Genomic DNA, 44,581 nt, shown 5'->3' on the forward strand with positions numbered 1-44,581 from the left:
CTCGAAGTGGAACTATACGACGAAAAGAACGTTTGCATTAATAGATGAATTAGAAAAATTTGATGCTGAGACATATATTCTTTCTCATGGGGAAGCGATAAATCGAGAGGAGTTTTTACAAGAGATTCGCATGTTAAAAGCAGTAGGAACTTATACAGAAGCTCATAAGGGCGATGAAGAGAAGATAAAGGCAGCGTACAAACAAGAACTAGATAGAGAATTAAATGAAGATGAGTTAGAAACAATAACGTATTTTGTCAATGGTTATGAAATGAATAATCTGTAAGACACTACATTAATCAAATATAATTAAATTGCACAAAAAGAGTATTGAAATTTAATTCAATACTCTTTTAAATATTAAGTCCCAAGCAATTTCTAAATTTTTTGGCTGGCTCATCATCTGGATTTATACCACTTTCAAAACTGGTAGTGAAAGGTAACCACTGCCAATCTTCGCATCCTACAAAAGCTACTCTTGACCAATTCTCAATGAATTCAATGAAATTATTCGCAATCTTATACCCATGTCCTTCTCCATCGTCGTGGCTTAGGTAAATTATTGGAGCATCTATATCATCTTTCATATCAAATGCTAAATAATCTCCATTTCCCACTTCACAAAATGCTAATTTGTTGTGCCAAACTACATCATATTCATCATCTAAATTTGAAAAAAACTCGTCAACCAAGTCTTTACGTTCTTTTTCGAATTTAGAAAGACTTTCTAAACTCCAGTGGGGTGTTCCGCAAAAAATATCAGTAAATTCATTTGGTAGCTCTACATCGTCAGGTAAAAACCAGCGTAAGCTAAAATTTCCTGAGAACTCTAAAAGTACTTTTTTGAAGCTATTTGGTAGTTTAATATCCAGTTTTTCTTCTACTTGGATTATTTGTTCAAGGGAAGATGGTTCATCTATACAAACTTCTTGAACTTCACCACCTATGTATTTAATTCTAGAAGTTATAATTTCTATTCGTTCTTTTAGTAACTCATAATCCATCTTATCACCTCATGTTATATTAATTAAAGTATATCATTCTTAATAAATTTTTTTCGTGTTATTGAGGTTTCAAGTAGTAGCTTTTTTAGCTAATTTAGTAATATATTCAAAGAAAACATCGTGTTTTACATCGTAAACGACATTTACAGGTCGTCCATTAGTAGTTTCCTCTGTACGTCCTTGGCTTGGTCCGTATGTATGAACGATACTATTAATCGTTTCAGTTTTTGCAAGGTTAGTGTTTCCGACAAGCGCGGTAGTTAGTACATCCCATAAATAGTAGGTAGAGTTCGTTGAGAAGTGAACGAGAGGGGGAACCATTGCATAGCATTGACCAAGGAAATCCATACCAATATACTTTCGTTCTTTTGCCCACTGTTCACGTATGTTTATAGTTAACGGAACTTGGTTTGTACTTTCTAGTGTCACTAAGTCGATTTTAATTTGTGCATCCCATACACGAGCCACTGCTTCAGGGTCCCAAAACGAATTCCACTCAGCTGTTCCATCATGCTCTGGTTCATGTACATTGCCTGCTGTAAGAAATGTACCACCCATCCAAACGAGACGTTCAATTTTATCTTCGATGATGGGAGTTTCATATAATGCACGAGCAAGGTCAGTTAGGGGCCCGGTAAATAATAAAGTTGTTTTTCCTTCCGTTTGTAGAAGTGTTTCTATTAAATGGTGATGTGCAGGCTTTGCCACCACGGGTGTTACAACTTTTCCAGACTCATTTAAAATTGGTAAAGCATCTACATAAAATGCATGCATCCGCCAGTCTTTCGGAAACGGGTTTTGCCCGCGAGAGTTTGAAGCGGCTACGGCAATATTACCTTTGCCGAAACGATCGATAATTTTACGACTGGCAGACATTGCGGGTTCTAAATAGCAGTCTGCTGGGATAACAGATACACCGGCAAGTTCAACGTTTTCCATTTGAAGTAATAAAAATAATGAAATTAAATCATCTACGCCGCCATCATGATTGAAGTACACTTTTTTCTTCATTGTAATCTCCATCCTATATGATTTAGTTAGAAATTAAATATGAATTGAGGAGAAGTCATCAATAATTTCCACCACTTCAATTTCTCCATTAATCAGTAGCTCAGGAAGCTCATTTCTAATATTTCCTTTCCAATACTCTCTAGCTTGTTCGATTTTTTGAGAAAAAGGAATACCATCTTCTTTCGGTAAAAGATTCCCGTCACCTTCAAAAGAACTTCCGATTACTCGTAGTTTAACAATCTGCAAAACTTCTCGATTGTAAGAATCAAATAGCGCTCTCCATTTCAAAGCATCCTCATAGCTTTTAGCAGCGTATAAACAAGATAATCTGGAAGGGTATTCAGGGAATTCTTGTAGTCTAACCATTTCTACAATTGTTTCTCTAACTGCTCTAATTGTTTGATCCATATAACTCATAACTACTTTAGCATTTTCATTATTTATATGTAATTCGTCATTTTTATAGTGATTATTTAAAATTTGTATGCCATCTTCACCATTAGCATTTAATTGTTCTCTTTCAAAAAAGAAGTGATATAGAGTATTGTGTTGATTTTTGTTAAAAGGAATCATTTGTCCGATATGCATTTTTTTCCTTGTTACGATGTGATATGCGTAAAATTCAGCTTCAGTCATGGTTATCCTCCTAGTAATAATGTAATGCAATGTTAAATTTAGTAATTCAGCATTGAAATATATAAAACCTTTATAAGTAAAAGTGAGAATTTGAGTTGAAAGTAAAGAAAATACATGAAAACGTTTTAAATTTGTTCACAAAATGTTCACTTACGAAGGGGGGGGCAATGTCGATATAATGACAAAGACTCAAAGAGAGAGGATGATGAAATTTGCCAACAACAAGAAAGGAAAACCTCCAATTTGGCATGATGATGTGCCTTGGAATGGTTATCGTAATGACGTTTTACAATTTACTAATGAATGAAACAGGAGGATCAATTTATATTAAAGAGATTGCATTAGAACTATTAATTGGCTTTATTATTGCGCTATTAATTGAAATATTTATAGTTGGACCTTGTGCGAAAAAAATTGTATTCATGTTGCCATTTGATAAATCTAAGAAAATAAATATTATCGTTGCAATGGCGACAACTATGGTAATTGGAATGGTGTTCTTTATGTCATTTTTCGGTATGGCTATGATGCATTTACATGGTGGACTAAAAGGAGATTCATTTGTTTCAATTTATTTTTCGATTTTTATTAAAAATTTCATAATGGCATATCCATTACAATTAATTATTATGGGACCGCTTGTACGTTTCTTATTTGCAAAGTTTGTTATGAAAAAGAAATCTTTTAATGTAGCGTAATTTAAATTTATAAAACTTTATATATGAATAATTAACATAAACACATCTCGCATTTTTGAGGTGTGTTTTTTGTTCATTCCAAGTTATTTTCATAGTGATGTGACATTTGTCCTTTTGCGATTATAGGATGATGGTTTTTAATTAAGTCAGAAATAAAGGATGAGGAGATGATTTTTTGAAAGGTATTATATTTGCTGTTTTTGCGGGGATATTTATAACACTTCAAGGAACCTTTAATGCGAAACTTAGTTCACATATCGGTATATGGTCGACGAGTATTATAACCCATTTAATTGGATTCATTATTGCAACAACTGTATTTTTGTTAAAGAAAGAAGAGAAAGTAACAGATTTAAAGAGTGTGAAAAAAGTATATTTAGCAGCGGGTGCATTTGGTGGATTCATTATTTGTGCAGAAACGATGGCGATATATTCACTAGGAGTTACATTGACAGCTGGCACACTAATGGTTGCTCAATTGTTAACGGCAACAGTTATTGAAATGAAAGGACTGTTTCATATAAAAAAGATACAGATGGAGAGATATCATATTGTGGGAACAATAGTAATGATTATAGGTATTGTTGTATTTAATATGTAAATGAAAGGAGAAATGAATATGGAGGATAAATCAGCTTTAATTAAGCATTATTTGAGAACCAATAAAACGCTCGAGATTTTTTCAGAAATAGATACAGCTTATTTTCAATTAAATCACTTTGAAAAAGGCGAGCTTATTTGCAATATAGATGACGAAATGGATCGTTTATATTTTGTTGTTAAAGGTAAAGTAAAAGTTTACACGATTACACCTGAAGGGAAGAAACTAATCCTTCGCTTTATCAATCCATTGGCCATTGTTGGTGATATTGAATTAATTCAAAATAGCAAAGCACATAATGTCGTTGAGGCTTGTTCAGATGTTGTAGCAATCTCTATTTCTAATACGGTTATTAGAAACAAGTTATTACATGATCCTATATTTATGAAGTTCTTGCTTGAAAACATTGCCAACACGTTAAAAATATCGACTCGTTTTACTGCTCTTAATTTACTTTATCCTGTAGAAGTACGTGTAGCTAGTTATTTGCTTTCAATTTCAACAGATAGTAACGGGAATATGTATAAAGGGGATTTGGATGCAACTTCAGTAACGAGTATTGCAGATTTTATAGGGGTAAGTTATAGGCACGTAATTCGGGTATTACAAAGATTTTATAATGAAAAACTAATTGAAAAGAGTAATGGAGTTATTGTAATTAAAGATTTTTCTAGAATGAAGGAAGTCGCTAAAGATAATATATATGAGCAATGAAAGGGAGAGGAAGATTTTGATTGGATTTAGTTTAGCTATATTAGCAGGAATATTAATTAGCGTACAATCTGTTTTTAATGCAAAAGTAAATGAAAATGTAGGACAGTGGTTAACAACTACATGTGTCCTTGGAATAGGTCTCATTAGTTCTATTCTATTTTATATCATTACAGAAAACAGTATTAACATTAAAGTGTATACTACAAATTATTTGTTTTATGTAAGTGGACTGTTTGGTATCGGGTTAATTATTTGTATAATGGGTGCAATAAAGAGCTTAGGCCCAGCATATACGGTGCTAATTAGTCTTATTACTCAATTGGTCGTTGCGTTATGCATTGATACATTCGGATTATTTGGAATGGAGAGTGTTCCATTACAAGTAAATAAATTAGTTGGTATAGGTTTATTAATTGTGGGAGTAGGAATTTTTAAAAATCTATTTTTGAATAAGAAAGCTATTCATATAAATGAGGATAGTGTCTAAAGAATATAAAGGGGAAAAGTGTAAATGGTCAGAACTTATACATTTAGATAGTAATAAGTGAGCGATGAGGAGAGAGGATAAATGAATCAGTTAATGTTGCAAGATGGTATACACTATTTGAAAATCAATGGGATTATGCATTGGTGTAAAGTTGCAGGGACAGCTCATAATACAGTCCCTCTTATTATAGTACATGGTGGTCCAGGTGGTAATCGTTATGTATTCGAAAGAGCGCTTGGTTTGAAGTTAGAAGGAAATATGACTGTAGTTTATTACGAACAAAGAGGTTGCGGACGAAGTGAGGCACCACAAGATGACAGTGAGTACTCAATCAATACTCTAGTCGAAGATTTAGAGGAATTAAGAAAGCAATTACATGTAGAGAAGATAAATTTGTTAGGATATTCTTTTGGTGGACAACTTTGTTTAGAGTATGCTTTGAAATATTCGAAAAATGTTGAAAAAATGGTATTACAAGCACCATCGTTAGATGATTTAAATGATATGTATACTGTGCAGATAGAAGGTTTTCTACAAGTAACGAAAGGGGAAATGAAAGAACAAATATTGAAAATAAGTAAGTCGAAAATTGCGCTAAAAGAAAAATATAATCAAGTTTGGAGTATAGTTGATACAGAAAATGTAGATCGACTATTGTTTAAAAATGAAGAATTTGCAAAGCTAAATCGGAGTCTTTGGGAGGAAAGTCAGTTAAGTAATACAGGGAAGATGAGCAAAGTTATTTTTGGAACAAAAGCATCTTTACCGCTTATTGAGCGTATTAAAGGTTTAGAAATTGATACGTGTGTCATAGTTGGAGCGCATGACTATAACACGGGTGTAGGAATGAGTTATAGAATAACGAGACAATTGAAAAATGGTAAACTTGTTATATTTGAAAATAGTGGACATTTCCCAGATATCGAGGAGATGGATAAAGTATGTGAAACGATTATTGAGTTTTTGGAATAAAAGGGGGATATTAAGGTCGAACCGAATTAATAGAGTTGAATTGGCTGTTGGGATATTAAATCATGTAATATGCTAATTGTTTACTTGTAATTGAGGAAGAATCAATTAGTGTATTTGGAAAATAAGTAAAAAAGATCTCGTAAGGTGGAGGTCTTTTTTACTTATTATTTAATATTTTGAACTTATATGAACTGAAGTAGAAGAGTATGATAAGCACTTTCAGGGAACGAGAATATAACCGAAAATAAAATATTACTAAACATATATAACTAATGAATACAATGTCTTTTTCAGTTATTAAGTTGTAAATCATTTTATGATAAAATCTTTTACATAATTTAATAAAGGGGTAGTATTCAATGGGTTATTTCTCAAATGGTTTATTAGTTTTGTTTGTGCTAATCGTATGCAGTTGTATATTTTTTGGTTAATAATATAATGAGAGTCTTATATAAAAAGAAGTTATCTTAAGTGAGATAACTTCTTTTTATTTTATATTGAGAAGGAATTCTATCTTTCTTATTGAAGTTTGTTCTAGTTATTTTTACATCGATCAGATTTGTGTAAAAGGAATTTTATGAAATATAAACAAGCCAGAGAATAGGGAGTATTTACATGGAAAATAGTATACGCTACACAAGTGAACATCCTACAGATTTTAATGGATTATTATCCTTATACGAATCTTTAGGATGGAATTCTCTTAAATTAACGGTTAACGAGTTAGAACGAATGTGTAAGCAAAGTTGGTATGCAATTTATGTTTTTGATGATAAGAGGTTGGTAGGGATGGGGCGTGTCATATCAGATGGAGTCATAACAGGCATTATTTGTGGAGTTGGTGTATTGCCAAAATATCAGTCTAGTGGCATCGGAAAAGAAATAGTGAAACGATTAATCCAGCACTGTGAACAAAACAAGGTTATTCCACAACTTATGTGTGTAGAAAAGTTGCAATCTTACTATGAATCTATAGGGTTTGAAGCATTCTCTATTGGGATGACAAAACATATTATAAGATAGAGGTGCTTTATCCCGCTATTTGCCGGGTAGTAAAACCCCCACTGATTAAAGTTTCACTTTATATTTTCAGTTTACTCGTACATATTTTCAAACTTCAACATAAAGGAGAATGGCTGTATGGAGATTGCTAAAGGGATAGAAATGTTACAACTTGAATTTCAAGAATTTGTTATTCATCCAATTCTTTTATGGAATGATGAAATGGCAGTATTAATAGATACGGGTTTCCCAGGACAAATTGAAGATATACAAGTAGAGATGGAAAAGGTTGGGGTATCATTTGATAAGTTAAAAGTCGTGATTTTGACGCATCAGGATATTGATCATATAGGTAGTCTTCCGGAGTTGTTGCAGCGCTGTCGAAGTAATATTAAAGTTTATGCGCACGAACTAGATAAGCCATATATCGAGGGGGATTTACCTTTATTGAAGGACGGAAATATAGAGAACCGACCAAAAGGAAAAGTGAGTGACACTGTGATTGACGGGCAAGAACTTCCGTATTGCGGTGGAATACTAATTCTCCATACTCCAGGGCATACTCCGGGGCATATTAGTTTATATTTGAAACAAAGTAAAATTCTTGTCGCTGGAGACTCGATGTATAGTGTGAATGGAGTGTTAGGAGGAGTTCATGCCCCAACAACTTTAAATATTATGGAAGCACGGCAGTCTTTGAAGAAGTATTTAAATCTAGATATTGAATCTGTAGTTTGTTACCATGGGGGATTAAGTAAGGAGAATATAAATGTTCAACTTCAAAATTTGTAAAAGGTAAAGATAATAATTTTTTAATAATGGATGCTAAAGTGTAGTCTAATTGTTGGTATATAAATAAAACACTTAAATGATAAAAAAGCATGTTTGAAAAAATTCAAACATGCTCTTTTATTAAAGCAAATTAGTTTAATATGAATGACCTAATCCGTTCCAATAAAAAGAAACGATTTCTTGTGCTAATTCATCTATATTTGCAAGAATAGGATTGTGATTTTCATCTTTAAAATTCCCAATAGATAATAAAGATACGAAAGCATGAGCCGCAAATTTAGCGTTTCCTTTCGGAATTTCTCCGATGTGCATCGCATTATCGAGTGCTTTTTCTAGTACTTCATACATATTATCTTCAGCATTTTTTAATTGTTTCAATTGTTCTTCAGATAACGACAGTTTTGCATCTTTCATAAAATTTTTCATATCAATATCCATCGTTGCGTGTAAGTAAACTTTAGCGAAGTCTAATAATCTTTCTTCTAAAGTTTTGTTTGTAGAGAGTATTTGAGACATATTCTCACGTATACGTACCATCATTTCGATCATAGTAGCGGTAAATAAATCGGCTTTTGTTGAATAGTAATAGTAGACAGTTGCTTTCGTAACACCACAAACTTTTGCGACCTCATCCATAGAAACGACTTGATAATTTTGTGTAAGAAATAAGCGGGTTGCTACTTCTAAAATGGTTTCTTTTGTAGATTTTGTATTTTTATTTTGACGCGGCCTTCCGAGAGGACGTTGTTTTTGTTCCAAATACATTCGCTCCTGACATTTATGATTGAGATAATTATAACATAATTTTCAATCATTCTTGATTAATTAACCGACCAGTATATATAATTAATAATGGAGGAAAAAAGGAAGGTGGGTTTTTATGAAAAAGCACCCGTTACATATGTTAGGGAGGCTTGTAGCAGGGAGAAATACGCAGTGGATCACTTTATCGGTGTGGGTTCTTATTACATTATTACTTTCATTTACGTTACCACAAGTAAACAGTACGAAAGAACCGAATCCGAAAAATTTACCTGAAACAGCTATGTCACAGCAAGCGGAAGCGCTTATGAAAAAAGAGTTTCCGAATAATGCAGGGAATCCATTGTTAGTAGTATGGTATAGAGATGGTGGATTACAGTCACAGGATTATAAACTCATACAAGATGTTTATAAAGAGTTAAAATCTAGTCCTTTAAAAGAACAATCAACGTTACCACCATTTGATACAATCCCAGAGCAAGTATTATTAAAAAGTGCGTCAAAAGATGGTACATCATTTGTTACACCGGTATTTTTTAATAAATCTGCTGGTACGGATATATTAAAAGGAAATCTTGAAGAGTTTAGAAAAATAGTGAATAGTAAGGTGGATGAAGATCCATTTAAACAAAAAATAAGTGAATCTGGTTTACATGTTCGATTATCAGGACCTGTAGGTATTCAAACGGATGCAGTTAGTTTATTTAGTCAAGCAGATGTGAAATTGTTAGTGGCTACTGTACTACTAGTGTTAGTTTTGTTAATTTTACTGTATCGTTCACCAATTTTAGCGATTTTACCTATACTTGTTGTTGGCTTTGCATACGGTATTATTAGTCCTACACTCGGTTTTTTAGCTGATCACGGATGGATTAAAGTAGATGCCCAAGCGATATCAATTATGACAGTATTATTGTTTGGCGCTGGAACGGACTATTGTCTATTTTTAATTTCGAGATATAGAGAGTACTTGTTAGAAGAAGAAAGTAAGTATAAAGCATTGCAACTTGCGATTAAAGCTTCTGGCGGTGCAATTATAATGAGTGCGTTAACTGTCGTACTTGGATTAGGAACATTATTACTTGCTCATTATGGTGCCTTTCATCGATTTGCAGTACCATTTAGTGTTGCTGTATTTATAATGGGAATCGCGGCTTTAACAATTTTACCAGCACTATTATTAATTTTCGGTAGAATTGCATTTTTCCCGTTTATACCGAGAACAACTTCAATGAATGAGGAGTTTGCAAGAAAGAAAAAGAGGGCTGTAAAAGTTAAAAAATCAAAAGGCTCCTTTAGTAAAAAACTTGGAGATATTGTAGTACGAAGACCATGGACAATAATTATGCTAACTGTATTTGTATTAGGTGGATTGGCTTCATTCGTACCACGTATTCAATACACATATGACTTATTAGAGTCGTTTCCAAAGGATATGCCTTCTCGTGAAGGGTTTACGTTAATTAGTGATCATTTCTCAGCTGGTGAACTAGCACCAATAAAAGTTGTTGTTGATACGAAAGGCAAAGAGCTTCCTATTAAACAAGAACTAGAGAAATTTTCTTTCGTAAATACAGTGAAAGAGCCAAAAGAGGGAAAAGAAAATAAGCAAATACAAATGTATGAAGTTTCTTTAGCGGAAAATCCATACTCAATTGAAGCGTTAGATCAAATTCCTAAATTGAAAAACAGTGTAGAAAAAGTATTAAAAGATGCTGGGATTAGTAATGCTGAAGAGCAATTGTGGATTGGTGGAGAAACAGCTTCATTATATGATACAAAGCAAATTACGGAACGTGATGAATCAGTAATTATTCCAGTAATGATTAGCATTATCGCTTTACTATTACTTGTCTATTTACGATCGGTTGTTGCGACGATTTATTTAATTGTAACTGTTGTCCTATCATTCTTCTCAGCGTTAGGAGCAGGATGGATATTACTTCATTACGGTATGGGAGCGCCGGCCATTCAAGGTGCGATACCGTTGTACGCATTCGTATTTTTAGTTGCTTTAGGTGAAGATTATAATATCTTTATGGTTTCAGAAATATGGAAAAACAGAAAGACACAAAATCACTTGGATGCAGTAAAAAATGGTGTAATACAAACAGGTAGTGTTATTACATCGGCAGGTTTAATTTTAGCAGGAACTTTTGCTGTGTTAGGTACACTTCCAATTCAAGTATTAGTTCAATTTGGTATTGTAACTGCAATTGGCGTATTACTAGATACGTTTATCGTAAGACCGTTACTTGTACCCGCGATTACAGTAGTTTTAGGTCGATTTGCTTTTTGGCCAGGTAAACTTTCAAGAAAGAGTGAAGAAATACAAAAGGTGGATGCATAGTGAAAAAAGCCAAGGATATTTCCCTTGGCTTTTTTCAATGTAGTTAATTAATTTTTTGAAGTCAAATCATCAGCTGCAGCGTGATCAGCATCTTCAATTGTTGTTTCGGGCATTCCGTATAAGCCGTTCATTGCTTGTTCTTCAATAGTAAGGTTTGCAGTATTATTATTTTGAATAGATGTAGTATTTTCAGTAACATTTTCTTTTTTATTCATATTTTTGTCATTCATGTATGTATCCTCCAAATTTCATTTGATTTATCTATAGTATGTGGATGGATTTCCAGAAATATGTGAATTGATTCTTACATATGTTATATAATTAAATAAATAATTAGGGTCAAATGTATAAACTGTTAGGAGTGAACAATTATGGTGAAAGCAAGGGAATTAGCCTTCTAAAATAAAAAGAAAATTTTAGGAGGCTATTAGAATGAAGTTTCATGTAATTGATAGAGAAGATTCGAATAGAGAGCAGCATTTTGAGCATTATTTAAAGTTGAAATGTACATTTAGTATGACTGTGAATGTTGATATCACGATGTTATTAGGGGAAGTATATCAAAAGGGAATAAAATTTTATCCCGTTTTTATATATTTAATTTCTAGAGTAGTAAATAATCATAAAAAATTTCGAACATGTTTTAACGATGAAGGAGTTGTAGGCTATTGGGAGGAAATGATACCGAGTTATACAATCTTTCATAAAGATGATAAGTCTTTTTCAAGTATATGGACGGATTATTCAAGTGATTTCCGCACTTTTTATAATAATTATGAAGACGATATGAGATGCTATGCTAGTGTTCATGGTCTTTTCACGAAAGAAAATATTCCGCCTAATGTATTTCCGATTTCTAGCATACCTTGGACTAGTTTTACTGGATTTAATCTTAATATTAATAATGATGAAAATTTTCTATTGCCAATTATAACTTGTGGGAAATATTTTAACGATGGAAACAAGGTTATGCTACCAGTTTCATTACAAGTACATCATTCGGTTTGTGATGGATATGATGCGAGTCAATTTATAGAAGATTTACAGCAGTTAAGTAATACTTGCAACGAGTGGCTTAAGTAATATCTAATTTTTAATTATATAAAGTGAAACTTTAATCAGTGGGGTGTCAGCCCCCGCTGATTATTAGCCCGACCCCCACCTAACTTCTTTGCTTTCGCTGAATTTTGAGGTGGGGGTCCTACTGCCCGGCAAATAGCGGGATAAAATTGAAAATGAATAAAAGAAGAGAACATGTTTATATTACATGGTCTCTTTTTATTATTCATTAATATTAAGTAATCGTGGAAAATATAGGGTGATTTGTAGTTTAATAGTAAAGAGGGTGATTAGTGTTAATTTTCTTTGTTTTTAAAAAAATAAGGATATAAATGTTTTAATAGGGGGTAATAAAGTGAATTGATAATTATGCCATTCACAAAAATGGTTGGTTTGTAATAATGAAGGGGAAAACGAAAATGACGAAAATATCTATAGAAAAAGCTACAATTTTAGATGCTGAGAAATTAACAGAAATAATGAAAAGAACATTTGATGCAGAAGCAAAACAATGGCTATACGGCCAAGATGATGTCATTGATTATAACATTCAACCGCCAGGATATTCTTCAGTTGAAATGATGGAATATTCCATTGAAGAATTGGATTCTTTCAAAGTTGTAATGGATAAAGAAATAATCGGAGGGATAATAGTTACGATTTCTGGTAAGTCGTACGGTCGAATTGATCGTATTTTTGTAGATCCTGTTTATCAAGGAAAAGGAATTGGATCACATGTTATGAAATTAATAGAAAAGGAATATCCGAACATAAAGATTTGGGATCTCGAAACATCTAGTAGACAAATTAACAATCATCACTTTTATAAAAAGATGGGTTACCAAATGATTTTTGAATCGGAAGATGAGTATTGTTACGTGAAAAGAATAAAAACAAGCTCAAACAAAGCGAGTGTAGTTACAAATAAAGATATGAAAAATAGTCAATACGAAAACTGTAATTTAGCAAATACAGAGTATTATCAAGTGAATTTAAAAAACAGTTCATTTGTTGGTAGCAATATAATGAATATGAATATGAGTAATTGTAATGTAAGTCAATCCAAGTTTAGAAATATAAATTTTAGAAGGTCATCATATGCAGATTTAAATCTTTCTGGCAGTAAATTTAATTTGGTGACTTTAGGTGGAGTGCAATTTAAAAATACAAGTCTCGGAGATGAGAAGGAACCTATTGTATTCGATAAATGTGATTTGGAAGGTAGCACTATAAGTAATAGTAATCTGAAAAATATTGAAATAGAAAATTGTGATATAGTCGGCATGAAACTAAATGGTATTCTGATTGAAAATTTTCTTGATTTATATAACAAGGTGAAAAGTTAACTAAATCCATATAGTCGTTAATATTTTTGGAAATTAAGTATTATATCGAAATAATTATGTAAAAATGACATAAAGAAATACGGGCGAGAAGGTCATTCGTGAACGTTTCTAGAATACACACAAATATATTGTTATTTATATGGAGGAGAGAAAGATGGGAATCAACGTTAGAGCAGTAGAAATACAAGATGCTAGAGCAATTCATCGTATATGTATACAGGATGACGTTTTACCGTATATGGTTTTCTTACCTAGCATGCGTGTAGAAGCTATGGAAAATAGAATTCGAAATTTAGCACCAAATCAATTTGAATTTGTTGCAGAATATGATGGAGAAGTTGTTGGGTTTGTAGGTTTAACACAAAGTCCGGGCCGAAGATCTCATTCAGGCGATTTATTCATTGGAGTAGACAGTGAATATCATAATAAAGGAATTGGGAGAGCACTTCTTACGAAGATGCTTGATCTGGCTGATAATTGGTTAATGTTAGAGAGAGTAGAACTAGGTGTGTTAGAAACGAATCCAAAAGCAAAAGCTTTATATGAAAAATTTGGATTTGTAGAAGAGGGAGTAAAGATAGGGAATTTGAAAGCTCATGGAAAGTTTATTAATGAAATTATGATGAGTCGTTTTAGACCGAATGGTTTAATTGTACATAATGAATAGTTAAAAGCATGACAGTATACTGTCATGCTTTTTTATTAGAACTTGGCTGCAATAAAAATAATACTAAACCAATAAAAATAACGGTAATTCCTAGTCCTTGTTGTAAAGAAATGGTCTCATGTAATATAAAGTACGCTAGTATACAAGTGCCAATTGTTTCACCTAAAATACTCATTGAAATTACAGTAGCACTCATCCATTTTAATAACCAATTAAAAATGGTTTGTCCTAAAATTGTAGCAATGAAAGCTAATCCAATAAAGCACAACCAAGTTTGTGTAGAGTAATGGATGAAAGATTCTTGTTGCGTGAAAGCAAATATGCCAAGAAAGCCAGCGCTACTTCCATAACTAATTACTGAATAGGGTATAAGTGACAAATCTTTACGAACGTGTTGGCTAATGAAAAAATAAGCAGTAATGATACCGGCAGCAATAAATGCTAAAATATCTCCATATAAAGCTTCTCCACTAATTTGGAAATCTTGCCAGCCAATGATGATACTACCTGAAATAGCGATGAGGCAACCAATAACTGCTCCTTTCGTAAATCTCTCCTTAAATAAAAAATAACCACCAATCATTGAGAACAAAGGTTGTAACGTTACGATAACTGTAGAGCTTGCTACAGAAGTATATTGTAATGATTCAAACCATAGTACATAATGTGCAGCTAAAAATAGCCCAGATACGAATCCAAGTGCCCATTGTTTTTTCGTTAAAGTTTTTAGCTCATTTCGACTATTTTTATTAAATAGTAATAACGGTAACAGAATTAGTGTGGCAAAGAATAATCGGTAAAAAGCAATGATTGTCGCAGGAGCATCTGCCAATTTTACAAAAATTGCTGAAGTTGATAAGGCGAATACACCAAAAAATAAGATGCAATATGAAAGAATAGTTGATTTCAAAGTTTGTCCCTCCGATAGAATGTTTATTATAATAAACTTAATACGATATAATGTACAAAAGTAAGTATATAAGTCCCGGAGATAATAGGGAAGGGTTATTTGCCTTTGTTTAGTATGTCAGCACAAAGACAACGAAACATGCATTATGATGGACGAAAGGAAGTTTTACTATGATACATGATAGGCTTGGACAAACAGTATTAAGTTATCGTAAGAAAAATAATATGACAATTCGTGATTTCGCTGATTATGCGGGGATTAGTACATCACTAATTAGCCAAATTGAAAGAGGACATGCTAATCCTTCTTTAAATGTTTTGGAATTAATTGCAAAAGCATTAAATGTACCGCTGTTTACACTTTTTATTAACGATATTGATACAGATTCGCTCATTTCTAAGAAAAAAGATCGAAAAAAAGTATATCGGGAAAACAATGATCACATTGTATATGATGTATTAACACCTGATTTTATGAAAGCACGTATTGAAATGTTAATGATGGATTTAAATAAACAAGCAAATACAACAGAAAGCCATTATTCCCATGAAGATAAGGAAGAGATTGCTGTTATTATGAAAGGGGAAGTGTATGTGGAATTGGAGGGAAAAGAATATTTTTTAGAAGAAGGCGATGTTGTACGTATTCCACCGAATGTGAAGCATCGATTTTTGAATAAAAGTGATGAATCGAATCACATTTTATTTGTCCTGACACCATCTTTAGGATGAAAATATAGTGATTTTTATTAGGAGAGGAAAAAATGGAAAACAATGGAAAACAAAAGTATTTTAAAAGGCGGTCTTTCAATTATTTCTCAATGTAAAAAAGAAACAAATGATATTTGGCATGCACATTTTGGAGCAGCTGCAATTGCTAGTTATTTTTTTATGAAAGATAATAATATTGATGAAGAAACAGCTCGTAATATGTATTCGCAAACAAGGATGATGCTGAACAAGAAAAAAATTGGTGAGATGATTGATGATAAAAAAGAAATAGATTTTAAAATTGCGGAAAATATGATTATAAAATCTTTAGAACAAACGATTGATGAGCTTCATTGGGTGGGGCATAACGTCATTTATGCGTCATTAAGTTTATTAGCTATGAAAGAGCTACAAAAATGGGGTGATAATCAAGCAATTGAAGGGATTACTACTCTTATTTTATCATTTCGAAAAACAATTCCGGGTAGATCGTGGATTGGTTATACGACGAAAGAAGTAAAACAATTAAGTTTTGAAGAGGAGATACAAAGTGAATTGAGTAATCCAACACAAGTATCTCAGTTCATTTTAAATGAGTTATCGAAATTTAATAGTATTTATCGAGCGGAATCACATCATGATTTAATTGGGCATTTGCTTACATACTCCCACGCAATTAATATAATGTACGATTTAGGACATATAGATATATTTCAACGAGGGATACGTCCGCTGTTAAAACTAGTATACGTACTAAGAGCTAGCCAAAAGCTCAAGCTGAATACGGAAATAACTTTACACTCACCTATAGATCGATTACCTTTAATTCAATCTAAACGTGCAAATATTTTACCAACTGAAAATATATTTTGGATAAAAGACTATAGTGAATTCGATTGGGATTTTGGTCATGTATTTAAATTCTCATATAGTTATTTTAATCATATACAGAGAGCTCCAAATTATAAAGATATCACATTAGAAAAATTCCGTTATGTTATTAATTCTTAATGAATGTTAATGATCTGTAAAAGGATGTTTAATCTAGTTTCTTTTTTTGTTAGTAGTATATTATTTTTTCAAATATGTAAGATTTTACATGCGTATTTTACTTTTACTAATTATGTAAGTAGGCTATACTGAAATACATACATTTTATTTTTGGAGAGATGTAAAACGACATGGAACTAGCGAAATTGGAAAAAGTAATTGAAATAAAAAAAGAAGAACTTTTATATTTAGTATCGGATTATGGAATTCAACATGAAAAAGTATTGGCATTGAGTCAAGAACTAGATAAATTAATCAATTACTTTATGTTTTTAAAATAAAGAGAACTATGACGGGGTTTGTAAATGTTATAGTTCTTTTTTATTAGGTAATTAGACAATATATTCAAATATATTGTCTAATTTCTTACAGAATGCGCAACTTGCTAGTCGAATATAAGGACTTTTGGTTATAATAAAAAGGAATTATTAATTGTATCGGTTAGGAGCGCAGCACATATGAAAACAGTTGTTGTTATCGGTGGAGGTATAACGGGACTTTCTACTATGTTTTATTTAGAAAAATTAAAAAAGGATTATAATATCGCTTTAAATTTAATTCTTATTGAGAAAGAAGAGTATTTAGGTGGTAAAATCCATAGTGTGGAAGAAAAGGATTTCATTATGGAGTCAGGAGCGGATTCAATCGTTGCTCGTAATGAATATGTTATGCCACTTGTAAAAGATTTAAATTTAGAAGATGAAATGGTATATAATGAAACGGGTATTTCTTACATATATTCTGAAAACATGTTACATCCGATTCCTTCTGATACTATATTTGGGATACCGATGAGCGCCCGGTCGTTGTTTAGCAGTACGCTAGTCTCAACGAAGGGGAAAATCGTAGCTTTAAAAGATTTTATAACGAAAAATAAAGAGTTTACGAAAGATACATCACTTGCTCTATTTTTAGAAAGTTTCTTAGGGAAAGAGTTAGTGGAAAGACAAATTGCTCCCGTGCTTTCAGGTGTATATTCTGGTAAATTGAATGAGCTTACAATGGCATCTACATTACCATATTTACTGGATTATAAAAATAAGTATGGAAGTATTATTAAAGGTTTTGAAGAGAATAAAACACAATTTCAATCAGCAGGAAATAAAAAATTCGTATCATTTAAAGGTGGACTATCTACGATAATTAATCGCTTAGAAGAAGTGCTGACTGAAACTGTCGTAAAAAAAGGTGCTATAACGACGGCTGTAAGTAAACAAGAAGATCGATATGAGATTTCTTTTGCAAATCATGAAACAATACAAGCTGATTATGTTGTTTTAGCAGCTCCACATGATATAGCACAAACTTTATTACAGTCTAATGAGTTAAATGAGCAGTTTAATACATTTAAAAACTCATCTCTTATTAGTATTTATTTAGGATTTGACATACTAGATGAACAACTACCAGCTGACGGTACGGGGTTTATTGTAACGGAAAACAGTGATTTACATTGTGATGCTTGTACATGGACAAGTCGAAAGTGGAAACATACATCGGGTAAACAAAAATTATTAGTTAGAATGTTTTATAAGAGTACCAATCCTGTATATGAAACAATCAAGGATTACAATGAAGAAGAATTAGTACGAGTAGCTTTATATGATATTGAAAAGAGTCTCGGAATTAAAGGTGAACCAGAAGTAGTTGAAGTTACAAATTGGAAAGATTTAATGCCGAAATATCATTTAGAACATAATCAAGCGGTTCAAGCATTGCAAGAAAAAATGACAAATCTTTATCCAAATGTATATTTAGCTGGTGCCTCATATTACGGTGTTGGAATTGGTGCGTGTATTGGAAATGGAAAGAATATTGCCAATGAAATAATGGCTACATTAAATAAATAATACTGTAGAATAAATAAAAACTGTTCCTTCAGCAAAATGAAGGAACAGTTTTTATTTATTTTATTTGAATGGAAATTTTATTGTTTTTTACATTGTTTTCTTTTATTGTTAATGTTATTTCTCCAGATTCTTTAAATGAATACGGTGATAGTTGATAAATATCTTTTATATCATGTTTTTCTTGTAATTTACTTATCGGTATTAATACGATATTTGGCTTCCATGTTTCTTGTTTTCCTGAAGGATATTCTATAAGTATTACCGGATTTTTTAACTGCATTTTTTTCCAAGAGACGAAATATAGTTGAACTTCAGTATCTTTTTTTAATAATTCTTCGGAGAAATAACCGAATTCGCCTACATTACCGAAAACAGTGTAGTTTTGATTTTTTAATTTAACATCTAAATAACTAGGTTGATATGTTACTGCATGATAAGTTCCATATGAAAGTGAGAGTATGGCAGCGATTAAAATACCGATTGAAAATGTCTTAAAGCTATTGCCTTTAAAGTTAGTCATCATGAAAGAGTTTGGTGTGAATTTTTTTGCGAATAAAAAAATAAGTAATATGAGTAAGAGGGATAAGCCGATGAATATATACATAGGAAATTTACACCTCCACAATAAAATAATATATTAACTATATTTTACCATAAATGTATGGGGTAGGGTGGTTGTTTGGAAGGAGAAAATGAAGAAACAATTTTTTTTACAGTTCTTGATAATTTGAAATTCGATTTATGGAAATTATAGCGTCATGTTTGAGTAGTAATCAGAAGGTATCCAATTCGTGTATATAGAATAAAGAGGGAATGCGTCATTAGAAATGTTTGATTTATGGAACAATAAGGACTTTAGTAATTATAAATATTTTTTCTGATATAATGAATGAGTAGAGAGAAAGGAGTGATCCTATGGCATTTCCTATATTAGAAACAGAACGCTTACGTTTAGTTGAAATAGAACAATCTTATTGTCAAAAAATATATGAAATCTTTTCATTGGATGAAGTAACGTGTTATTACGGTATGAATTCTTTTACGGAGTTTGGACAAGCTTCACGTATGATCGAATCTTTTTCGAAAAATTACTTTGAGAAAAAGGCAATACGATGGGGAATTGTGTTAAAAGAAACGAACGTTTTAATAGGAACAATTGGACTAAACAATTTACAATTATGGAGTAAACGATCTGAGATTGGATATGACCTGCATCCTCGTTATTGGGGAAATGGTTATGCGTCAGAAGCGGCTCGAGAAATTATTGATTATGGGTTTAAAGATTTGGGTTTGTTTAGAATTGGAGCTATTACATATCCTGAAAATGTTACTTCTTGTAGAATGTTATCTAAAATCGGCTTTCAAAAGGAAGGTCTATTGCGCGGATATATTCATCAAGGAAATAAGCAACACGATGCATTATTGTATTCTATAGTGCGAACTGATATTGAAGACATAAATTTATAATAAAAAAAACCCTCTTAATTAAAAGAGGTTTTTTTTATTATAAATTAACCTAATTTAGGCAATAAACGTTCTCCGCTTTTCATGCTACTTTTACATAAAGGGCATTTAGGCTCTTCTTCAAATGAAAAGTTCTTTCTCATCCATCCTAAACAATCCTCTGATTCACATTCCCAAACAGGGGTTTGTTCTGGTGGTACTTCTGCTACATCGTTCTTTCGATTGCGATACATGTAACCACTCCTTTTATGTAAAAAATTTTAGTTATATATTAAAAAGGTTGTTAACCTTGCTGGTAACAACCTTTTTATTGTTTGAATTATAGCTTTACAACGTTTTTAGCTTGAGGTCCGCGGTTACCTTCTTCAACTTCGAAGCTAACTTCTTGACCTTCGTCAAGAGACTTGAAGCCGTCGCCAGTGATAGCTGAGAAGTGAACGAATACGTCGTTACCGTCTGCAACTTCGATGAAACCGAAACCTTTTTCGCTGTTAAACCATTTTACTTTACCTGTTAATGTCATGGTAATGCCTCCTAAAAGTAGAAAAATTACAATATGATCGGCCTTATTTGAATGAAAATAAAAGTTCACATATTATCAAAAACCCATAAGGAGTACAAAATGTCCCTGATTGATACTTGATAATATGCAAAGAAAATATAGTGTTAAATTGACCTTAATTACTATCTTACAACAAATGGTGGGAAATAGCAAGTGCTGGTAATACCACTGAGTAATCTGGGTGATAATAGTAAAGGCACAAAGGCACCTCTTTTATTTATATATTATTCCTAATTTGGATTTATTCCAAACAAAAATCATTTATATGAAAAAATAAGTTTAAATAAAAGGCTAAATATTATTTTAATATTGCTGATGAGTACCATAATTAGGAGGATAGAATATTGCAAAATAAACAATTTAAAATAATTGAAGCAGCAAAAGAAGGTAGAAGAAAAGTTCATCCTGTTTTTGCTGTCATACTCGCGATTATATTTTTAACTTTAGGTGAATTATTTATGTTGTTTATGCTGATTTTACCGAAAGCAGAAACAACTTTTATGAAGGCGATTTATAGCGACATTGAGATGATATTAACGTTTGGCGGCGCAATATTTTTTGTGTTTTTATGGATTAGATTTGTAGAGAAAAGATCATTTTCATCCGTTGGTTTTTGGGGGAATCAATGGATAAGAAAATATTTGAGAGGTGCATTAATAGGATTTGTTTTCATTTCAATACCAGTAATTTTACTCCTATTAGCAGGAGTTGTAACATTACAAATACAAAAAATTACAGTAACCGCTATATTGGGTATTGTAGGTTCTTTAGTCGCATTTTTAATACAAGGGGCAACAGAAGAAATTATTGTACGAGGTTGGTTATTCCCGGTTCTTTCTGTTAGAAGTCGTATATGGGTTGGGATTGTTGTGACGTCTTTCTTATTTGGTTTTCTTCATTTACTTAATCCAGGTATTACAATTCTTTCAATATCGAATATAATATTAGTTGGTGTATTTGCAGCTTTTTACGTTTTAAAAGACAGTAGTCTGTGGGGGATTTGCGCATGGCATTCCATTTGGAATTGGGCACAATATAACGTCTACGGTTTTGCAGTTAGCGGGATGACCATATATTCAACGCCGTTATTTAAACCTGCAACAAATGGCCCCGTATTCCTTCATGGAGGCACGTTCGGAATTGAAGGTAGTATTATTACAACAATCATGCTCACTATCGCTTCAATTGTTTTATGGAGAAAGTTATGGGGAAGAAAAGCGAAACAACGAAATTTTAGTTAATGAAAGAGGGGGAAACTATGGGGATAATAGCATTTGAGGGAGCAAGCGCTGTTGGTAAAAGTACCACGTGCCGTGAATTAGAAAAGAATTATGGTGCTTATATAATACCTGAAGTGAATTCTTTATTTGAAAGGCCAAAAAATGAACATAGAACATGGTATTTTGAAAAACAAGTTGAGCGCTGGAATATAGCTGTTCAGAAGTCAGAGCAATATGAATTAGTAATACTCGATGGGGATATATATCAACCACTTAGTTATAATTGGTGCTTTCATTTTGATATATTTAATCAGCCATTATCTTTAATAGAAAATTTTTATAAAGAAAAGATGATAAATAGGGAAATTGGTTTTCCGGATCAATATTTTTATTTATATACGAACGATGAAGAACTTAGAAAGCGGAAAGTATCTGATGAGACGAAAAGAAGAAGAAACTTTGAAAAACATTTACATATATCAAAATCGTTTCAGCGTTATTATGAAAATTTAAATACTGTTACAGATGGGTATTGTAAATTAATTGAGGCGAAAAGTGTAAGAAATAATGAATTAGAAATAGTGAGAAACTCAAAAAATTTGAACGTGTGTGAAGAAAGACGTTTTGATGTTTTGAGGTTAGATGCTATTACGAAGTGGTTAAAAGAAAATCGTGCATAAAGTAAAAACAACGAGTGTTGTAGAACGCGCTCGTTGTTTTTTTGTTTCTTTATAAATATAAAGGAAAAATTTGTAGAATATTTTTATTATTTAACAGAATAATCTTTCAATTTTAAAGAAAAAGAAATACAATATGAGGAAGTATATATAAATAATATGATAGGGGATGCGATATTTTGAATGAAGTAACAGTTTTTATATAAGAAATAATTAGGTAGTCAGAACAGAGATATTTGGGAGGAAACAAGCGAGATGAAAACATTTTTGAAAATAATAGGTGTTATAGCTGGTATGGCGGTAATCGGAGTAGGTTTAACATATGGTATGCTGCATTATTTAAATAATAGTAAACCAGCTGCGAAAAAGGCATCACCAGCTGCTCCAGCAGTAGAAGTATTAGCTGATAGTAACGTAAAAGCAGAAGATGCAAAGATTTTAGAAAATGGCAATTATTCATTGCCAAATAGTGGTTTTAATAAAAATTTTAAATGGACAGATGAGAACATACAGACAGCATTACATGAAATGGCACATCAAAAGCGAGAGCTGATCAAAAGTGGGGTTATATTTTTATTACACAAGAGCGGATTGAAAGCTTAATTGATATTGTAAAGAGTAATGATCTTGTGCAGGGAAGTACATATGTAGAAATTTTAGAACGATGGAAACAAGGAAAATATGAAAAGGTTGATGGGGATCACAATAAGATTTGGAAATTACAAAGTGGGAATTTAGGAGAAGGAAAAGGAGTAATGTCGGAAGCTGAGCAAAAAGAATTAATTAATCAAGTGTTTATGAACAAAGGTACATATTCAGGTAGTAAATTAATTGCAGGTGGGGGACAGACTAATAAATAGTATACTAATTAATGAAAGAGAGTAATTGCTTATTAGGCAATTACTCTTTTTATATGTACGTCTTAATATTTTAGTCTCGTTCAAGTAAGGAAAGAAACGACTGTAACACCGGGGAAATCCATCTAGATTTATGATAGATTACATGACTTTGAATAACTGTTGGAGTTTCGATAGGCTGAAAACATAGTTGTTCTTTTTGACAACTTTCTTGTACAACGATATAAGGAAGAATTGAAATGCCTAACTCACACATAACGGATTGTTTAATGACTTCAACATTGGAAGTTTCAAATGTTTTATCTGGAATATTCCCGCTTTGACGTAAAAAACGATCTACCATTGGCCTATAGCCGCAGCTTTGTTCTGTAAAAATGAACTGGGTGTCCTGTAATAACTGGAATGGATTTGTATGCGCAGAGGAATAAGCTGGTAAAATCCATCCAAATGTTTCATTACTAAAAGTACGCGTAATAAAATCATTATGTTCTATACTTTCTCCAATTATGAAGACAACGTCTGTTTCTCCTTCACGTAATTTTTGTAATGCTTGTTCATTTGTGTTCGTTTCAAGCATGATATTTACTTTCTGATTTTTCTGTTTGTAAGTACGTAATAATTGTGGTAATCGATATACCGCTAATGATTCATTAGATGTAATACTTAATGTACCTTCTAAATAATCTGTGTTTTGGGGGATTTCTTGCGCTTTTTCATATATTGAAAGTAATTCTAATGCATAAGGATGAAATTGATGACCTGCTTTTGTAAGTAGCACTTTTTTCCCTAACCGATCGAAAAGTGGAATATGTAAATCGTTCTCTAAAGCTTTCATATGTGCTGTAACAGTAGATTGCGCATAACCTAGCGCATGAGCAGCTTTAGAAAAATTACCATACTTCACAATGGCGCAAAATGTTTTAACATGTCTCATTTCCATAAGCGATCCCTCTTTTATTATCATGATTTGTGAATGATTATATCATGTATTTTAATTTTCCAAATGATTAAATTCTGTATAAAATGAAATTGTAGAAATATTCATTTAGGTGATATTGGAGGAGAAAAGATGAACAAAAAGGGCTATCATGTAGCTGTTGTTGGGGCTACAGGTGCGGTAGGGCAAAAAATTATTGAACTGTTAGAGAATGAAATAAAGTTTAATATAGTTGAAGTTACATTGCTTTCGTCAAAACGATCCGCTGGTAAGAAAGTAAGATTCAAAGGACGAGAGATAATTATACAAGAGGCAAAAACAACTAGCTTTGAAGGTGTAGATATTGCCTTTTTTAGCGCTGGGGGAGAAGTATCTAGACAATTTGTAACTCATGCAGTTTCTAGTGGTGCGATTGTAATTGATAACACAAGTGAGTACCGAATGGCGCAAGATGTACCGCTCGTTGTTCCGGAAGTAAATGCGCACACTTTAAAACAGCATAAAGGTATCATTGCAGTTCCAAATTGTTCAGCATTACAGATGGTAACAGCACTTCAGCCGATTCGAAAATCATTCGGTTTAGAAAGAATTATCGTTTCAACATATCAAGCTGTATCGGGTTCTGGCATTCATGCGATTCATGAATTACAAGAGCAGGCTAAGTCTATGCTTGCTGGTGAAGAAGTGAAAAGTAATATATTACCGGCGAAAAAAGATAAAAAACATTACCCAATAGCGTTTAATGTACTGCCTCAAGTAGATATATTTACAGACAATGATTTTACTTTTGAAGAAGTAAAAATGATTCAAGAAACGAAGAAAATATTAGAAGATGAAAACCTGAAAATGGCAGCTACTTGTGTACGTGTTCCAGTTGTATCAGGGCATTCAGAATCGGTTTATATAGAACTGGAAAAAGAAGCAACCGTTGCGGAAATCAAGGAAGTACTAATGGATGCACCAGGTGTTATTTTGCAGGATAACCCTAGTGAACAGCTGTATCCAATGCCATTATATGCAGAAGGGAAAATAGATACATTTGTCGGAAGAATACGTAAAGATCCTGATACGCCAAACGGATTCCACCTCTGGATTGTTTCCGATAATTTATTAAAAGGTGCGGCTTGGAATTCAGTTCAAATCGCAGAGACTTTAGTGGAAAAGGGGATACTTTAATATAGTTTAAAAAACTGGAAAATCGTTAATGATTTCCCAGTTTTTATTTCATAATGGTTTTCTATATTTCGACCAACTTTACTTTAAATTAGTTGTTATTGAATTTTTATAAATATCTACTTTATGTGCAGTGAAGCGTAAGGTTTTGGATTCTGCATGAATTGTAAGATTAATAATAATCGATAACGGCATTTCGACCGTTTTCACAATATCTTCTATAGCAATATACTCATTTTTTGCTTCCTTATAATAAACAACAGAACGAATTACGGCCTCGTCACCTTCAATATCAATTTCACACATCATAGGGAATTTTTCACCATTATGTAAGAATAATTCGCCTAGTACGATTGAACCGTTTAATTCTTCTGTAAAATTAGTAGTTGCCGCTGGTTTTACCCATGTTTCGTCATGTTCTTCGTTTTCCTCTTCATCTATTGCCCATTCCCAAATGGGGTTTTGTTTTAGGTCCTCAATAGTTAATTTATCAATTGGTTTGCAACTACTCATACATAAATTCTCCTTTTATTTTGATAAATAAGTTTTTTGATTTCATGAATTAGATGATTGCTTATAAGTGGGTTTAACAAAGTATTTTGCTCATTTGATATCCAAACTACTTTATTTTGAAATAAAGCTATTACAGCAATATTAACAAAACTTTAATTGTCTAGTAAATAATTATTAGTGGAGATATTAAAATGGAATGGTGTTAAAGAAAGATAGTAAAAAACATCAAGGATGAATGAAATCCATTTGGTACGATATGGATATATCCAATGTGAGGGGGAGTTTGATGTATCAAGTAAAGGGGTATTTTTCATCATTAAAAGGAAGTTATTATGAGATTGGAAAGCAACAAGGGGAATTCGTGAAACAAAATCCGTATCTCATCCCGCAATTTATACACGAAGCAAATGTAATATCTAATAACCATTGGACAGAATCGAGAAATATACTAAACAAACATTGTCCAGGCATAAATGAAGAAATTGAGGGGTTTTGTGAAGTGTTAAAAATTCCTTCAAAAAATATGATGTATTACTATCAAACACTATTGAAAGCAGGTTGTAGTCATTGTGCAGTATTACCTAAAAAGACAGATTCAAAACACACATATGTATTAAGAAATTATGATTTGTCACCAGTAATAGATGATATGCGTTTTTGCTCGACGCATGTTGAAGGTGTGTATGCACATAGTGGTTTTTCTACTCAATATTTTGGTCGAACAGAAGGGGTTAACGAACATGGATTATCTGTTACATTTTCAGCATGTGGTCAACCAGTAGGAAACATTGCAGGTTTAAGAAAGCCAATGGTAAATGGTTTACAATGTTTTGCGGTAATTCGATTGTTGTTGGAGAAATGTAAAAATGTGCAGGAAGCTAAGTCACTAATAGAAGAAATACCAATTGCTAGTAATATTAATTTAATAATAGCTGATCCTTTAAGTGCAGCATATATTGAAATATTTGACGGTCATAAATCGACAATAACGATTGATGGTGAAAAACAAGCTTTTATTGTATCAACAAACCATGCAGTTAGTTCATCAATTCAGAAATTAAATAATAGGAAATTAGAACAATCAACAAAGAGATATTACCTTTTACATGAGCATTTAAATAGATATGAACAAGTAAGCATAGAGTCTTTAAAAAAGTTAGTAGAAGAAGAATATCCTGCTGGACTTACTGTGCATAACTATGAAGAATGGTTTGGAACTTTACATTCTGTATTATTCGATTTACATGATTGTACAATGAAGATTTGTTTCGGATCACCACTTTTAAACGACTGGTATTCATTGAAAGTTGGAGGAAGTATGCCGTTTTCTGAGGTGAACGTGAACTTTAAAAATAAAACTTATACTGACTTTTGGAAGGAAGATAAGAATGAATTGATACCTAAAAGATAAATGGGGTAAGATGGTGATGTAAAGAGTGCATTTATACTGGAGGGATTATCAATACTAAAGGTTATGTTACCATTTGTTCTTATCTTTTTTCTTGTCATTGCGATGTATATTGCTTATCAAAAGAGAAAAAAGTCTGGGATAAAAGGATTGAAAAGTGCGGTAACTTCTATTTGCTTCTTTTCACTTGCAATCTTAAATATGTTTGCATATTGGTTTCATTTTGGCGGTGCTTTTACTTGGTTATTTTCAATTGTATTATTGCTAGTTGGTGCATATTTTACAAAATATATTCCAATATCTAAAAGGGTACATTAAAGTTTATAGGAGTTAAATATAATGTTTACTTTGTTTTGAAAAGAGATTATTCTACTAAATTGTTGTGAAACGGTTTCATAGGATAATCTCTTTTGTTTAGTTTTGGAAAGAACGTACTGTGATTTTTAGTTGCTCAATAAATTTTCGAGTTGCAGCACACATATATTTATCTTTTCTATAAATTAGCCCTATTTCAATTATTGGAGTAGGGTTTTCTATTTTAATAGCTTGAATGTTTTTATTTTGTAAAAAGTCTATATATGGTTTGGGTAACACTGTAATTCCCATTCCTTTGGAAACCATTTGGATTAAAGATTCCATCGTACTAATTTCTAAAATTGGCCTTGGTTTAAAGTTTAACTTTTGACAATGAGATGTAATTAGTTCGGTTAAAAAGAAATTTTTAGGTAAAAGAATTAAAGGGTAGTTCTGTAATTCAGCAATAGATACATGATTACGTTCAGCTAATCGATGACCAGTGGGCACGACCAATGTAAGATCGCTTTTGTATAGAGGGATGGAGATAATCTCTTTATCTTGCACCGGGAGAAATGTAATTCCAATATCTAGTTCGTTTTGTAATAATTTTTCACGAATATCTCCTGTACGAAGCCCTAATACAGAAAGCTCTATATTAGGATATAAATTATTAAAATTTAAAATAGCTGGTGGTAGTAAATAATTTACGACGGTTAACAAAGCCCCTATTGTTAAGGAACCTTGCTGTAATCCGTTTAGGTCTTGAATAGCTGAACGAGCTTGTTCGACTTCATGAAAAATGGTTTTACTATGTGATAATAAAATCTTCCCTGCTTCAGTTAATGATATTTTTTTACCAATTCGATCGAAAAGTGGCATTCCTACTTCATGCTCTAATGCACGTATTTGTTGACTTAGAGAAGGCTGTGAAATATTTAATTTTTCAGCTGCTTTTGTGAAATGTAATTCTTTTGAAACAGCTAAAAAGTATTCAAGTTGTCGTAATTCGATTGGAATCACCTCAAGTATAATAATAGGTTATACCTATCATTATTATATAAATAATTGAATTGAACAATGATTTTAGAGGTTTTATAATCATCTTTATATAACAGAGAGGTTTGTAAAAATTAATCGAGAGAAAATACATGTAACACCTGTAAAGGAGGAAATAGAATGGCTAATGAATATCAATTATTATCTTTAAATATAGGATTACCAAAAGAGGTTACATACGGCGGAAAAGTAATTCATACAGGCATAAATAAGAAACAAGTAAAGGAACCGGTATATTTATCCTTTGTAAAATTTAATGGGGATGGACAAGCTGACTTAGTTCATCATGGAGGAGTAGATAAAGCAGTTTGTGTTTATACTGGTGATCACTATCCATATTGGAAAAAAGAATTGAATCAAGATTTTGTATATGGGGCTTTCGGAGAAAATATAACAGTTAGTGGTATGCGCGAAGAGGATGTTTGTATTGGTGATACGTTTGAGCTAGGACAGGCAATCGTACAGGTAACACAGCCAAGGCAACCTTGTTTTAAATTAGCAAAAAAATATAATATTCCAAAGTTACCACTATATTTTCAAGAAACAGGATATACAGGATTTTATTTTCGTGTATTAAAAGAAGGATGGGTATCATCAGTCGATACCTTAAAAAAACTACAGTCTGATCCAAAAGGTGTTTCAGTAGCGTTTGCTAATCGTATCATGCATAAGGAAAAACAAAATATTGAAGGGGTAAAAAGGATATTAGAAGTAAATGCACTTTCATGTAGTTGGAGAAAGTCTTTTGAAAAGCGTATAAGTGGAGAAGAAATTAATACGAAGGAAAGACTTGAAGGGATAAAAGAATAAAAATATTTTATTATAAATAGTGTATTTCTATTAGTAAAAGCTAATTAGAAAGCGCTATTTTTATATAATAAACTAATTAATATCCAGAAATCTTAATATTGTTTTATTCGACTTATTTTCAAATAGTCAAAACATAAAATTAATTAGACTTTTTTTTTATGTTTTATGATAGTATATTGATTGGTAAGACCTCTATTTTTAAGAGTAGGTCATATAAGTATATCTAATTTAATGGAATTTAATATTTGGAGGTACAACATGGGGAATGTTGAAAAATTGGCAAGTCTTCTAATAGAAGAACCGAAAAGAGAGCAGTTATTTCCTTTATTTGAAGAAGTGTTTGGAATTACAACTCAAACATTGAATGATTTTTCGGATAAAGGATATTGGGATGATACATATAAAGCTTTATCGTTTTTACAAGAAGATAAAGTGATTGCAAATGTTGCGGCATTTTCACTCCCATTATTAATTAATGGTGAAAAAATAAATGCAGCGGGTATTCAATCAGTAATGACACACCCTAATTTCCGTAGACAAGGGCTAATGACACAATTAATGGGTAAAATGATAGAAGAAATCGATAAGAAATGTGACTGTGCATTATTGTTTACGGAAAAACCTGAACTATATACAGCATTTGGATTTAAAGTTGTGCAGGAATATTTGATGACTATACCATATGATAAAAATATTAATAATAACGATTCACTACTTAAAAAGTTAGATTACTATAATATAGAGAATAGACAGTTAATACATGAAACTATTGATAGTAGCCAAAGGCTTTCAAATAGTTTTTCAACTTTAAACTTCCATCCTTCATTTTATTTGAATATGTATGATTCGGAATGGAATGAGAAATTGTATTATTCAGAGAAACTAGATGCTTTAATCGTTTATGAAGTAGACAATGAAAAGTTGAAATTATTTGGAGTATTTGCGCCAGTACTTCCGGTTTTAGATGAATTATGTGGAGAAATCAATGAAAGGTTTACTGAAATCGAATTTTATTTTTCTCCGGATCAATTAGGGGTTGAGGATGTACAGTTTACAGAATTACAGTCTAGCAAGTATTTAATGGTGCGAAGTGATAAAGAGTTAGATTTTAAAGGTTATAAATTCCCAGTATTAGCGGAGTTTTAAATGTCTATATAAATGCTTTATTATGGAGGAACTATGAATATATCGTATATACCAGAACGTATTGAGCAACTCACTATAATGAATGTACCTGAGTACTATAAGATTAATGATAATCATGCGTTTATTGTCCGTTCGAAAGCAGAAACCGATTTTTGGCTTAAAACACATTATGGTTTTGAAGTAATGAATGGTCATGTATTTTATAATGAGATGATGACAGACTTTCAAGCTGAAGTTCAGTTACGTATGAATCCAAATTCAAAATTCGATCAAGCAGGTCTTTTTGTTATGATTTCGGAGAACTGTTGGCTAAAAACATCTTTGGAATATATCCCTGAAGGGCCATCTCACTTAGGTGCTGTCGTAACGAATAATGGATATTCTGACTGGTCAACGCAAGATTATCCAACTGAAGCAGCTAAGCAACAACTTTGTTTTCGAATTATTCGAAAACGCGGTGATTATACAATATATGTGAAAAAGAGCCATCAATGGGAACAAATAAGAATCGCTCATTTGATGGAGGATATAGGGAATGAGCCTATTAAAATAGGTTTTTACACGTGTAGTCCTTCTAAAAATAAGGGATTTGAGACTGAGTTTTTACATTTTACAATTGAAGAAATATAGATGAAAAACCGTATTCTTTTCATTAAGAATGCGGTTTTTGTATTTATATAATATAAAGCATATGTATTGACCAGAAAGTCATTAATACTTATCATTTAATAATGTTAAATATTAATTTACATAATATAATAGAAGTAATGAAGAAATTACAAAATATATCGCTTAAATAAGGAGGGATATCAATTATTCAGTGGTAATTTCGTGGGAAAAGGAGATTATGTATGAAATCATTTCGTAAGTTATTACAGTATTTAAAACCATACATGTTCTTCGCTATTATTGGGCCGCTATTTATGGTACTTGAGGTTGCGATGGACTTAATTCAACCGACTATTATGCAACATATCATTGATGTTGGGATTGCAAATCGGGATTTAAATTATGTAATAAAAATGGGGTTTCTTATGATAGGAGCAGCAGCACTCGGTTTAGTTGGAGGGCTTGGGTGTATGATGTATTCTACAAAAGCAGCTGTTAATTTCGCTACAGACATACGAAAAGATGTGTTTGCGAAAATAGAAACATTTTCTAGTAATAATCGGGACTCATTTGGAACAGGTAAATTATTAACGATCGTGACAAATGATATCACTTCCATTCAATCGGCAATGACGATGACATTACGTGTTCTCGTTCGTGGTCCACTGTTATTTATCGGAAGTATAATTATTGTTTTTGTAACAGCGCGAGAGTTATTTCCAATATTACTTGTAGTTGTTCCGATTTTATTACTTGCGATTATTTTAATTGCAAGTAAAGCAAGTGGTACATTTAAAAAGGTGCAAGAGGCATTAGACAAAGTGAATACAAAGCTACAAGAAAATTTATCTGGTGTGCGTGTTATAAAAGCGTATGTAAGACAAAAATACGAAATCGCTCAATTTGGAAATGTAAATACAAATTTAACGAAGATAAATATTCGAGCTGTGCAACTTATTTCTTTAATGATGCCAATCATTATGCTAGTTGTAAGTGGCGGGATTGTCGCAACATTATGGATTGGTGGAGAAAAAGTATTCGATGGAACGCTTCAAGTAGGAGCGATTTTGGCATTTATTAATTACTTGAATATCATTTTAATGTCACTTATGTCGATTAGCATGGTATTTATTCAAATTGCGCGAGCTTTTCCATCTGCGGATCGTGTACAGCAAGTGTTAAATACCGGGGTTGATATTATAAGCAAAGCGAATGCGATTGAACCTGAGAAAATCGAGGGGAATATCGAATTTAAAAATGTTAGTTATAGCTATACGAAAAATAATGAATACGTTTTAAAAGATATTTCGTTTAGCATACAAAAAGGTGAAAAAGTAGGGGTTATTGGATCAACTGGAAGTGGTAAATCTACCTTAGCGAAACTGTTACCACGTCTATATGATGTGGATCAAGGTGAAATATGTATAGATGGAATAGATGTTAAAACATATGATTTGCAAAAACTCCGTGCTTCAATAGGGTTTGTACCTCAGAAGGCATTGTTGTTCTCAGGTAGTATAGAAGAGAATTTACGTTATGGTAAAGAAGATGCAACACATGATGAGCTGGAAGTAGCAGCTGCATCAGCTTGTGCGACTGAGTTTATCAATAAGCTGGAAGAATCTTATCAATATAATTTAACACAAGGTGCGACAAATCTATCAGGTGGACAAAAACAACGTGTATCAATTGCAAGGGCACTTGTGAGAAAACCACCGATTCTCATATTAGATGATTCTACGTCAGCAGTTGATGCGAAATCAGAGGCTACTATTCAAACAGCTTTAAAAACAAAATATAAAGGCACAACGACTTTATTAATTGCGTCCAAAATTTCTTCCATAATGGATGCGGATAAAATACTTGTATTAGATAATGGTGAATTAGTTGGCAATGGTACACATGAACAATTGTTAGAACAAAGTGAGGTTTATCAGGAAATTTATCTTTCCCAAGGTGGTAATTTGCATAAAGAAGGTGGGGAAGAACATGCGTAATTTTCAAGGGCAATTTGCTAATAAAGGTGGACGAAACACGCCAAAGATGGGGAAAGCTAAAAATGCTCAAGGAACTGTAATGCGGATATGGAACTATATGGGCTACCAAAAAGCTGCTCTTATGTTTGTTATATTTCTAGTCGTTGTTACTACTTTACTTGGATTATTAGGTCCCTATTTTATGGGGGTCATTATAGATCAATATATTGTACCGAAAGATTTAAGTGGTACAGCAAGAATGTGTATGTTACTTATCGCGATTTACGGTGTAACTGTACTTTTAACATGGTTACAAACATTTGTCATGATTAACGTTGCATTAAAAACAATTCAAAAAATACGACAAGATATTTTTGAGAAAATCCAAACGCTTTCTTTACGGTTCTTTGATGTGCGTTCCCAAGGTGATTTAATGAGCCGTGTGACAAATGATATAGATAATTTGAATCAAGCTTTGACACAAAGTGTTGTACAAATTATTTCATCAGCGTTAACTTTTATAGGTGTAACGATTGCGATGTTCGCTTTAAATTGGATTTTAGCAATTGTAACTTTAATTACAGTACCTATTATGTTTTACGTTACAAAAAAACTAGTTGCATATAGTGGTAAAAACTTTGCGAAGCGTCAAAAAGATTTAGGTGAATTAAATGGATTTATTGAGGAAGCAATTACAGGTGCGGATGTTACAACGTTGTATGGAAAAGAAAAAGAAACTGTACAAAAGTTCAATAAAATTAATGAACGGCTAAGAGTTTCAGCTACGAAGGCTGATACATTTTCAGCTTTTATTTTTCCAAGTATGAACTTTATTAATAACTTAGGTATGGGGCTTGTCATTGGGACTGGATCAGTTATGGTCTTAAACGGAATGACAACAGTAGGAGTTATTGCGGCTTTTATTAATTATTCTCGTCAATTCTCAAGACCGCTAAGTCAATTTGCGACTTTAATGAATACAATTCAAGCGGCAGTTGCTGGTGGAGAACGTGTTTTTGAGATTATGGATGAGGTACCAGAAATTCAAAATAAAAAAGACGCATTTGTTGTACAAAATTTACAAGGGCATGTTGCACTTGAGAATGTTTCATTTGGCTACGCAGAAAATAAAACAATTTTAAAAGAAGTGAGTCTTAAAGCGCAGCCAGGAGAGACAATTGCTTTAGTTGGTCCGACTGGATCAGGGAAAACAACAATCATTAATTTGTTAACTCGCTTTTACGATATACAGCAAGGACAAATTCATATTGATGGAAAAGATATAAAAGATTATGATATTAATTCTTTACGAAGTAAAATTGGAGTAGTTTTACAGGATACGTATTTATTTGCTGGTTCAATTATGGATAATATCCGTTATGGACGCTTAGATGCTACTGATGAAGAAGTTATCACTGCAGCTAAGGCAGCATCTGCACATTCTTTTATTAAGCATTTGCCAAATCAATATGAAACAGAAATTGCTTCAGAAGGATCGAATTTAAGTCAAGGACAAAAACAACTTCTTGCGATTGCACGAGCAATTTTAGCAGATGCAGATATATTAATTCTCGATGAAGCGACATCTAATATTGACACAAGAACAGAATTACAAATACAAGCAGGACTAAATAATTTAATGAGAGGTCGCACAAGTTTTGTGATCGCTCACCGACTTAAAACAATTGAAAAAGCAGATCAAATCCTTGTTATAAAGGATGGGGGAATTTTAGAAAGAGGGGATCATGAATCTCTCATGGAAGATAAAGGGTTTTATTTTGATTTGTATACGAGCCAGTTTAAAATATAGTAAAAGCATTGATATGTTGCGGTTTCTCTTGAGAGGAGAAACCGTATTTTTATATTTGTAAATATTACTATTCAAATGGTCTTTCACTATATATTTTAAAAGCATCCCCTGTATGCTAGGAAAAACATGTGAATAACGATTTAATGTTATGAACATATCTTTATAACTGAAGTGTTCACTTATAGTCTTTGGATGTATACCTTGTTTCAAAAGTAGCGTAGCATGTGTATAACGTAAATCATAAAATCGAACCTTACAAATTGGAATTTAAATAAAAAGAACGCTGTTAAAAGCGCTCTGAGACAAACCATATATTTAGAGAGGAATCAAGATAATATATGGATATTGTGTGAGAATGTTGTAGGTTTTAATGAAAAATAAAGCACACATATAAGTGTGCTTTTATGAACGCTTTAGATTTGTATGACTATATAGTCATACAATAAAATATGCTTGTTTAATATAAATGTGTGTCAAATCTATAAAAAGATATTGTGTATAAGGAACAATAAATGTTAATTAGCCAAGTCTTTTGTTTTTATCCTGCTATTTGCCGGGTAGTAAGACCCCCACCTCAAAATTCAGCAGAAGCAAAGAAGTTAGGCGGGGGCTGGACTGCCCGTAAAGTCCGATTGGTGAGGGCTGATTAAAGTTTCACTTTATTAACGAATTTGCGCAACTGTTAACGCTGCAGAACGAATATCTACTGTACCTATTACTTCAACGGGGACAATTTGAATTAAATCACCAGGGTTTAAGTTAATTAGAATGACACCACTTGATACATCGACTTCACCAGTTCCGATAATATTAGAACGGACTGCGGTTCCGGATCCTGCAATAACATTAGTCGATGAATTTAATGTCAAGAAAAAGCGTGCTGCTTCCGGGGCTAATGGAACGTTATCAAGGCTAATCGTTAATGTATAGCTAATTTGATAAATACCAGCTACCTGAATTTTAATACCAGTTCCAGTACTAATTGTATCATTGATTACAGGGACAGTAATATTAGGATTTGGGCCTGTACTAGGTAATAGTAGTGGTGTAAATAATGTTGCAAATTGAGGTGAAGTAGCATTGAAGGCAAAACCTAGGGCAGGTAGTGTACTAGGTACTTGTGCTTCACAATTAAAATTAGCGAATTTACGAATGGATGAGCGCATATTTTCACTCCTTTCTTGTATTTAGATTTCGTGAGTATTAACTTCACATTTTGGACAAGCATAATACAATATATGAAAATTTATAGTAGATAGTGCACAAGCATTACTATTACGGATAAAGCTATGAATAATAATAAATACTATATGGAAAAAGCAGTTAGCTAACTGCTTAGTAGGTTCTCCAAGAGCAAATAGGCGCAAAATTATTGCACTCTCAAAAAGATCACTACAGATAAGTGCTCTTTTTGAGAGTGAGTATAAATTTCTATCATTCTATCTAGTATTTGCACTGTATTATGTAGTTGCTACTAAAATTGATGTGAATTTTTAAAATTAGAGGTTTCTTTTAATGAAACCTCTAAAAAGACAACTAAATTTACGTTATAGTAAATTCAATTGCGATAGGAGTGCCTCCATCTAGGACTGCTCCTCCTACAATAGTAGCAGCTGTAGTAGTCACACCAGTAATAGTATCACCTGTTTGAATAACACCATTAATATAAAGTGTTAAAAAGGCATAAGAAGCAGGGAATGTTGTTACAGCACCAGTGTCATCAGTGAAGTCTGTGTTAGCAAAAGTTAAATCTGCTCCAGCAGCAGTTCCTGTTGCGGCTGTACTGACAAATCGTCTTCCAGCTATAAAAGGTTTAACGATAGGCATTTATATTCACCCCTTTTTGAGAATTAACTTAGACAAGTTTTTTGAAAGTTTTGTCCTGTATCGTATATTATGCTGTGCTTCTACTAAGAGATACGGCTTGTATACTAGTAAATAAGTATAATTATTATGCATTTTTATAAGTTAGGTTCTTATAAGTAATTAAGTGGTTAAGGTTGGATTTTGTATATGGTATGTTTATGTTAAAAAAGAGAGCTCTTTTAGAAAGAGCTCTTAATCAAATTATTATCTTAGTGTTGGAGGGAAACTGGCGGCCTCAGTGACAGATGGTAGAAATAATTTACGTGGTATTGTAATAAATTCAAGCGCAATTTGCTTTGGATAAAAAAGTATTTGAGTTAAATCTAGAGCATGTATTAATAGTATCATGAAGCTTGTAAGAATGATAAAACTACCCCAAAAGAAACTTTTTGAAGTGTTGCGGAAATCTTTTATTAAAGAAAAGAATGAAAAAAATGCGGTAACAATGAGAATAAAAAATTTATACTTATCAGCCATTGTGATCCTCCTAAAGAACAGTAATTTATATTATATCGTATTTTTCAATATTATTATAAAAAGATTTTAAAGTGAATAATAAGAAAAAAATAAAGCCATAACTTAAAATCTTAGTTTAGGTTCTATTGTTTGAATTCTTTGTTTTAGAAGGTATAAAATCTGAAATTGAAAATTTTCCAAATGAACTACCATTTTTTATTTCTGATCCAACATCAAGTGCTTAATGAAATGGTATGAAAGATTATAGGCTAGTGATACGAGATTAAATAAGAGGAATTTCCGTGCAGCAAGAGTTCTAGCTCAGATTTCTACTAGAGAAAAGTATGTAGTTGGAGTTGGTACGTTAATAAAAAACGGATGGATGTCGAAACTAAATATTCATGACATTAAGGACAAAGATCAGGAAATATAATTTGGTATTCTGGGAATAACCGGAGATCCGTAGTTAAGGTTGCATAGTATTTGTATTTTTTTTCTAATTTTTCAATTGTTGTTAAGTGATGAGAACCTAATCCGCGTCGTACACTATGTTGAGAAAGAGTCGGCCCGATTTGTAATTTTCGTTTTTTCATTGCATCGTTCCATGGACTATAAAAAAATTTAAAAATAAAAGCAGGTTCCATGTAAATGCTATAAGGATAATGCGAACCATGTCTCCCGACTCTATAGTTCCCGTGCGAATTATTGTGAATTAATCTACCGTTAAGATATAGTTGGTTTGGATTAGGTTGAATTATTATGCCGTGATAACGTTGTTTAACAAGCGGAGAGCTATATCTTGGATTAGTGTAGCCATGAGTCGGTTCATCAATCATCATAATCATTCTTATTGAAAACATATTGCCGCCCATAGTGTTAAGTGATTTGAAAAATTGTTCTTTATTATAACAGCACAGGAATTCTGTCGTATTCAATACCATTTTCCAGCCTGTAATTTCTCTTTCAATTTCCATAACTTCTTGATCAACTAAATAAGCATCAAATTCGAATGATTTTGAGTTTCGTATTTCCCAATTAGGAGCGAATGTTTTACAGATTTCAACTGAACGATCAGTGGATCCACGGTTAATAAGAATGCCATGATCAAATAGCTTTGTATGGTGCATTAACCACCACGGAAGTAAATATTCTTCATTGTAAAAATGAGAAATTAAAGTAGTCTTAATCAAAATCACCTCCGTATTTAACCTGCTTCTTATTTAATATGATATGGAAGGAAACCTATTGTTAGAAGGTTTCCTCTTAAAAGTTTTAAACCACATAGGGTATGTGGATGGATTAGTATGTAAAGTAGTCTGAATGATAAAGAGTGGTATTAAAAAGTACAAAATCTAAAATGAGCATCGAATTAGTGTATAACGATTGAAACGGCACTGAAAACTAATAAAACAGCCATAATGATGTTAAATAATTGATTATGTTTTAATAAAAGTTTTTGGAACATGGAACCAAAAAGGCTCCAACTAAATGTACTCAGTAAACCGACTATACCTAGAAATAATGAGAAAAGTAGAAAACTTGAATATGAATTGTAGTAAGGGAGTATAAAAGTAGAGACTACTGTGAGTCCGAATAATATTCCTTTAGGGTTAATAAATTGAAGGAAAATACCCACTGTAAATAAGTTTTTATTATTTTTTTCATTGTGACCGGCACCGCCTTTACTAGTAATTATTTTAAAGGCTAAATATAGCATATACGCGATACCTAAAATTTTTAAAGGAAATTCAATTATAGGGATAATATTAATTAATACAATATTAAAGAAACTGCATAAAGAAGTGAGGATGAAAAAACCGAATGCTACTCCAAAACAAAAGTTTATGCTTCTCTTTAATCCGTGTTGATTTGCGTATGTCATAGCTAAGAAATTGTTAGGACCAGGTGTGAAGCTACTTATAAATACAAATAACAAAAAAGAAAATATAGGCATTTCAAAACCTCCTAATTTTTTGTATGTTATAATGACCAAAAAGAACAGTATAACGTGTGCTTTTTATTATACATAACGGTCGTTATATTGTATACAGTGTAGGAGTGTTTTTTATGGAAGAAATTCAACTTATTCTGGCAAAAAATTTAAAATCAATACGTGAAAAAGAAAAATTAAGTTTAGAAAAGGTCTCTCAATTAACAGGTGTAAGTAAAACAATGATTGGACAGATAGAAAGAGGAGATTCAAGCCCGACACTAACAACAATATGGAAAATTGCTAATGGTTTGAAAGTATCATTTACCTCTTTAATTAATAATCCACAGCCTGATACGAAAGTAGTTTTACGAAATGATGTTCAAGTATTGTCTGAAGACAATGGGAGATATAAGGTGTATCCCTCATTTCCTTTCCAAGATAATAGGAATTTTGAAATCTATATGGTTGAAATTGATACAGAAGGGAAATTAAGTTCAGAAGCGCATAAAGAAGGAACAGAAGAGTTTATAACGGTATTTGAAGGGAAATTGACAATTGACATAAACGATTGTCAATATACGTTAAATAATGGAGACTCAATTCGCTTTAAGGCGGATAGACCGCATACTTATACTAATTCAGGAAGAACATTAACGCGGTTAAGTATGACTATTTATTATCCAGCTTTATAAGCTGGCAATAATATAAAGAGTAAATGTGTATTGTTAAAACCATCTATAAGAGATGGTTTTATTTTTTGAATATAAAAAAAGACACTCAATTGAGTGTCAATATAGTATTGCTCTCGCGTATAGGATTGGAGATGTTCCTCAAATACATATTGAGATGGTCTGTAAAGAAGAAACGATCTTCATCTTTAATGTAACACCGACATAGGGGAAGTGTAAATTGATAATATATATACGGAAAATTTAGTATAGATGTTTTCTACTATGGATATAGTACAATTTATTTTTATTACGTAATCACTATCGTAATATTTATCAATTGAGTATTTAGATTGTTTATTATAAAAAGAATGAATCATTTTTTAATCAATTCGTATAATTGTAAGAGAGGCACCTGTTGATCCACCTCCAACTAAATTCACGACAGATAATATACCAAATAATTGTAGTGAAATTGTATTACCAGCATTTAAATTAGTAATTAAATTATTACTATAATTTGAAGTTGATAAAGCGGGAGAAAAAATAGAGCCAGGAATTGGCGTAGAAGCGTTTAATAGTAGTCTAGTTCCAGCAAGTAGAGCGGTTGTCGTATTAACTTGATAGGTTAAATGATATCTTCCAGTTACAGGAATTGTAAATACGTCATTTGAAGCGTTAACTGTAAAATTACCAAGACTTTGGTTATTTGAAAGTGGAATGTTTGTTCCTCCTAATATGACTGAAACAGGACCACCTGATGTATTATTAGCGAACATAGAGTTTGTTGTAACGATAGACCCAGTACTACCGGTAGGCCCAGTACTTCCGGTAGGCCCAGTACTTCCAGTAGGCCCCGTAGGTCCAGTAAGCCTGTAAGGGAAAATAATGTCAAGGGCCATTGACATTATTTCTTTTTTTCTAATTTCATTATTATCTTGAATATAAATCACCTCATCTTTTTAAATAAGAATGTAATAGATTTAGTACTTTTTAAATAGAATGATTAATTTATTATATTAATTAAAGCGGTTATAGCAACGGTAAAATGTTTAATATATGTAATAATTCTTTGGGAAGAAAAAAGAGAATAGTTATAAAGTTATTCTTTAATGATAGGGTCATAATGATGTGTATGAATTAAAAAACATGTGGAATGAGGTATTAAATTGAAACGCAATGACAATTTATCATTGAATAAGGGGATGATAGGCCCAGAAAATATTGGACCTACATTTCCGATTCTTCCACCAATTTATATTCCAACAGGAGCAACAGGGCCGACCGGAATAACAGGAGCAACCGGAATAACGGGACCGACCGGAATAACAGGAGCAACCGGAGAAACGGGACCGACCGGAATAACAGGAGCAACCGGAGTAACCGGAGCAATAGGAATAACGGGCCCGACGGGAGCAACAGGAGAAACGGGACCGACCGGAATAACAGGAGCAACCGGAGAAACGGGACCGACCGGAATAACAGGAGCAACCGGAGAAACGGGCCCGACCGGAATAACAGGAGCAACAGGACCGACCGGAATAACAGGAGCAACCGGAATAACGGGCCCGACGGGAGCAACCGGGATAACAGGAGCAACCGGAATAACAGGCCCAACCGGAATAACGGGCCCGACCGGAGAAACAGGTCCAACTGGAGAAACGGGCCCGACTGGAATAACGGGCCCAACTGGAGTAACCGGGCTAACCGGAGAAACGGGACCAATTGGAATAACGGGCCCAACCGGAGCAACAGGTCCTACCGGGGGTATTGGCCCTATAACAACAACCAATTTGTTATATTATACTTTTGCAGATGGAGAGAAACTTATATATACAGATGCCGATGGGATACCTCAATATGGTACAACGAATATATTATCGCCTAGTGAAGTTTCATATATTAATTTATTTATTAATGGAATAATGCAACCACAGCCATTATATGAGGTGAGTACTGGTAAATTAACTTTATTGGATACTCAACCTCCATCGCAAGGATCTTCAATTATATTACAATTTATCATTATTAATTAAAAGGACAGATCCTTAATGAAAAGGAATCTGTCTTTTTTTGTTTTATATTTAAATAGTTAAAATTAAGTGAAGGTACATTCAATTTCTAGCTGTCATAAATGGTTGAATGATAGGGATTTTAACTTCAATCCTTTTCACAGTGTATTGGAATAAAATATAAAATGAATTTTTCAATATATTATATGAGAGTTCTCTATAATACAAACGGCTTCATGTTTAAAAAGAGAACACAATCTTAGTAAAGAAATAATGTATATTTATATAAAAAAATGGCACTGTTAATTGTTGAGTATATTCAAATTAATATGTGTATTTAAACCTAAGAGATAAACGTGGAAAAATAAAATAAACCCGTAAGTTTAGGTATTTAATCTAAGCAGTCAATTATTAAAAACATATAATTAATATGTGAGTCATGAACATAATTAAATAGCGTTTGTAAGTTTAATTATATTTCATGTTTCCTATTTTAAGTCAATATATAACATATTTTTTTACAACTTTATGATCCTTATAATAGGAAAAACTCAAATATAAAACAAGTAAGGAGGACATAAATGACAAACAATAATTGTTTTGGTCATAACCACTGCAATAATCCGATTGTTTTCACTCCAGATTGCTGTAACAATCCACAAACAGTTCCAATTACCAGTGAGCAATTAGGTAGATTAATTACTTTACTAAACTCTTTAATAGCGGCTATTGCAGCGTTTTTTGCAAATCCAAGTGATGCAAACAGATTAGCTTTACTCAATTTGTTTACTCAACTATTGAACTTACTAAATGAATTAGCACCTTCTCCAGAAGGGAATTTCTTAAAACAATTAATTCAAAGTATTATTAATTTACTACAATCTCCTAACCCAAATCTAAGTCAATTACTTTCTTTATTACAACAATTCTACAGTGCTCTTGCACCATTCTTCTTCTCTTTAATTATTGACCCTGCAAGTTTACAACTTTTATTAAACTTATTAACTCAATTAATTGGTGCTACTCCAGGAGGCGGAGCAACAGGTCCAACAGGTCCAACAGGTCCAGGAGGTGGAGCGACAGGTCCAACAGGTCCAACAGGTCCAGGAGGCGGAGCGACAGGTCCAACAGGTTTAACAGGAGCAACAGGAGCAACAGGCCCAACAGGAGCGACAGGTCCAGCAGGTACTGGTGGAGCAACAGGTTTAACAGGAGCAACAGGCCCAACGGGAGCGACAGGTCCAACAGGTCCAACAGGTTTAACAGGAGCAACAGGCTTAACAGGAGCGACAGGTCCAACAGGAGCAACAGGCCCAACGGGAGCAACAGGTTTAACAGGAGCAACAGGCTTAACAGGAGCAACGGGTGCAACTGGTGGCGGAGCTATTATTCCATTTGCTTCCGGTACAACACCAGCTGCGTTAGTTAATGCGTTAATAGCTAATACAGGAACTCTTCTTGGATTTGGATTTAGTCAGCCTGGTGTAGCTTTAACAGGTGGAACAAGTATCACATTAGCATTAGGTGTAGGTGATTATGCATTTGTAGCACCACGCGCAGGGGTTATTACGTCATTAGCAGGTTTCTTTAGTGCAACAGCTGCATTAGCTCCATTATCACCTGTTCAAGTGCAAATACAAATATTAACTGCACCTGCAGCAAGCAATACGTTTACAGTACAAGGCGCACCTCTATTATTAACACCAGCATTTGCCGCAATAGCGATTGGTTCTACAGCATCAGGAATCATACCTGAAGCTATTCCAGTAGCAGCTGGGGATAAAATACTGTTATATGTTTCATTAACAGCAGCAAGTCCGATAGCTGCAGTTGCTGGATTTGTAAGTGCAGGTATTAATATCGTTTAATTTGTTACAATGTTTAGTAGGAAATTAAACAGGGGTTTGTATATAGTCCTTCCTAATAAATTTAGGAAGGACTATATTTTTTGAGGAAATAAGTAATAAATCAATTGAATAATTACTCTTTATTAAGTTCGTATAAAAAAGTATAATTTACCCTTTCTCATTTAAGGCATAAGTTATGTAACTTTAAAAATTTCCGATCAGCAAAAAAAGATGAATTCTTTTAAAAAAGAATTCATCCATAAAATAAACTATTTATTTTTATTGCAGTTACATCCTTTTTTCTTTACATAGCCTTGCTCGGCTAAGTCTCTTTGCGATTGGGAATTGGAAGATTGAGAATTGGAAGATTGAGAGGATGCTGAAGAGCTACTATTTTTATTATAAGAGTAGTTTTTTCGATAGTTATAATTACTCATAGTACTATCACCTCCAATTTAATATATAAATATTATATGTATGTACACTATCAATTGTTACTATTATTAATAGGAAGAGAACATATATTAATAGGAAGAGAACATACAATAAAAAAATCTCCTCGGTATTTTCCTAGGAGATAAATGATGATTCTTTTAAAAATTTACAAATTAATAGCCCCAGTAAAGAGGAAAGTAATAAGAATCTTGGGGATACGGATTATGT

General features: G+C 32.6%; 48 protein-coding genes and 1 pseudogene (1 of these 49 running past the window's edge). 31 read left to right on the plus strand and 18 right to left on the minus strand.

Going from position 1 to position 44,581, the window contains the following annotated elements:
• A protein-coding gene (locus GBN91_RS19930; protein WP_006918609.1) for an MBL fold metallo-hydrolase crosses the window boundary here: on the plus strand, positions 1 to 286 show its end. The gene continues 581 nt to the left of window position 1, outside the view; only the last 286 of its 867 coding nucleotides appear in the window; its start codon lies off the left edge, out of view; its stop codon occupies positions 284 to 286.
• A 67-nt stretch (positions 287 to 353) separates the two neighbouring features.
• Here the strand turns inward: GBN91_RS19930 and GBN91_RS19935 are convergent, their stop codons facing one another.
• The 3 genes from GBN91_RS19935 to GBN91_RS19945 all read right to left on the minus strand — a co-directional run bounded on the left by GBN91_RS19935 (position 354) and on the right by GBN91_RS19945 (position 2,651).
• The gene (locus GBN91_RS19935) at positions 354 to 1,004 is read right to left on the minus strand and encodes an SMI1/KNR4 family protein (RefSeq protein WP_006918611.1); all 651 of its coding nucleotides are present in this window, start codon (positions 1,002 to 1,004) and stop codon (positions 354 to 356) included.
• Positions 1,005 to 1,073: 69 nt separating this feature from the next.
• Positions 1,074 to 2,027, minus strand: a complete 954-nt coding sequence (locus GBN91_RS19940) for a nucleoside hydrolase (protein ID WP_152122070.1) — start codon at positions 2,025 to 2,027, stop codon at positions 1,074 to 1,076.
• Between the two features lie 21 nt (positions 2,028 to 2,048).
• The gene (locus GBN91_RS19945) at positions 2,049 to 2,651 is read right to left on the minus strand and encodes a DUF2441 domain-containing protein (RefSeq protein WP_152122072.1); all 603 of its coding nucleotides are present in this window, start codon (positions 2,649 to 2,651) and stop codon (positions 2,049 to 2,051) included.
• A 212-nt stretch (positions 2,652 to 2,863) separates the two neighbouring features.
• Here GBN91_RS19945 and GBN91_RS19950 point away from each other — a divergent pair, with 212 nt between their 5' ends.
• The 7 genes from GBN91_RS19950 to GBN91_RS19980 all read left to right on the plus strand — a co-directional run bounded on the left by GBN91_RS19950 (position 2,864) and on the right by GBN91_RS19980 (position 7,917).
• Positions 2,864 to 3,349 (plus strand): DUF2798 domain-containing protein, encoded by a 486-nt coding sequence (locus tag GBN91_RS19950; protein ID WP_016122471.1) that lies wholly within the window; start codon positions 2,864 to 2,866, stop codon positions 3,347 to 3,349.
• A 175-nt stretch (positions 3,350 to 3,524) separates the two neighbouring features.
• Positions 3,525 to 3,950: a DMT family transporter gene (locus GBN91_RS19955; RefSeq protein ID WP_006918615.1), complete on the plus strand. Its 426-nt coding sequence runs from the start codon at positions 3,525 to 3,527 to the stop codon at positions 3,948 to 3,950.
• Between the two features lie 18 nt (positions 3,951 to 3,968).
• Positions 3,969 to 4,664 (plus strand): Crp/Fnr family transcriptional regulator, encoded by a 696-nt coding sequence (locus GBN91_RS19960; protein WP_000389681.1) that lies wholly within the window; start codon positions 3,969 to 3,971, stop codon positions 4,662 to 4,664.
• Between the two features lie 16 nt (positions 4,665 to 4,680).
• Positions 4,681 to 5,151: a DMT family transporter gene (locus GBN91_RS19965; protein WP_000579025.1), complete on the plus strand. Its 471-nt coding sequence runs from the start codon at positions 4,681 to 4,683 to the stop codon at positions 5,149 to 5,151.
• A gap of 81 nt (positions 5,152 to 5,232) precedes the next feature.
• Positions 5,233 to 6,123 carry an alpha/beta fold hydrolase gene (locus GBN91_RS19970; RefSeq protein WP_152122074.1) on the plus strand — a complete coding sequence of 297 codons (891 nt, stop codon included), beginning with the start codon at positions 5,233 to 5,235 and terminating at the stop codon, positions 6,121 to 6,123.
• Between the two features lie 615 nt (positions 6,124 to 6,738).
• Positions 6,739 to 7,146, plus strand: coding sequence for a GNAT family N-acetyltransferase (locus GBN91_RS19975; RefSeq protein WP_000431735.1), 408 nt, complete (start codon positions 6,739 to 6,741; stop codon positions 7,144 to 7,146).
• 117 nt (positions 7,147 to 7,263) lie between these two features.
• A complete protein-coding gene (locus GBN91_RS19980) occupies positions 7,264 to 7,917 on the plus strand; it encodes an MBL fold metallo-hydrolase (protein ID WP_025709635.1) in 654 nt (217 codons plus the stop codon).
• A gap of 135 nt (positions 7,918 to 8,052) precedes the next feature.
• On the opposite strand, the gene GBN91_RS19985 is transcribed toward GBN91_RS19980, so the two are convergent.
• Positions 8,053 to 8,676, minus strand: coding sequence for a TetR/AcrR family transcriptional regulator (locus GBN91_RS19985; RefSeq protein WP_000436025.1), 624 nt, complete (start codon positions 8,674 to 8,676; stop codon positions 8,053 to 8,055).
• A 121-nt stretch (positions 8,677 to 8,797) separates the two neighbouring features.
• Between GBN91_RS19985 and GBN91_RS19990 the strand changes: the two genes are divergently transcribed.
• Entirely contained in the window at positions 8,798 to 11,029 is a 2,232-nt protein-coding gene (locus GBN91_RS19990; protein ID WP_152122076.1) for an MMPL family transporter, read from the plus strand.
• A 47-nt stretch (positions 11,030 to 11,076) separates the two neighbouring features.
• Here the strand turns inward: GBN91_RS19990 and GBN91_RS19995 are convergent, their stop codons facing one another.
• A complete protein-coding gene (locus GBN91_RS19995) occupies positions 11,077 to 11,259 on the minus strand; it encodes a DUF4021 domain-containing protein (RefSeq protein WP_006918627.1) in 183 nt (60 codons plus the stop codon).
• A gap of 202 nt (positions 11,260 to 11,461) precedes the next feature.
• Here GBN91_RS19995 and catA point away from each other — a divergent pair, with 202 nt between their 5' ends.
• The 3 genes from catA to GBN91_RS20010 all read left to right on the plus strand — a co-directional run bounded on the left by catA (position 11,462) and on the right by GBN91_RS20010 (position 14,101).
• Positions 11,462 to 12,112 (plus strand): type A chloramphenicol O-acetyltransferase, encoded by a 651-nt coding sequence (catA, locus tag GBN91_RS20000; RefSeq protein ID WP_152122077.1) that lies wholly within the window; start codon positions 11,462 to 11,464, stop codon positions 12,110 to 12,112.
• A 377-nt stretch (positions 12,113 to 12,489) separates the two neighbouring features.
• Positions 12,490 to 13,434, plus strand: a complete 945-nt coding sequence (locus GBN91_RS20005) for a GNAT family N-acetyltransferase (RefSeq protein WP_139304493.1) — start codon at positions 12,490 to 12,492, stop codon at positions 13,432 to 13,434.
• A 154-nt stretch (positions 13,435 to 13,588) separates the two neighbouring features.
• Positions 13,589 to 14,101, plus strand: coding sequence for a GNAT family N-acetyltransferase (locus tag GBN91_RS20010; protein ID WP_000512619.1), 513 nt, complete (start codon positions 13,589 to 13,591; stop codon positions 14,099 to 14,101).
• A 22-nt stretch (positions 14,102 to 14,123) separates the two neighbouring features.
• Here GBN91_RS20010 and GBN91_RS20015 read toward each other — a convergent pair whose 3' ends face one another.
• Positions 14,124 to 15,011 (minus strand): DMT family transporter, encoded by an 888-nt coding sequence (locus GBN91_RS20015; RefSeq protein ID WP_000843092.1) that lies wholly within the window; start codon positions 15,009 to 15,011, stop codon positions 14,124 to 14,126.
• A 170-nt stretch (positions 15,012 to 15,181) separates the two neighbouring features.
• On the opposite strand from GBN91_RS20015, the gene GBN91_RS20020 reads away from it, so the two are divergent.
• From GBN91_RS20020 to GBN91_RS20035, 4 genes are all read left to right on the plus strand, one after another.
• Positions 15,182 to 15,742 (plus strand): helix-turn-helix domain-containing protein, encoded by a 561-nt coding sequence (locus GBN91_RS20020; protein WP_000581028.1) that lies wholly within the window; start codon positions 15,182 to 15,184, stop codon positions 15,740 to 15,742.
• A gap of 42 nt (positions 15,743 to 15,784) precedes the next feature.
• Entirely contained in the window at positions 15,785 to 16,732 is a 948-nt protein-coding gene (locus tag GBN91_RS20025; protein WP_086389117.1) for a hypothetical protein, read from the plus strand.
• A gap of 170 nt (positions 16,733 to 16,902) precedes the next feature.
• Positions 16,903 to 17,052, plus strand: a complete 150-nt coding sequence (locus GBN91_RS20030) for an aspartyl-phosphate phosphatase Spo0E family protein (RefSeq protein WP_000417698.1) — start codon at positions 16,903 to 16,905, stop codon at positions 17,050 to 17,052.
• A gap of 177 nt (positions 17,053 to 17,229) precedes the next feature.
• The gene (locus GBN91_RS20035) at positions 17,230 to 18,621 is read left to right on the plus strand and encodes a protoporphyrinogen oxidase (protein WP_000860337.1); all 1,392 of its coding nucleotides are present in this window, start codon (positions 17,230 to 17,232) and stop codon (positions 18,619 to 18,621) included.
• Positions 18,622 to 18,676: 55 nt separating this feature from the next.
• Here the strand turns inward: GBN91_RS20035 and GBN91_RS20040 are convergent, their stop codons facing one another.
• On the minus strand, positions 18,677 to 19,225 hold the full coding sequence (locus GBN91_RS20040) for a hypothetical protein (RefSeq protein WP_152122079.1): 549 nt from the start codon (positions 19,223 to 19,225) through the stop codon (positions 18,677 to 18,679).
• A gap of 311 nt (positions 19,226 to 19,536) precedes the next feature.
• On the opposite strand from GBN91_RS20040, the gene GBN91_RS20050 reads away from it, so the two are divergent.
• Positions 19,537 to 20,088: a GNAT family N-acetyltransferase gene (locus tag GBN91_RS20050; RefSeq protein WP_000885398.1), complete on the plus strand. Its 552-nt coding sequence runs from the start codon at positions 19,537 to 19,539 to the stop codon at positions 20,086 to 20,088.
• 44 nt (positions 20,089 to 20,132) lie between these two features.
• Here GBN91_RS20050 and GBN91_RS20055 read toward each other — a convergent pair whose 3' ends face one another.
• Both GBN91_RS20055 and cspD read right to left on the minus strand, forming a co-directional pair.
• Entirely contained in the window at positions 20,133 to 20,318 is a 186-nt protein-coding gene (locus GBN91_RS20055) for a cold-shock protein (protein WP_000286203.1), read from the minus strand.
• 86 nt (positions 20,319 to 20,404) lie between these two features.
• On the minus strand, positions 20,405 to 20,608 hold the full coding sequence (cspD, locus tag GBN91_RS20060) for a cold-shock protein CspD (protein ID WP_000176366.1): 204 nt from the start codon (positions 20,606 to 20,608) through the stop codon (positions 20,405 to 20,407).
• A gap of 383 nt (positions 20,609 to 20,991) precedes the next feature.
• On the opposite strand from cspD, the gene GBN91_RS20065 reads away from it, so the two are divergent.
• The 3 genes and pseudogenes from GBN91_RS20065 (at position 20,992) to GBN91_RS20075 (ending at position 23,404) form a co-directional block, all read left to right on the plus strand.
• Positions 20,992 to 21,888 carry a CPBP family intramembrane glutamic endopeptidase gene (locus GBN91_RS20065; protein WP_149149561.1) on the plus strand — a complete coding sequence of 299 codons (897 nt, stop codon included), beginning with the start codon at positions 20,992 to 20,994 and terminating at the stop codon, positions 21,886 to 21,888.
• Positions 21,888 to 22,547, plus strand: a complete 660-nt coding sequence (locus GBN91_RS20070) for an AAA family ATPase (RefSeq protein ID WP_152122082.1) — start codon at positions 21,888 to 21,890, stop codon at positions 22,545 to 22,547. Before GBN91_RS20065 ends, GBN91_RS20070 begins: the two co-directional genes overlap by 1 nt.
• Positions 22,548 to 22,799: 252 nt before the next feature.
• Positions 22,800 to 23,404, plus strand: a pseudogene (locus GBN91_RS20075) (PRK06770 family protein).
• Between the two features lie 70 nt (positions 23,405 to 23,474).
• On the opposite strand, the gene GBN91_RS20080 reads toward GBN91_RS20075, so the two are convergent.
• Positions 23,475 to 24,341: a LysR family transcriptional regulator gene (locus GBN91_RS20080; RefSeq protein WP_152122084.1), complete on the minus strand. Its 867-nt coding sequence runs from the start codon at positions 24,339 to 24,341 to the stop codon at positions 23,475 to 23,477.
• Positions 24,342 to 24,470: 129 nt separating this feature from the next.
• On the opposite strand from GBN91_RS20080, the gene GBN91_RS20085 reads away from it, so the two are divergent.
• The gene (locus tag GBN91_RS20085; protein WP_001034720.1) at positions 24,471 to 25,514 is read left to right on the plus strand and encodes an aspartate-semialdehyde dehydrogenase; all 1,044 of its coding nucleotides are present in this window, start codon (positions 24,471 to 24,473) and stop codon (positions 25,512 to 25,514) included.
• A gap of 78 nt (positions 25,515 to 25,592) precedes the next feature.
• Here the strand turns inward: GBN91_RS20085 and GBN91_RS20090 are convergent, their stop codons facing one another.
• Entirely contained in the window at positions 25,593 to 26,024 is a 432-nt protein-coding gene (locus GBN91_RS20090) for a hypothetical protein (RefSeq protein WP_044307218.1), read from the minus strand.
• A gap of 286 nt (positions 26,025 to 26,310) precedes the next feature.
• Here GBN91_RS20090 and GBN91_RS20095 point away from each other — a divergent pair, with 286 nt between their 5' ends.
• Both GBN91_RS20095 and GBN91_RS20100 read left to right on the plus strand, forming a co-directional pair.
• Complete coding sequence (locus GBN91_RS20095; protein WP_152122086.1) at positions 26,311 to 27,435, plus strand: C45 family autoproteolytic acyltransferase/hydrolase; 1,125 nt, start codon at positions 26,311 to 26,313, stop codon at positions 27,433 to 27,435.
• 63 nt (positions 27,436 to 27,498) lie between these two features.
• Positions 27,499 to 27,750: a hypothetical protein gene (locus GBN91_RS20100; protein WP_000936605.1), complete on the plus strand. Its 252-nt coding sequence runs from the start codon at positions 27,499 to 27,501 to the stop codon at positions 27,748 to 27,750.
• 96 nt (positions 27,751 to 27,846) lie between these two features.
• Here the strand turns inward: GBN91_RS20100 and GBN91_RS20105 are convergent, their stop codons facing one another.
• Positions 27,847 to 28,749: a LysR family transcriptional regulator gene (locus GBN91_RS20105; RefSeq protein WP_149215847.1), complete on the minus strand. Its 903-nt coding sequence runs from the start codon at positions 28,747 to 28,749 to the stop codon at positions 27,847 to 27,849.
• Positions 28,750 to 28,905: 156 nt separating this feature from the next.
• Between GBN91_RS20105 and GBN91_RS20110 the strand changes: the two genes are divergently transcribed.
• From GBN91_RS20110 to GBN91_RS20130, 5 genes are all read left to right on the plus strand, one after another.
• Positions 28,906 to 29,595, plus strand: coding sequence for an MOSC domain-containing protein (locus GBN91_RS20110; protein WP_152122088.1), 690 nt, complete (start codon positions 28,906 to 28,908; stop codon positions 29,593 to 29,595).
• A gap of 258 nt (positions 29,596 to 29,853) precedes the next feature.
• Entirely contained in the window at positions 29,854 to 30,741 is an 888-nt protein-coding gene (locus GBN91_RS20115) for a GNAT family N-acetyltransferase (RefSeq protein WP_152122090.1), read from the plus strand.
• 33 nt (positions 30,742 to 30,774) lie between these two features.
• Positions 30,775 to 31,371: a DUF1349 domain-containing protein gene (locus GBN91_RS20120; protein WP_152122092.1), complete on the plus strand. Its 597-nt coding sequence runs from the start codon at positions 30,775 to 30,777 to the stop codon at positions 31,369 to 31,371.
• 221 nt (positions 31,372 to 31,592) lie between these two features.
• Positions 31,593 to 33,347, plus strand: a complete 1,755-nt coding sequence (locus GBN91_RS20125; protein WP_152122094.1) for an ABC transporter ATP-binding protein — start codon at positions 31,593 to 31,595, stop codon at positions 33,345 to 33,347.
• Positions 33,340 to 35,136 carry an ABC transporter ATP-binding protein gene (locus GBN91_RS20130; protein ID WP_152122097.1) on the plus strand — a complete coding sequence of 599 codons (1,797 nt, stop codon included), beginning with the start codon at positions 33,340 to 33,342 and terminating at the stop codon, positions 35,134 to 35,136. The genes GBN91_RS20125 and GBN91_RS20130 overlap by 8 nt, the downstream gene beginning before the upstream one ends.
• Positions 35,137 to 35,798: 662 nt before the next feature.
• On the opposite strand, the gene exsF is transcribed toward GBN91_RS20130, so the two are convergent.
• The 5 genes from exsF to GBN91_RS20160 form a co-directional block, all read right to left on the minus strand.
• On the minus strand, positions 35,799 to 36,302 hold the full coding sequence (exsF, locus tag GBN91_RS20140) for an exosporium protein ExsF (RefSeq protein WP_152122099.1): 504 nt from the start codon (positions 36,300 to 36,302) through the stop codon (positions 35,799 to 35,801).
• Between the two features lie 376 nt (positions 36,303 to 36,678).
• Positions 36,679 to 36,963: a DUF4183 domain-containing protein gene (locus GBN91_RS20145; protein WP_001123247.1), complete on the minus strand. Its 285-nt coding sequence runs from the start codon at positions 36,961 to 36,963 to the stop codon at positions 36,679 to 36,681.
• Positions 36,964 to 37,206: 243 nt separating this feature from the next.
• Positions 37,207 to 37,479 carry a hypothetical protein gene (locus GBN91_RS20150; RefSeq protein WP_000774115.1) on the minus strand — a complete coding sequence of 91 codons (273 nt, stop codon included), beginning with the start codon at positions 37,477 to 37,479 and terminating at the stop codon, positions 37,207 to 37,209.
• Between the two features lie 386 nt (positions 37,480 to 37,865).
• Positions 37,866 to 38,648 carry a glycosyltransferase family 2 protein gene (locus GBN91_RS20155; protein WP_000598280.1) on the minus strand — a complete coding sequence of 261 codons (783 nt, stop codon included), beginning with the start codon at positions 38,646 to 38,648 and terminating at the stop codon, positions 37,866 to 37,868.
• 179 nt (positions 38,649 to 38,827) lie between these two features.
• A complete protein-coding gene (locus GBN91_RS20160; RefSeq protein ID WP_149215806.1) occupies positions 38,828 to 39,412 on the minus strand; it encodes a LysE family transporter in 585 nt (194 codons plus the stop codon).
• Positions 39,413 to 39,468: 56 nt separating this feature from the next.
• On the opposite strand from GBN91_RS20160, the gene GBN91_RS20165 reads away from it, so the two are divergent.
• Positions 39,469 to 40,083, plus strand: a complete 615-nt coding sequence (locus tag GBN91_RS20165) for a helix-turn-helix domain-containing protein (protein WP_113732221.1) — start codon at positions 39,469 to 39,471, stop codon at positions 40,081 to 40,083.
• A gap of 359 nt (positions 40,084 to 40,442) precedes the next feature.
• Here GBN91_RS20165 and GBN91_RS20170 read toward each other — a convergent pair whose 3' ends face one another.
• Positions 40,443 to 41,012: a BclA C-terminal domain-containing protein gene (locus GBN91_RS20170; RefSeq protein ID WP_149215807.1), complete on the minus strand. Its 570-nt coding sequence runs from the start codon at positions 41,010 to 41,012 to the stop codon at positions 40,443 to 40,445.
• Positions 41,013 to 41,228: 216 nt separating this feature from the next.
• Here GBN91_RS20170 and GBN91_RS20175 point away from each other — a divergent pair, with 216 nt between their 5' ends.
• Together GBN91_RS20175 and GBN91_RS20180 are read left to right on the plus strand one after the other, a co-directional pair.
• Positions 41,229 to 42,095 (plus strand): DUF4183 domain-containing protein, encoded by an 867-nt coding sequence (locus GBN91_RS20175; protein ID WP_152122102.1) that lies wholly within the window; start codon positions 41,229 to 41,231, stop codon positions 42,093 to 42,095.
• 557 nt (positions 42,096 to 42,652) lie between these two features.
• Entirely contained in the window at positions 42,653 to 43,939 is a 1,287-nt protein-coding gene (locus GBN91_RS20180; RefSeq protein WP_152122104.1) for an exosporium glycoprotein BclB-related protein, read from the plus strand.
• The last annotated feature ends 642 nt before the right edge of the window (positions 43,940 to 44,581 follow it).

This window comes from Bacillus sp. B1-WWTP-T-0.5-Post-4 (genome assembly GCF_009183795.1).
GTDB classification, from domain to species: domain Bacteria; phylum Bacillota; class Bacilli; order Bacillales; family Bacillaceae_G; genus Bacillus_A; species Bacillus_A cereus.

Bases quoted from the DNA above. Each gene is read 5' to 3' on its own strand.
- GBN91_RS19935 (WP_006918611.1), bottom strand. From the start codon at position 1,004: ATGGATTATGAGTTACTAAAAGAACGAATAGAAATTATAACTTCTAGA.
- GBN91_RS19940 (WP_152122070.1), bottom strand. From the start codon at position 2,027: ATGGAGATTACAATGAAGAAAAAAGTGTACTTCAATCATGATGGCGGC.
- GBN91_RS19945 (WP_152122072.1), bottom strand. From the start codon at position 2,651: ATGACTGAAGCTGAATTTTACGCATATCACATCGTAACAAGGAAAAAA.
- GBN91_RS19960 (WP_000389681.1), top strand. From the start codon at position 3,969: ATGGAGGATAAATCAGCTTTAATTAAGCATTATTTGAGAACCAATAAA.
- GBN91_RS19970 (WP_152122074.1), top strand. From the start codon at position 5,233: ATGAATCAGTTAATGTTGCAAGATGGTATACACTATTTGAAAATCAAT.
- GBN91_RS19975 (WP_000431735.1), top strand. From the start codon at position 6,739: ATGGAAAATAGTATACGCTACACAAGTGAACATCCTACAGATTTTAAT.
- GBN91_RS19980 (WP_025709635.1), top strand. From the start codon at position 7,264: ATGGAGATTGCTAAAGGGATAGAAATGTTACAACTTGAATTTCAAGAA.
- GBN91_RS19990 (WP_152122076.1), top strand. From the start codon at position 8,798: ATGAAAAAGCACCCGTTACATATGTTAGGGAGGCTTGTAGCAGGGAGA.
- GBN91_RS19995 (WP_006918627.1), bottom strand. From the start codon at position 11,259: ATGAATGACAAAAATATGAATAAAAAAGAAAATGTTACTGAAAATACT.
- catA (WP_152122077.1), top strand. From the start codon at position 11,462: ATGAAGTTTCATGTAATTGATAGAGAAGATTCGAATAGAGAGCAGCAT.
- GBN91_RS20005 (WP_139304493.1), top strand. From the start codon at position 12,490: ATGAAGGGGAAAACGAAAATGACGAAAATATCTATAGAAAAAGCTACA.
- GBN91_RS20010 (WP_000512619.1), top strand. From the start codon at position 13,589: ATGGGAATCAACGTTAGAGCAGTAGAAATACAAGATGCTAGAGCAATT.
- GBN91_RS20020 (WP_000581028.1), top strand. From the start codon at position 15,182: ATGATACATGATAGGCTTGGACAAACAGTATTAAGTTATCGTAAGAAA.
- GBN91_RS20025 (WP_086389117.1), top strand. From the start codon at position 15,785: ATGGAAAACAAAAGTATTTTAAAAGGCGGTCTTTCAATTATTTCTCAA.
- GBN91_RS20030 (WP_000417698.1), top strand. From the start codon at position 16,903: ATGGAACTAGCGAAATTGGAAAAAGTAATTGAAATAAAAAAAGAAGAA.
- GBN91_RS20035 (WP_000860337.1), top strand. From the start codon at position 17,230: ATGAAAACAGTTGTTGTTATCGGTGGAGGTATAACGGGACTTTCTACT.
- GBN91_RS20040 (WP_152122079.1), bottom strand. From the start codon at position 19,225: ATGTATATATTCATCGGCTTATCCCTCTTACTCATATTACTTATTTTT.
- GBN91_RS20050 (WP_000885398.1), top strand. From the start codon at position 19,537: ATGGCATTTCCTATATTAGAAACAGAACGCTTACGTTTAGTTGAAATA.
- GBN91_RS20055 (WP_000286203.1), bottom strand. From the start codon at position 20,318: ATGTATCGCAATCGAAAGAACGATGTAGCAGAAGTACCACCAGAACAA.
- cspD (WP_000176366.1), bottom strand. From the start codon at position 20,608: ATGACATTAACAGGTAAAGTAAAATGGTTTAACAGCGAAAAAGGTTTC.
- GBN91_RS20070 (WP_152122082.1), top strand. From the start codon at position 21,888: ATGAAAGAGGGGGAAACTATGGGGATAATAGCATTTGAGGGAGCAAGC.
- GBN91_RS20080 (WP_152122084.1), bottom strand. From the start codon at position 24,341: ATGGAAATGAGACATGTTAAAACATTTTGCGCCATTGTGAAGTATGGT.
- GBN91_RS20085 (WP_001034720.1), top strand. From the start codon at position 24,471: ATGAACAAAAAGGGCTATCATGTAGCTGTTGTTGGGGCTACAGGTGCG.
- GBN91_RS20090 (WP_044307218.1), bottom strand. From the start codon at position 26,024: ATGAGTAGTTGCAAACCAATTGATAAATTAACTATTGAGGACCTAAAA.
- GBN91_RS20095 (WP_152122086.1), top strand. From the start codon at position 26,311: ATGTATCAAGTAAAGGGGTATTTTTCATCATTAAAAGGAAGTTATTAT.
- GBN91_RS20100 (WP_000936605.1), top strand. From the start codon at position 27,499: ATGTTACCATTTGTTCTTATCTTTTTTCTTGTCATTGCGATGTATATT.
- GBN91_RS20110 (WP_152122088.1), top strand. From the start codon at position 28,906: ATGGCTAATGAATATCAATTATTATCTTTAAATATAGGATTACCAAAA.
- GBN91_RS20115 (WP_152122090.1), top strand. From the start codon at position 29,854: ATGGGGAATGTTGAAAAATTGGCAAGTCTTCTAATAGAAGAACCGAAA.
- GBN91_RS20120 (WP_152122092.1), top strand. From the start codon at position 30,775: ATGAATATATCGTATATACCAGAACGTATTGAGCAACTCACTATAATG.
- GBN91_RS20125 (WP_152122094.1), top strand. From the start codon at position 31,593: ATGAAATCATTTCGTAAGTTATTACAGTATTTAAAACCATACATGTTC.
- GBN91_RS20130 (WP_152122097.1), top strand. From the start codon at position 33,340: ATGCGTAATTTTCAAGGGCAATTTGCTAATAAAGGTGGACGAAACACG.
- exsF (WP_152122099.1), bottom strand. From the start codon at position 36,302: ATGCGCTCATCCATTCGTAAATTCGCTAATTTTAATTGTGAAGCACAA.
- GBN91_RS20145 (WP_001123247.1), bottom strand. From the start codon at position 36,963: ATGCCTATCGTTAAACCTTTTATAGCTGGAAGACGATTTGTCAGTACA.
- GBN91_RS20150 (WP_000774115.1), bottom strand. From the start codon at position 37,479: ATGGCTGATAAGTATAAATTTTTTATTCTCATTGTTACCGCATTTTTT.
- GBN91_RS20160 (WP_149215806.1), bottom strand. From the start codon at position 39,412: ATGCCTATATTTTCTTTTTTGTTATTTGTATTTATAAGTAGCTTCACA.
- GBN91_RS20180 (WP_152122104.1), top strand. From the start codon at position 42,653: ATGACAAACAATAATTGTTTTGGTCATAACCACTGCAATAATCCGATT.